The 56,524-nt window shown below is 63.8% G+C and carries 56 protein-coding genes (1 of these 56 cut by a window edge); 19 read left to right on the top strand and 37 right to left on the bottom strand.

Going from position 1 to position 56,524, the window contains the following annotated elements:
* From PVW27_RS00280 to PVW27_RS00240, 9 genes are all read left to right on the top strand, one after another.
* On the top strand, positions 1-229 hold the 3' portion of the coding sequence (locus PVW27_RS00280) for a hypothetical protein (protein WP_274554489.1). 191 nt of this gene lie to the left of the window's left edge; only the last 229 of its 420 coding nucleotides appear in the window; its start codon lies beyond the left edge, outside the window; its stop codon occupies positions 227-229.
* Between the two features lie 4 nt (positions 230-233).
* A complete protein-coding gene (locus PVW27_RS00275) occupies positions 234-908 on the top strand; it encodes a MotA/TolQ/ExbB proton channel family protein (protein ID WP_274554488.1) in 675 nt (224 codons plus the stop codon).
* A 2-nt stretch (positions 909-910) separates the two neighbouring features.
* Positions 911-1,285: a biopolymer transporter ExbD gene (locus PVW27_RS00270; RefSeq protein ID WP_274554487.1), complete on the top strand. Its 375-nt coding sequence runs from the start codon at positions 911-913 to the stop codon at positions 1,283-1,285.
* Positions 1,285-1,674: an ExbD/TolR family protein gene (locus PVW27_RS00265; protein WP_274554486.1), complete on the top strand. Its 390-nt coding sequence runs from the start codon at positions 1,285-1,287 to the stop codon at positions 1,672-1,674. The genes PVW27_RS00270 and PVW27_RS00265 overlap by 1 nt, the downstream gene beginning before the upstream one ends.
* Positions 1,671-2,579, top strand: a complete 909-nt coding sequence (locus PVW27_RS00260; protein WP_274554485.1) for a TonB family protein — start codon at positions 1,671-1,673, stop codon at positions 2,577-2,579. The genes PVW27_RS00265 and PVW27_RS00260 overlap by 4 nt, the downstream gene beginning before the upstream one ends.
* A gap of 77 nt (positions 2,580-2,656) precedes the next feature.
* On the top strand, positions 2,657-3,352 hold the full coding sequence (locus tag PVW27_RS00255; RefSeq protein WP_274554484.1) for a GNAT family N-acetyltransferase: 696 nt from the start codon (positions 2,657-2,659) through the stop codon (positions 3,350-3,352).
* A 121-nt stretch (positions 3,353-3,473) separates the two neighbouring features.
* Complete coding sequence (locus PVW27_RS00250) at positions 3,474-6,833, top strand: transglutaminase family protein (protein ID WP_274554483.1); 3,360 nt, start codon at positions 3,474-3,476, stop codon at positions 6,831-6,833.
* Complete coding sequence (locus tag PVW27_RS00245; protein ID WP_274554482.1) at positions 6,833-9,226, top strand: circularly permuted type 2 ATP-grasp protein; 2,394 nt, start codon at positions 6,833-6,835, stop codon at positions 9,224-9,226. Before PVW27_RS00250 ends, PVW27_RS00245 begins: the two co-directional genes overlap by 1 nt.
* 15 nt (positions 9,227-9,241) lie before the next feature.
* The gene (locus PVW27_RS00240; protein WP_274554481.1) at positions 9,242-10,132 is read left to right on the top strand and encodes a transglutaminase family protein; all 891 of its coding nucleotides are present in this window, start codon (positions 9,242-9,244) and stop codon (positions 10,130-10,132) included.
* 7 nt (positions 10,133-10,139) lie between these two features.
* Here the strand turns inward: PVW27_RS00240 and PVW27_RS00235 are convergent, their stop codons facing one another.
* From PVW27_RS00235 to PVW27_RS00210, 6 genes are all read right to left on the bottom strand, one after another.
* The gene (locus PVW27_RS00235) at positions 10,140-10,751 is read right to left on the bottom strand and encodes a Crp/Fnr family transcriptional regulator (protein ID WP_274554480.1); all 612 of its coding nucleotides are present in this window, start codon (positions 10,749-10,751) and stop codon (positions 10,140-10,142) included.
* 147 nt (positions 10,752-10,898) lie between these two features.
* Positions 10,899-11,699 (bottom strand): creatininase family protein, encoded by an 801-nt coding sequence (locus PVW27_RS00230; RefSeq protein ID WP_274554479.1) that lies wholly within the window; start codon positions 11,697-11,699, stop codon positions 10,899-10,901.
* The gene (locus PVW27_RS00225) at positions 11,696-12,628 is read right to left on the bottom strand and encodes an isopenicillin N synthase family dioxygenase (RefSeq protein ID WP_274554478.1); all 933 of its coding nucleotides are present in this window, start codon (positions 12,626-12,628) and stop codon (positions 11,696-11,698) included. The genes PVW27_RS00230 and PVW27_RS00225 overlap by 4 nt, the downstream gene beginning before the upstream one ends.
* Complete coding sequence (locus PVW27_RS00220) at positions 12,625-13,254, bottom strand: NAD(P)H-dependent oxidoreductase (RefSeq protein WP_274554477.1); 630 nt, start codon at positions 13,252-13,254, stop codon at positions 12,625-12,627. The genes PVW27_RS00225 and PVW27_RS00220 overlap by 4 nt, the downstream gene beginning before the upstream one ends.
* A complete protein-coding gene (locus PVW27_RS00215; protein WP_274554476.1) occupies positions 13,255-13,836 on the bottom strand; it encodes an NAD(P)H-dependent oxidoreductase in 582 nt (193 codons plus the stop codon).
* Positions 13,833-15,239, bottom strand: a complete 1,407-nt coding sequence (locus PVW27_RS00210; RefSeq protein WP_274554475.1) for an FAD-binding oxidoreductase — start codon at positions 15,237-15,239, stop codon at positions 13,833-13,835. The genes PVW27_RS00215 and PVW27_RS00210 overlap by 4 nt, the downstream gene beginning before the upstream one ends.
* A 272-nt stretch (positions 15,240-15,511) precedes the next feature.
* Between PVW27_RS00210 and PVW27_RS00205 the strand changes: the two genes are divergently transcribed.
* Genes PVW27_RS00205 through PVW27_RS00190 form a run of 4 tightly spaced genes read left to right on the top strand, consistent with a single transcriptional unit; the run spans position 15,512 to position 19,511 of the window.
* Complete coding sequence (locus PVW27_RS00205; RefSeq protein WP_274554474.1) at positions 15,512-16,522, top strand: ABC transporter substrate-binding protein; 1,011 nt, start codon at positions 15,512-15,514, stop codon at positions 16,520-16,522.
* Between the two features lie 59 nt (positions 16,523-16,581).
* Positions 16,582-17,370: an ABC transporter ATP-binding protein gene (locus tag PVW27_RS00200; RefSeq protein ID WP_274554473.1), complete on the top strand. Its 789-nt coding sequence runs from the start codon at positions 16,582-16,584 to the stop codon at positions 17,368-17,370.
* Complete coding sequence (locus PVW27_RS00195) at positions 17,367-18,233, top strand: ABC transporter permease (protein ID WP_274554472.1); 867 nt, start codon at positions 17,367-17,369, stop codon at positions 18,231-18,233. Before PVW27_RS00200 ends, PVW27_RS00195 begins: the two co-directional genes overlap by 4 nt.
* Before the next feature lie 9 nt (positions 18,234-18,242).
* Positions 18,243-19,511, top strand: a complete 1,269-nt coding sequence (locus PVW27_RS00190) for a cytosine deaminase (RefSeq protein WP_338019916.1) — start codon at positions 18,243-18,245, stop codon at positions 19,509-19,511.
* Positions 19,512-19,571: 60 nt separating this feature from the next.
* Here PVW27_RS00190 and PVW27_RS00185 read toward each other — a convergent pair whose 3' ends face one another.
* From PVW27_RS00185 to PVW27_RS00135, 11 genes are all read right to left on the bottom strand, one after another.
* Positions 19,572-20,732, bottom strand: a complete 1,161-nt coding sequence (locus PVW27_RS00185; RefSeq protein WP_432762060.1) for an ABC transporter substrate-binding protein — start codon at positions 20,730-20,732, stop codon at positions 19,572-19,574.
* Between the two features lie 37 nt (positions 20,733-20,769).
* The gene (locus tag PVW27_RS00180; RefSeq protein WP_274554471.1) at positions 20,770-22,659 is read right to left on the bottom strand and encodes an AMP-dependent synthetase/ligase; all 1,890 of its coding nucleotides are present in this window, start codon (positions 22,657-22,659) and stop codon (positions 20,770-20,772) included.
* Between the two features lie 4 nt (positions 22,660-22,663).
* Positions 22,664-23,437, bottom strand: coding sequence for an ABC transporter ATP-binding protein (locus tag PVW27_RS00175; RefSeq protein ID WP_274554470.1), 774 nt, complete (start codon positions 23,435-23,437; stop codon positions 22,664-22,666).
* A complete protein-coding gene (locus PVW27_RS00170; protein WP_274554469.1) occupies positions 23,434-24,222 on the bottom strand; it encodes an ABC transporter ATP-binding protein in 789 nt (262 codons plus the stop codon). The genes PVW27_RS00175 and PVW27_RS00170 overlap by 4 nt, the downstream gene beginning before the upstream one ends.
* Positions 24,219-25,301, bottom strand: a complete 1,083-nt coding sequence (locus PVW27_RS00165; RefSeq protein WP_274554468.1) for a branched-chain amino acid ABC transporter permease — start codon at positions 25,299-25,301, stop codon at positions 24,219-24,221. The genes PVW27_RS00170 and PVW27_RS00165 overlap by 4 nt, the downstream gene beginning before the upstream one ends.
* Positions 25,302-25,305: 4 nt before the next feature.
* On the bottom strand, positions 25,306-26,181 hold the full coding sequence (locus PVW27_RS00160; protein WP_274554467.1) for a branched-chain amino acid ABC transporter permease: 876 nt from the start codon (positions 26,179-26,181) through the stop codon (positions 25,306-25,308).
* Between the two features lie 308 nt (positions 26,182-26,489).
* On the bottom strand, positions 26,490-27,296 hold the full coding sequence (gene hpaH / locus PVW27_RS00155; RefSeq protein ID WP_274554466.1) for a 2-oxo-hept-4-ene-1,7-dioate hydratase: 807 nt from the start codon (positions 27,294-27,296) through the stop codon (positions 26,490-26,492).
* Complete coding sequence (locus tag PVW27_RS00150) at positions 27,293-28,150, bottom strand: fumarylacetoacetate hydrolase family protein (RefSeq protein WP_274554465.1); 858 nt, start codon at positions 28,148-28,150, stop codon at positions 27,293-27,295. The genes hpaH and PVW27_RS00150 overlap by 4 nt, the downstream gene beginning before the upstream one ends.
* 57 nt (positions 28,151-28,207) lie before the next feature.
* Complete coding sequence (gene hpaD / locus PVW27_RS00145; RefSeq protein ID WP_274554464.1) at positions 28,208-29,188, bottom strand: 3,4-dihydroxyphenylacetate 2,3-dioxygenase; 981 nt, start codon at positions 29,186-29,188, stop codon at positions 28,208-28,210.
* Between the two features lie 15 nt (positions 29,189-29,203).
* Positions 29,204-30,724, bottom strand: a complete 1,521-nt coding sequence (gene hpaE / locus PVW27_RS00140) for a 5-carboxymethyl-2-hydroxymuconate semialdehyde dehydrogenase (RefSeq protein ID WP_432762059.1) — start codon at positions 30,722-30,724, stop codon at positions 29,204-29,206.
* A 4-nt stretch (positions 30,725-30,728) separates the two neighbouring features.
* A complete protein-coding gene (locus PVW27_RS00135) occupies positions 30,729-31,112 on the bottom strand; it encodes a 5-carboxymethyl-2-hydroxymuconate isomerase (RefSeq protein WP_274554463.1) in 384 nt (127 codons plus the stop codon).
* Positions 31,113-31,211: 99 nt separating this feature from the next.
* Between PVW27_RS00135 and hpaR the strand changes: the two genes are divergently transcribed.
* Complete coding sequence (hpaR, locus tag PVW27_RS00130; protein ID WP_274554462.1) at positions 31,212-31,667, top strand: homoprotocatechuate degradation operon regulator HpaR; 456 nt, start codon at positions 31,212-31,214, stop codon at positions 31,665-31,667.
* An 86-nt stretch (positions 31,668-31,753) separates the two neighbouring features.
* Here hpaR and PVW27_RS00125 read toward each other — a convergent pair whose 3' ends face one another.
* From PVW27_RS00125 to PVW27_RS00095, 7 genes are all read right to left on the bottom strand, one after another.
* Complete coding sequence (locus PVW27_RS00125; protein WP_274554461.1) at positions 31,754-32,992, bottom strand: Tm-1-like ATP-binding domain-containing protein; 1,239 nt, start codon at positions 32,990-32,992, stop codon at positions 31,754-31,756.
* 12 nt (positions 32,993-33,004) lie between these two features.
* Positions 33,005-33,940: a phosphotransferase enzyme family protein gene (locus tag PVW27_RS00120; RefSeq protein ID WP_274554460.1), complete on the bottom strand. Its 936-nt coding sequence runs from the start codon at positions 33,938-33,940 to the stop codon at positions 33,005-33,007.
* The gene (locus PVW27_RS00115; protein WP_274554459.1) at positions 33,940-35,229 is read right to left on the bottom strand and encodes an aspartate aminotransferase family protein; all 1,290 of its coding nucleotides are present in this window, start codon (positions 35,227-35,229) and stop codon (positions 33,940-33,942) included. Before PVW27_RS00115 ends, PVW27_RS00120 begins: the two co-directional genes overlap by 1 nt.
* Positions 35,226-36,593 (bottom strand): aldehyde dehydrogenase, encoded by a 1,368-nt coding sequence (locus PVW27_RS00110; protein ID WP_274554781.1) that lies wholly within the window; start codon positions 36,591-36,593, stop codon positions 35,226-35,228. The genes PVW27_RS00115 and PVW27_RS00110 overlap by 4 nt, the downstream gene beginning before the upstream one ends.
* Complete coding sequence (locus tag PVW27_RS00105) at positions 36,575-38,194, bottom strand: tripartite tricarboxylate transporter permease (RefSeq protein WP_274554458.1); 1,620 nt, start codon at positions 38,192-38,194, stop codon at positions 36,575-36,577. The genes PVW27_RS00110 and PVW27_RS00105 overlap by 19 nt, the downstream gene beginning before the upstream one ends.
* Positions 38,195-38,201: 7 nt before the next feature.
* Complete coding sequence (locus PVW27_RS00100; RefSeq protein WP_274554457.1) at positions 38,202-38,750, bottom strand: tripartite tricarboxylate transporter TctB family protein; 549 nt, start codon at positions 38,748-38,750, stop codon at positions 38,202-38,204.
* Positions 38,751-38,827: 77 nt separating this feature from the next.
* Complete coding sequence (locus tag PVW27_RS00095) at positions 38,828-39,769, bottom strand: tripartite tricarboxylate transporter substrate binding protein (protein ID WP_274554456.1); 942 nt, start codon at positions 39,767-39,769, stop codon at positions 38,828-38,830.
* A 161-nt stretch (positions 39,770-39,930) separates the two neighbouring features.
* Here PVW27_RS00095 and PVW27_RS00090 point away from each other — a divergent pair, with 161 nt between their 5' ends.
* Positions 39,931-40,713 carry an IclR family transcriptional regulator gene (locus tag PVW27_RS00090; protein ID WP_274554455.1) on the top strand — a complete coding sequence of 261 codons (783 nt, stop codon included), beginning with the start codon at positions 39,931-39,933 and terminating at the stop codon, positions 40,711-40,713.
* A gap of 57 nt (positions 40,714-40,770) precedes the next feature.
* Positions 40,771-42,123: an aspartate aminotransferase family protein gene (locus PVW27_RS00085; protein WP_274554454.1), complete on the top strand. Its 1,353-nt coding sequence runs from the start codon at positions 40,771-40,773 to the stop codon at positions 42,121-42,123.
* An 85-nt stretch (positions 42,124-42,208) separates the two neighbouring features.
* Here PVW27_RS00085 and PVW27_RS00080 read toward each other — a convergent pair whose 3' ends face one another.
* From PVW27_RS00080 to PVW27_RS00070, 3 genes are read right to left on the bottom strand one after another with little or no spacing between them, the layout of a single operon-like run.
* Positions 42,209-42,523: a 2Fe-2S iron-sulfur cluster-binding protein gene (locus PVW27_RS00080; protein WP_274554453.1), complete on the bottom strand. Its 315-nt coding sequence runs from the start codon at positions 42,521-42,523 to the stop codon at positions 42,209-42,211.
* An 11-nt stretch (positions 42,524-42,534) separates the two neighbouring features.
* Complete coding sequence (locus tag PVW27_RS00075) at positions 42,535-43,824, bottom strand: glutamine synthetase family protein (protein ID WP_274554452.1); 1,290 nt, start codon at positions 43,822-43,824, stop codon at positions 42,535-42,537.
* Between the two features lie 41 nt (positions 43,825-43,865).
* The gene (locus PVW27_RS00070) at positions 43,866-45,122 is read right to left on the bottom strand and encodes a cytochrome P450 (RefSeq protein ID WP_274554451.1); all 1,257 of its coding nucleotides are present in this window, start codon (positions 45,120-45,122) and stop codon (positions 43,866-43,868) included.
* Positions 45,123-45,229: 107 nt separating this feature from the next.
* On the opposite strand from PVW27_RS00070, the gene PVW27_RS00065 reads away from it, so the two are divergent.
* Complete coding sequence (locus tag PVW27_RS00065) at positions 45,230-45,946, top strand: type 1 glutamine amidotransferase (RefSeq protein ID WP_274554450.1); 717 nt, start codon at positions 45,230-45,232, stop codon at positions 45,944-45,946.
* Between the two features lie 65 nt (positions 45,947-46,011).
* On the opposite strand, the gene PVW27_RS00060 is transcribed toward PVW27_RS00065, so the two are convergent.
* From PVW27_RS00060 to hmgA, 9 genes are all read right to left on the bottom strand, one after another.
* Positions 46,012-46,662: a GntR family transcriptional regulator gene (locus PVW27_RS00060; protein WP_274554449.1), complete on the bottom strand. Its 651-nt coding sequence runs from the start codon at positions 46,660-46,662 to the stop codon at positions 46,012-46,014.
* 9 nt (positions 46,663-46,671) lie between these two features.
* Positions 46,672-47,445 (bottom strand): 4-hydroxy-2-oxoheptanedioate aldolase, encoded by a 774-nt coding sequence (hpaI, locus tag PVW27_RS00055; RefSeq protein ID WP_274554448.1) that lies wholly within the window; start codon positions 47,443-47,445, stop codon positions 46,672-46,674.
* 3 nt (positions 47,446-47,448) lie between these two features.
* Positions 47,449-48,864, bottom strand: coding sequence for a pyridoxal phosphate-dependent decarboxylase family protein (locus PVW27_RS00050; protein WP_274554780.1), 1,416 nt, complete (start codon positions 48,862-48,864; stop codon positions 47,449-47,451).
* A 131-nt stretch (positions 48,865-48,995) separates the two neighbouring features.
* Positions 48,996-49,199 carry a DUF2783 domain-containing protein gene (locus PVW27_RS00045; RefSeq protein WP_274554447.1) on the bottom strand — a complete coding sequence of 68 codons (204 nt, stop codon included), beginning with the start codon at positions 49,197-49,199 and terminating at the stop codon, positions 48,996-48,998.
* On the bottom strand, positions 49,199-50,818 hold the full coding sequence (locus tag PVW27_RS00040) for an FAD-dependent oxidoreductase (RefSeq protein ID WP_274554446.1): 1,620 nt from the start codon (positions 50,816-50,818) through the stop codon (positions 49,199-49,201). Before PVW27_RS00040 ends, PVW27_RS00045 begins: the two co-directional genes overlap by 1 nt.
* Positions 50,818-51,015, bottom strand: coding sequence for a hypothetical protein (locus PVW27_RS00035; protein ID WP_274554445.1), 198 nt, complete (start codon positions 51,013-51,015; stop codon positions 50,818-50,820). The genes PVW27_RS00040 and PVW27_RS00035 overlap by 1 nt, the downstream gene beginning before the upstream one ends.
* 16 nt (positions 51,016-51,031) lie before the next feature.
* The gene (locus PVW27_RS00030) at positions 51,032-51,982 is read right to left on the bottom strand and encodes an MBL fold metallo-hydrolase (RefSeq protein WP_274554444.1); all 951 of its coding nucleotides are present in this window, start codon (positions 51,980-51,982) and stop codon (positions 51,032-51,034) included.
* A gap of 83 nt (positions 51,983-52,065) precedes the next feature.
* A complete protein-coding gene (gene fahA, locus PVW27_RS00025; protein ID WP_274554443.1) occupies positions 52,066-53,322 on the bottom strand; it encodes a fumarylacetoacetase in 1,257 nt (418 codons plus the stop codon).
* 101 nt (positions 53,323-53,423) lie between these two features.
* Positions 53,424-54,785 carry a homogentisate 1,2-dioxygenase gene (gene hmgA, locus PVW27_RS00020; protein ID WP_274554442.1) on the bottom strand — a complete coding sequence of 454 codons (1,362 nt, stop codon included), beginning with the start codon at positions 54,783-54,785 and terminating at the stop codon, positions 53,424-53,426.
* A 71-nt stretch (positions 54,786-54,856) separates the two neighbouring features.
* Between hmgA and PVW27_RS00015 the strand changes: the two genes are divergently transcribed.
* Positions 54,857-55,294: a MarR family winged helix-turn-helix transcriptional regulator gene (locus PVW27_RS00015; RefSeq protein WP_274554441.1), complete on the top strand. Its 438-nt coding sequence runs from the start codon at positions 54,857-54,859 to the stop codon at positions 55,292-55,294.
* Between the two features lie 15 nt (positions 55,295-55,309).
* On the opposite strand, the gene PVW27_RS00010 is transcribed toward PVW27_RS00015, so the two are convergent.
* Positions 55,310-56,119, bottom strand: coding sequence for a division plane positioning ATPase MipZ (locus PVW27_RS00010; RefSeq protein WP_274554440.1), 810 nt, complete (start codon positions 56,117-56,119; stop codon positions 55,310-55,312).
* 218 nt (positions 56,120-56,337) lie between these two features.
* Between PVW27_RS00010 and PVW27_RS00005 the strand changes: the two genes are divergently transcribed.
* Positions 56,338-56,524: dTDP-4-dehydrorhamnose 3,5-epimerase family protein (locus tag PVW27_RS00005; RefSeq protein ID WP_274554439.1), on the top strand; the 187-nt coding region annotated here is incomplete at its 3' end.

The following is a 56,524-nucleotide window of genomic DNA, read 5'->3' as shown; positions in this document are numbered from 1 at the left end:
CACGCCCGAGGGGCTGGTGGATCGCCTCGCACTGCTGGATTTTCAGACCCTGCCGCAGACGCGCCCCCGGGTGCGGCAGTTCGATCTGCCCGGTCTGGCCTGTGACCGGATCGGGCAGGTCCTGATCAACGCGGTCGGCTCCTGCTCGGGCGCGGGGCTGGCGCCTGCGGCCTGCGCCGATGCCATGACGGTATCAAGCCGTATCGAAACCATCACAATCTCGGGGTGATCTGATGCATGATCTGGCCGTCAGGCTGAATGACTTCATCGAACTGGGCGGCTGGGTCGTGGCCGTGCTGCTGGGTCTGTCGGTTCTGGCCGGGGCCGTGATCCTGTGGAAAGTCGCGCATCTGCGGATGCTGGGCCTTGGCCGCGCATCGCGGCTTCAGGCGGCGCTTGTGCCACTGTCCCAAGGGCAGAGCGCTGCCGCCCGGGACGCATTGGCGCAAACGGATGATCCGCTGTCCCGTCTGGCGCTGCGGGCACTGGCGTCATCCGCCCCGCCCGCCACCCTGCGCGACCGCCTGCATGCCGAGGCCGAGGCCGAATTGGCCCGCGCCGAAAGCGGCCTGCGCTTTCTGGATGCGGTGGCCCAGGTCGCGCCGCTGCTGGGTCTGTTCGGCACGGTGCTGGGGATGATCGAGGCGTTTCAGGCGCTGCAAGGGGCAGGGGCCTCGGTCGATCCCTCGCTGCTGGCAGGCGGCATCTGGGTCGCGCTGATGACCACCGCTGTGGGACTGGCCATCGCCATGCCGGTGTCGCTGATCCTCACCGCCTTCGAGGCGCGGATTGCCGCTCACCGCCGTCTGGCCGACACCATGGTCGAAACCCTCTGTGGTCCCGCGCTGCCGCAACCCGCGCTGCCCGATCCGGTTGCGCGCGCGGACCGTCGCGCAGCGCCAGTCTGACCATGGCCGCGCGCGCCCCCTTCCGCCGCCGCACATTGTCGCTGACCTCGCTCATCGACGTGATCTTTCTGCTGCTGTTGTTCTTCATGCTGACCACAACCTTCACCCGCACCGCCGAACTGCCGCTCATGGCAGGCGGCGGCGGCACAGGCACGGCGCAAACCGCGCCCATCTTCCTGCGTCTCGCCCCGGAGGAGGTGACAGTGAACGGTCAAGGCGCACCGCTGGACAGAGTGACGGATCGCATCACCGGATTGGGACAAAAGGACCCGCAGGTCCTGATCAGCCTTGCTCCCGGCGTGACGGCACAGCGTCTGGCCGATCTTCTGGCCCATCTGCGCCGCCAACCGGGGCTGCGCGTGCAGGTGCTGGGCTGATGCCGCGCCGCCACCCATATCAGCGCCGCCGCGCCGATCCGACGATCACCTTGATCAACGTGGTCTTCCTGATGCTGATGTTCTTTCTGGTCGCAGGCACCATCGCCGCGCCCCCGCCCGCAGATCTGCGGCTGGTGCAACTGGCACAGGCCGACCCAGTGGTCCCGCCCGACGTCCTGACGATGACCGCCGCAGGCACCGTGATCTGGCAAGGCGCGCCCGCCGATCCCGCCGCCTATGTCGCGTCGCTGCCGCCCGAGACGCAGGGCGTCGCCCGCATCATGCCTGACCGTGATGCCCCCGCCGCCGCCCTGATCACGCTGGCCAGCACCCTGCGCGCCGCCGGCGCGACCGAGTTGCGCATCGTTGCAGAGAGGAGCATACCATGACCCGTTTGCGCCAGTTCACCGTTGCAACCCTTGCCCTGACCCTCTCCGGTGGGCTGCATGCCGCCGGTTTCATCGGATTGACCCCTCAGACCGATGTCGCCCTGCAAGGCGGCGCCGCAGACTCCCTGCCAACATTGGGCGACAGTTTCGCCGATATGGCGCAGGGTGCCGCCTTTGCCGCCCCGCCGCCCGACACGGCAAGGCCCGAACCCACGGCCAGAACGATCCCCGCAGTCAGGCAAACCGCGCCTGTCCCTCCGGTTCAGGCATCCCCCGTGCCAGTGGCCGAAACAATTCCTTCCGTGAAGGACCCGCAGATGGCGGCGCTAACGCCAGTTGCAACGCCCCACGCCGCAACGCCCGTCACCCCGAACGGGACCATAGCCCCCGCACCGGAAAGCGACACCGCCGCCCCCGATCAATCCCTGCGCCCGCAATCCCGCCCGGATCGGCCCGCAACGCAGGTGGCCGCGCACCGCGCCACAGCCGAACCGGCACCGCGCCGGCAAACCCGCGCCACGCCGCAGCCGCAGGGCAATGCCGACCGCAACGCCACCCGCGGCACTGCCACCGGACAGGAAACCGCCAAAGCCGCAACCGCCCCATCCCGCCAAGCGACCGCACAGGGCGATGGCGGGGCCGCTGCCAGCGCCAGCTACGGTCGCGCCGTGCTGACCCAGATCAGCCGCACCCGCAAGGCCCGCGCCCCGGCACGGGGACGCACCGTCGTGGCCTTCTCGATCTCGGACGCTGGCGCGCTGGCGTCCGTCAAGGTGCTGCAAAGCTCCGGCTCGACCGATCTGGATCAGGTGGCAGTGGACCATATCCGCCGCGCAGCACCCTTTCCCAAGCCACCGTCCGGCGCGCGCCGCCAATTCTCGTTCGAGTTTGTTGGACGTAGCTGACCGGGAAAACTGGCACTGTCCTTCCGGGGCGCGCAAAGGCTAGCCTGTTCCAAAGCATCAGCGCAAAGGGCCAAAGCATGACCGATCATTTGAACGCTCTGGGCCAGCCGATTGGCGCACCCCTGACGATCACCCTGCCACGCCCGCGCCCGCCACGCACCGCGATGCAGGGGCAATGGTGCGACGTGGTGCCACTCGATCCAGAGGCTCATGCCAGCGCCCTTTTCCACGCCTATTCCGCCGATTCCGAAGGCCGCATCTGGACCTATCTGCCCGCCGGCCCCTTTGCCGATCTGGCCGCTTACCGCGCATGGATGGACGCGACCTGCCTGACCGATGATCCGCTTTTCCACACGATCCTTGTGAACGGCACACCCTTGGGGGTCGCCAGCCTGATGCGGATCGACCCGGCCCATGGCGTGATCGAGGTGGGCAATATCAACTTCTCCCCCGCCCTGTCCCAGACCCGCGCCGCGACCGAAGCGATGTTTCTGCTCATGTCCCGCGCCTTCGACGAACTGGGCTATCGCCGCTATGAATGGAAATGTGACGCGCTGAACGAACCGTCGCGTCGCGCGGCGCTGCGGCTGGGTTTCACCTATGAAGGCACCTTCCGGCAAGCCATCACCTACAAGGGACGCAACCGGGACACGGCGTGGTTTTCCATCATCGACAGCGAATGGTCCCGCCTGCGCGCGGGATTCGCGGCTTGGCTCGATCCGGCAAACTTTGATGCGGACGGCCAACAGCGCCACAGGTTGCACCAGGGCTGACAGGCCGAATGCCGGAAATTCAGGCGGATAAGGGTTAATCCGGGCCTCCGCGCAGTTTGTGATGGTATGACAGGGGGGGCTGTGAAAAAACGAGGGGGCAGCCCTGACCCCAAAGGTGCCCATGTCCATCCTTGCCAGCATTCATCACCTGACCCATTACCAATATGACCGCCCGGTCAGCCTTGGACCGCAGATCATCCGCCTGCGCCCGGCGCCGCATAGTCGGACAAGGGTCGTGTCGCACGCGCTGAAGGTCAGCCCGGCCAATCACTTCGTGAACTACCAGCAGGACCCCTATGGCAACTGGCTGGCCCGCTATGTCTTTCCCGAGCCCGTGCGCGAGCTGAAGATCGAGGTCGATCTGACCGCTGACATGACCGTCTACAACCCGTTCGATTTCTTTGTCGAGGAATCGGCCGATACCTGGCCCTTCACCTACCCCGAGGATGTGGCCGAGGATCTGGTGATCTACCGCACCACCGAACCCGCCGGGCCGCTGTTGCAGGCATGGCTGGCCACTGTCCCGCGCGATCCCATGCGCACCGTCGATATGATCGTCGGCCTGAACGCCCGGCTTGCGCAGGAGATCGGCTATGTCATCCGGCTGGAACCGGGCGTGCAGACCCCGGAACAGACACTGGAACTGGCCAAGGGCTCCTGCCGCGACACAAGCTGGCTTCTGGTGCAGGCGCTGCGCCATCTGGGCTTTGCCGCGCGCTTCGTCTCGGGCTACCTCATCCAGTTGAAGCCCGATCTGATCGCCGTCGATGGTCCCGTGGGGGCCACCCATGACTTCACCGATCTGCACGCCTGGGCCGAGGTCTATCTGCCTGGCGCCGGCTGGATCGGGCTTGACCCCACATCGGGCCTTCTGGCGGGGGAATCCCATGTGCCGCTGGCCGCCACGCCGCATTACCGCAACGCAGCCCCCATCTCTGGCCTCGCCAGCGCGGCCAATGTGACCTTCGATTTCGACATGACCGTGACCCGCGTGGCCGAACATCCGCGCATCACCAAACCCTTCTCGGATGCGGCATGGTCTGAACTGAATAGCTTGGGCGAAAAAGTGGACGCAGCCCTGCGCCAAGGCGACGTGCGCCTGACCATGGGCGGCGAGCCGACCTTCGTCTCGACCCTCGATTTCGAAGCGCCTGAATGGAACACCGAAGCCGTCGGCCCCACCAAACGCATCTTTGCGGATGCCCTCATCCGCCGCCTGCGCGACCGTTTCGCGCCGGGTGGATTCCTGCATTACGGACAGGGCAAATGGTATCCCGGTGAAAGCCTGCCGCGCTGGACCTTCTCGCTCTACTGGCGCACCGATGGCGCACCGATCTGGTCCGACCCCGCCCTGATCGCCCCGGAAAAGACCGACGCGACCGTGACCCCGGATCAGGCGTCGGCGCTGCTGTCAACCATGGCCGAGGCATTGGGCGTGCCGCCCGAAAACGTCACGCCCGCTTTCGAAGACCCCGCCGAATGGATCATCAAGGAAGGCAATCTGCCCGAAAACGTGACACCGCAGAATTCCGAACTCAAAGACCCCGAAGAACGCAGCCGCATCGCCCGCGTCTTTGCACGCGGCCTGACAGAACCATCCGGTTTCGTGCTGCCGGTGCAACGCTGGCAGGCCCGCGCCACAGGCCGTGTCTGGCGGTCCGAGAAATGGACCCTGCGCCGCGGCCATCTCTTCCTTGTCCCCGGCGACAGCCCGGTCGGCTATCGCCTGCCGCTCTCGGCCCTGCCGCATATCCCCGAGGCCCAGTATCCCCATGTGATCCCCGCCGATCCTTTTGACAATCGCGGCCCGCTGCCGGACGACGCACGATCAGCCACATCACATACGCCTGCGGATGGTCCTGCCTCGGAACCGGCGCAGCATCCCGCGCAAGCGACACGCTTCACCGCCACCGAACCCGGCCAGACCCGGAACGAGCAGGTCATCGGCGAACTGGGCGGCGCGGTCCGCACCGCAGTATCGGTTGAACCCCGCGACGGGCGGCTCTGCGTCTTCATGCCCCCCGTCGAACAGGTCGAGGACTATCTTGATCTGGTTGCCGCCGCTGAAGCTGCCGCCAAGAAACTGGGCCTGCCCGTCCATATCGAAGGCTATGGCCCGCCGCATGACCCGCGCCTGAACGTGATCCGCGTCGCCCCCGATCCCGGCGTGATCGAGGTGAACATCCACCCCGCCCACACATGGCAGGACTGCGTCGCCACGACCGAGGCGGTCTATGAAGAAGCCCGCCAACTCAAACTCGGCGCCGACAAGTTCATGATCGACGGTCGCCACACCGGCACCGGCGGTGGCAACCACGTTGTGGTCGGCGGGTCCACCCCCGGCGACAGCCCCTTCCTGCGCCGCCCCGATCTGCTGGCCAGCCTCATCCTGCATTGGCAGCGGCACCCCTCACTGTCCTACCTCTTCTCTGGCCTCTTCATCGGCCCCACAAGCCAAGCCCCCCGGATTGACGAGGCGCGGATGGACGCGCTTTACGAACTGGAAATCGCGCTGGCCCAAGTGCCGTTGCCGGGGCAGGGCACCCCACCCGCGCCTTGGCTGGTGGACCGCCTTTTCCGCAACCTGTTGGTGGACGTCACCGGCAACACCCACCGGGCCGAGATCTGCATTGACAAGCTCTACTCCCCCGATGGCCCCACCGGTCGGCTGGGTCTGGTCGAATTCCGCGGCTTCGAGATGCCGCCCAACCCGCGCATGAGCCTCGCCCAACAACTCCTGATCCGCGCCCTGATCGCGCGGATGTGGGCCAGCCCCATCAAAGGCAACCTTACCCGCTGGGGCACCACCCTGTCGGATCGCTTCATGCTGCCGCATTTCGTCTGGGCCGATTTCCTCGAAGTGCTGTCCGACCTGCGCCAGCATGGCTTCGACCTGAACCCCGACTGGTTCAAGGCGCAGGCCGAATTCCGCTTCCCCTTCTGCGGCGAACTGGCGGTCGAGGGCGTGACCCTGGAACTGCGCCAAGCGCTGGAGCCGTGGCATGTCATGGGCGAAACCGGGGCCATCGGCGGCACCGTGCGCTACACCGACAGCTCGGTCGAGCGTCTGCAAGCCAAACTGACCACATCCGATCCTGATCGCTACACCGTCACCTGCAACCGCCGCCGCCTGCCGCTGCAAAAGACGGGCACGAATGGCGTCAGCGTCGCGGGCGTCCGCTTCAAGGCATGGCAGCCACCTTTGGCGCTGCATCCCGCCCTGCCGGTCAATGCACCGCTGACCTTCGACATCTACGACAATTGGACAGGCCGCGCGCTCGGTGGCTGCACCTATCACGTAGCCCACCCCGGCGGGCGCAACTACGACACCTTCCCCGTGAACGGCAACGAGGCCGAGGCGCGGCGGCTGGCCCGGTTCGAGCCGCATGGCCATACGGGGGGCTTTTATGAGCCGGTGCCGGAAACACCGCATTCCGAGGCACCGATGACCCTCGACCTGCGGCGGGCGGCGGGGATCTGATGGCCTCTCTGGCGCATCCAACGGACGGAGGCGTTCCCCTGTTCCAGCGATATCGCCCCCTGCCGGGCGTGCCGGACGAGCTTTGCGACGAAAACGGACGCATGCGGCCCGGCTGGGCCGGTCTGCTGGCCCATCTATCGCGCCTGAAACCGGACGAGATCGCCCATGATTTCGCGCGCGGCGATCAGTATCTGGCCGATGCAGGCGTCTTTTTCCGCAGCTACGGCGACACCACCCTCTCAGGGCGCGACTGGCCCTTCAGCCCCGTGCCGATCATCCTGCCCGAGGCGGAATGGACCAAGATCAGCGCGGGCCTCATCCAGCGCGCTGATCTGCTGGAGCAGGTGGTCGCCGATCTCTATGGTGACAACCATCTGGTGGCCAAGGGGCATCTTCCCGCCAGCCTGATCGCGCAAAGCCCTGAATGGCTGCGCCCGATGGTGGGGGTCAAACCCCGCTCCGGCCACTTCCTGCATTTCGTGGGGTTCGAGATCGGACGCGGTCCCGACGGGCGCTGGTGGGTGCTGTCGGACCGCACCGACGCCCCCTCTGGTGCCGGCTTTGCGCTGGAGAACCGTGTCGCTACCTCCCGCGTCTTTCCGGATCTGTTCCGCCAGACCAATGTGCACCGCCTTGCCGGGTTCTTCCGCGCCTTCCGCGAAGGTCTGGATCACCTGTGCAGCGATCCCGCCGCACGCATCGGCATCCTTACACCGGGTCCGCTGACCGACACCTATTACGAACAGGCCTATATCGCGCGCTACCTCGGCCTCAGCCTCCTTGCGGGCGAGGATCTGACGGTAGATCAAGGCCGCCTTCAGGTCCGTACCGTGCAAGGGCTTGTCCCGGTCGAGGTGCTGTGGCGGCGGATGGACTCGATCTGGACCGATCCGCTGGAACTGGCCGCGCAGTCACAGATCGGCACCCCCGGTCTTGTCTCGGCGATCCGTCAGGGGCAGGTGACGATGGTCAACGCGCTGGGCGCAGGTGTGCTGGAAACTCAGGCGCTGATGGCCTTCCTGCCCCGCATCAGCCGCCATCTGACCGGGCAGCCGCTGGCCCTGCCCAACGTGGCCACCTGGTGGTGCGGTCAGCCTGCGGAACTGGCCCATGTCCGCGCCAATGCCGCGCGGATGATGATCGGACCGGCCCTGTCCACCCGGATGCCGTTCGAAACCAAAGCCATCCATGCCATCGGCGGGCAATTGCGCGGGGGCGAGGGGGGCGATCTGGACGCATGGCTGACGGCCCACGCAGCGCAGCTTGTCGGGCAGGAGATGGTGACCCTGTCCACCACCCCCGTATTCGAAAATGGCACCCTTGTGCCCCGTCCGATGACGATCCGTGTCTTTCTCGCCCGCACACCGCAGGGCTGGCAGGTCATGCCCGGCGGCTTTGGCCGCATCGGGACCGGTTCGGACGCGACCGCCATCGCCATGGGGCAGGGCGGGGCCGTGGCCGATGTCTGGGTCGTCAGCGATACAGCGGTCGAACCCGTTTCGATGCTGACCCCGCCCGACACGCCCTTTCAACGCGCACAGCTTGGTCCGCTTCCGTCACGCGCGGCAGACAACCTGTTCTGGCTTGGCCGCTATGTGGAACGCACAGAGGGTATCCTGCGCCTGACCCGCGCCTATCACAGCCGACTGGACGAGGCCGCGACCGAACCGCTGCTGGCGCTGATCCGCGACCGTCTGCGCGCCTTGGGGATCGACCCGGGGCAACCACTTCCCGACGGGCTGCGCGGAACGCTGGCCTCTGCCGTCAACAGCGCCAGCCAGATCCGCGACCGTTTCTCGGTCGATGGCTGGGCCGCGCTCAAGGATCTTGAAAAATCCATGGGCCGCATCGCCCAGACCGCCGAGCTGGGGACGGACGCCGCGCTTGTGATGAGCGTGCTTCTGCGCAAGATCGCAGGCTTCTCGGGCTTGGTGCACGAGAACATGTATCGCGCGGCGGGCTGGCAATTCCTGACCATCGGGCGTTCGCTGGAACGCGCAGCGATGATGGCGGACCTTCTGGCCGTGACCACCGCGCCCAAGGCCCCGGATGGCGCGCTGGATCTGGCCATCGAATTCGGCGACAGCATCATGATCCACCGCCAGCGCTATGCCGTCACGACCACCCGCAGCAGCGTCATCGACATGCTCGCCCTTGACCCGCAGAACCCGCGCTCGATCCGGTTTCACCTGATGGCCATACGCAACCGTGTCGACGATCTCGCCGCCCACCGCCCCGAAGCGCAGATCACCGAATTCGAACGTCGCGTTCTGGAACTGGACACGCGGGTGGCGCTCCACACCGTCGAGACACTCGACAGCGAAGCCTTGAAGACGCTGCATGGCGACATTCTGGCGTTGTCCACGGCGCTGCATGACGCCTTTCTGCTATAGTCTGGGGGATGATCCGTGATCTATGACATCACCCTGAACATTCACTACGACTATACCGGTGCCGCAGCAGGCGGGCGGCAATTGCTGCGGATCATGCCGCTGGAAGTGCCGGGCCGTCAGCGCGTGATCGCGTCCCTTGTGGACATCGCGCCCCGCCCGGCAGAGCGGCGAACATGGACGGACTTCTTCGGCAACCCTACCGTCGAATTCGCCCTGCGCGGCGCCCATGACCATGTCGATCTGACACTCAAGGCCCGGATCGAACGGTTTGACCCTGCGCCGCAGACCGGCGCCTCCGCCGATTTGGCCGACATGCCAACGCTGCTGGCCCAATGCCGCGATCTTGGCGCGGACTCGCCACTGCACTTCATCGCGCCCTCAGCGCGGGTGCCGCATCTGCCGCAGATCGCCAGCTTTGCACGTGACATCGTCGCAAGCCTGCCCCCATCCCCCGACACATGCGACGCGATTACGGCGATAGGCTCTGCCCTTCACGGTCATATCCGATTTGATTCCAAGGCCACCACGGTGGACACGCCCATGGCCGAAGCTTTTGAAAAGCGCCGCGGTGTCTGTCAGGACATGTCCCATATCATGATCGGCGCGCTGCGCAGTCTGGGAATTCCCGCAGGCTATGTCAGCGGTTTCCTCAGAACCCGACCGCCACCCGGTCGTCCCCGTCTGGAAGGGGCCGACGCGATGCATGCCTGGGTCAGGGCCTGGTGCGGCCCGCAAGCCGGCTGGATCGAGTTCGATCCGACCAATGATTGCCGCGCCGGCGCTGATCATATCGAGGTGGCCCATGGTCGCGACTATGCCGATGTCTCTCCGGTCAAGGGGATGCTGCGCGTGGCCGGTGGGCAAAGCAGCCGCCAGGCCGTGGATGTGATCCCGCTGCTGAACTGACGCCGCTCTACTGACCGGCCAGCCGGCGCTCCAGCCCGTCCCGATCCTGCAACCGGATCTTCCCCTTCTCGACCGAGATCAGCCCATCTTCGCGCAGAACGGCAAGCGCGCGATTGATCGACTGCCGCGAGCAATTCGCCAGATTGGCAATATAGCCCTGACTTTGCGGCACGCGATTGTTCCGATCCGCAAGCCGCAGCAGATAAGCACAGACCCGCCGGTCAAGCGGGTAATTCTGATCCATGTATTTCCGATGATTATCCCGCAGCAGTCGGCTTTGCGTGATTCGCATCACATTCCGCCGCACCAGAGGATTGGTCAGAGACTCTGCCAGCAGTGACACCGGACAATGCAGCACCGTGGCCGGACCCACGGATGTGCAGCTGGCCAGACACGGTTCGCAGGAGATGGCTTCGATCTCACCCAGGGTTTCGCCCTCGCGGGCATGATGGATGATCGCGACATGACCCTCGCAATTCATCAGCGAAACCTCGATACAACCATGGGCAATCAGGATCATGCCCGTGACAAGCTTTCCCTGTTCCAGCACAACCGTACCGCTGGGTACGGTGCGCAACTCACAGGCGTCAATAAACTGCGAAATATCTGCTGAGGACATGTCCTCGAAGAAATCTGCTTTCGCAAGTTGCGGAAATTGCCGACTTAAATTCATCGTCCCCTCCGGGCACCACAATTTTGACATAGTGGCTGACCGTGAGGGGGACTACAAGAGAGCAGCGCAAAAGCAATACACTCATGAGGCGAATTAGGGAAACTGTCCCGATTCCGGTACGGGAGCGTAGCCTTCCAGCGGCAGCGATTTCAGCGACCGCAGCAACCCGATCAGACCCGTGACCTGATGCTGGATCGTTGCCTGTCCTTTCGCGGCGGTGGCGATTGCGGCATTGCCTACAGTGCCCGCCAGGTTCAGATCGGCGGAAATCCAGGCCAGCGAGATTGGCCCGACCGGCGGAATGTCGGCCCCCTCTGCTGTCGAGGTGAAATCCCGCGCCGCACCCATGTCCACCAGTTCGGGATGGAGCGCCAGCATGATCGACGTTTCAACATCGCCGCCATGGATGCCAAAGCTCAATTCACGCGGTGGATACATCCCCTCCGGTTGTCCAAAGGAACTCCACTGGCATTTGACCGCCATCATCCCGGCGCGCACCCGCAATTCGCGCGACAGGATCGACACCAGATCCAGATTGCCGCCATGGCTGTTGACGATCACGATCTTGCGCACTCCGGCGCGGGCGACCGACAGGCCGACCTCGACCCATGCCGCCAGCGCCGTCTGTGCCGACAAGGTCAGGGTGCCCGCCGCGTGCAGATGCTCGTTCGACTTGCCCACCGCCTGCACAGGCAGGATCCGGATATCCAGATCATCCGGGCATTGCCGCCGTAATTCGGCCAGCATCCCCTCGGCGATCATCATGTCCACACCCACGGGCAGATGCGGCCCATGCTGTTCCACGGCGGCCGTGGGCAGAATGGCGATCGTCTCCATCGGATCGATCAAAGCGAATTCGGGGGCGCGGTATTGCGCCCAGTCCAGTCGTCTCATGTTTGGCCTTCGGGTTTGTGGGTGGCATCCAACCGCGCGCGCAGATAGTCGGCGGCAAGGATCGGGGCATGGCGCGGGATGCCGGTTCCGGGCAGGGCGGCGATCATGCTGTCGGGGTTCGGGTCCAGAAAGAAGGCAACCGACCGCCGCGCACGTGGCGGTGGCAACACCCGATGCGGGGTCGAGGCATAAAGGTCATTGCTCCAGCGCATCAGGCAGTCGCCGATATTCACGATCAAGGCCCCGGGCACATGCGGCACGTCCCGCCAGCCGCCATCCTTGCCCTGCACCTGCAACCCGGCTGTGCCATCCGTGGCCAGCAATGTCAGCGCGCCGTAATCCGTATGCGCGCCCGCGCCGATCTCGGCACTGTCTCCACGCGCAGCGGGGTAGTGCAGCAAACGCAGCGTCGCCATCGGCGAGTCGAAATCCAGATCGAAGAACTGCGGATGCAGTTTCAGATCACTGGCGACAGCCCGCATCAACCCGACCCCCAGCGACCAGACCGCGTCGAAATAGGTCAGCATCGTGCCGCGGAACCCCGGCAGATCAGGCCAGAGGTTCACGCCGCGAAACGCCTCGCCGCGCAACAGGCGGGGATCGTCCGCCGTCATCTCGAGTCCGATATTGAACGCCTCTTTCCGGTCGATCTGGCCCGAATCCTCGTCCAGCCGCTCCGCACCCATCATCACCCAACCCCGGTTGTGCGGATTGGTCCGGATGGACAAAGCCGCCTTCTCGCCATCGGGCAGCGCGAAGAAGGCCGCCGACAGGCGGAACACCTCCTCCAACAATGATTCCGCCAATCCATGCCCGATCAACAGGAAGAATCCCGTCTCGCGGCAGGCCAGCCCAAGCTCTGCGACAAAGCCCGGCCGCGTGCTGTCCTGCCGGTACTGCCGCCAATCAAGGATGGGAATCCCGCTCATGCCCGGCTTTCCTGTCTCTGGCTGGATCTGTTGCCGACCAGCCGATCAATCGCGCGCCCGACGCGTGCCAGATGCGCCGTCCGGCTTTCAGGCGTCGAACTGTCCATCAGGTAATGCGCCGCAAAGGCCGTGCGGCATCCCCGCGCGCAAAGAAGACGGACCCCGCGCAGCAACGTCCGCTTGCCGGGTGCCCCCACCAGAAAGGTCAGCCAACGGCTGGCCCCGCAGGTGGTGAACACGCCCAACCGCGTGACATGGGTCAGACCGGGGCGGATCGTCTTGTTCACACCGTCGGGCATCAGAAACGCCACATCCGGCAGCATCACCCGGTCAAGCCACCCTTTGAGGACAGCCGGCAGGCCATACCACCATGTGGGATAGACAAAGATCAGCGTATCGCACCATTCCAGCGCAGCGACATCCTCGGCCACTGGCAAGCGGTTGGCGGGGCTGTCCAGATAGCCGCGCCATTCATCCCGGCTCAGCGCGCCGTCAAACCCGCGCGCATAAAGGTCCAGCACCCGCAGATCCGCCCCGGCCTCCGTCAGCCGCGCGCAGATCAGATCGCGGACGGCGGCGGTAAAACTACCGGGATCAGGATGGCAATAGACAACCAGCGCACGCATTCAGAACACCTTCATTTCCTGTTCTACCCGGCCCTGAAACGCGCGGCGCTGCGCGTCCGTGGCCCGGTTCATGTCGTATAGCGCCAGATATCGCAGGGTATCGGGCCGCGTCACATGCCAGACCGCCCGCTTGACCACATGGCGCGGCGGATCACCCGCCAGCAGCGCCCGCATCCGCGTCCCGCCATAGGTGGTCACCGCTGCCAGTTTGCGGATATGCGTCAGGTTCGGACGCACCTTGCCATCCTCCAGCCGAAAGGACACGCCGGGCAGGAACACCCGGTCAAAGAACCCCTTCAGGATCGCCGGATATCCGAAATTCCAGACCGGAAAGACCAGCACCAAAGCCTCAGCCGCCCGCACGCGTTGAACATAATCCGCCACCGGCGCGATATTGGGTCCCACCTCGTGATAGCCGCGCCGTTCCTCCTCTGACAGAACCGGGTTGAACCCCTCGGCGTAAAGGTCGCAATCATCGACCTCCCACCCCCGCGCGGTCAGGGTTTGCACGACCGTGCCATGCAGACTGGCCGAAAAACTTTCAGCGCAGGGATGGGCAAAGACGACCAGCGCGCGGGTCATTCCGCCGCCCGCATCCGGGGATAGTGATAGACGCCCTCGAATTTCCAGTCAGGATCATCCCAGGCGATCATCTTGCCAGGATTGAGCAGCCCCTTGGGATCGGCCTCGCGCTTGAAGGTCAGTTGCCGGTCATCCACGGTCTGCCGCCCACCTTCCTCCAGCGTATAGCGATGCGGGTTAAAGATCATGCAGCCCAGATCCTCGTGAATCTTCACGATCTCGTCCAGCCGTGCCTCTGTGGTGAACTTCACCAGACTCAGCCCCGCGAACATCACCTTGCCATTCTCGCGCAGCACTTCCAGATGCTGCATCACCTCGCCATCCTTGCCCAAGGCCTTGCGGATCGCCGCCACCTTGGCCTGATGGTCCGGGTATCCATAGCGCACCTGCAAGTAAGTAATCGACGGGTCCACCTTCAGCGCGCGCAGCGTGGTATGGTTCCAGCCATATTCGAACACAGCGCCTGGCCCGCGCTCCCATGTGTCAGCGTCCGACCGGTAGATCACCTGCGCCTTGGGCCGCCGCGCGGTGAAGGTGTTGAACCCGTCCATCGCATGCGGCGCCACCATCAGCCCCACCATATGCTGCCCTTCGCCGATATGGGGCTTCACCCGCTGGAAATACGCTTGCGGGATCGGGGCCTCGAACACCGTCACCAGCTTCAGCAGAATCCCGTCCTGATTGGCGATCTCCTCGGCATAGACCGCCGCATCCTCGAACGTATCAAAGGCCACGAACAGCCCGGTCCAGTCATAGGCGGGGGCAAGCGGCATCTCCAACTCGGTGATGATCCCGTTGGTGCCGTAAGCATGGCTGACGCGCGCCAATTCCTCGCCCCGGAACTCCAGCACGCGGGGCTCTGCCTCCATCGTCACCACACGCAGGCGGATGATATTGCCCAGATCACGCAAACTGCCCCATGTCACAGACCCAACGCCACCCGATCCGCCCGCAACAAACCCGCCGATCGTCGCCGTCGCCCATGTGCTTGAGAACATCCGCAACTCCTGCCCGGAATGGGCCTGAGTCGCCGCATCCACATCCTTCAACAGGCAACCCGGCTCCACGATGACGCGGCCGGGATGCACCTCTTTCACGGCGGTCATGTTCTTCATATGCAGGATACACCCCCCCGCCAGCGGCATCGCCTGCCCGTAATTGCCCGTCCCCGCCCCTCGCGTCGTTACCGGCACGTCATGGGCGTAGCATGTCTTGAGAACCTCGATCACCTCGGCCTCGTTCCGGGGGGCCACGACAAAATCACCCACCAGATGATCCAGCCGGGTCTTGAGAACCGGCGAATACCAAAAGAAATCCCGGCTTTTGGATTTCAACGCTGCGGGATTCTCGTCGATTTCAAGATGGGCCAGCGCATCGCGCGCGGCTTGCACATTGGGTGTCATGGGATGGCCTTTCAAAGGGCTGGGTCTGCATGTCGGTCCCACAGGTTCTGCCACCCTGCCTGCGGACGTGGCATATGGCAGGGACATGCAGCCGCGTGATTTCCGCGGTTGTCCTGCCGCTTCGCTCAATTTAGCGGCAGGGAATGCTGCGTCTGCACAATAATTCCCCATGTGCGCGCGGGCCGAAGCGATTCCCGCCGGTGTTGCTTCCTGCCTTGCAAAGCGCAGCCCTAGGAATGGGGCAGAAACCAGACCCAACGGGGAGTCGCTCAATGAAACTGACAGGGAATCGAATTGCTGCAACCGTCACTGCGGTGGCGCTGACCGCCGTCGCCATGCCCGCCGCCGCGCAGCAGAAGGTGGTGTTCGGCACCAACTGGCTGGCCCAGGCGGAACATGGCGGCTTCTACCAATCCGTGGCCGATGGCACCTATGCCGCCTGTGGTCTGGAGGTCGAGATCGTGCCCGGTGGCCCGCAGGTGAACAACCGCGCCCTGCTGATGGCCGACCGGATGCAGTTCCACATGGGCGGCGACATGCTGCAAGCCTTCACCGCCGTGGCCGAGAACATTCCCATCGTTTCCGTCATGGCGACCTTCCAGAAACACCCGCAGGTCATCATCGCCCATCCCGGCGAGGCCGACACATGGGAAGAGCTGAAAGACCTGACCCTGCTGATCGGCGATCAGGGCTATGCCTCCTATTACCAGTGGATGATCGCGGAATACGGCTTCACCGCCGAACAGCGGCAGCCCTATACGTTCAACCCGGCACCTTTCCTGGCGGACAAGCGGATGGGCATGCAGGGCTTTTTGTCCTCTGAACCCTATGCCATCGAAAAGCAGGCCGGTTTCGTCCCCAATGTCTTTCTCATCGCGGATGCGGGCTATTCCACCTATGCCACCACGGTCGAGGTGATGAAGCCCTTCCTCGAATCCAACCCCGAAGCCGTCAAATGCTTCGTCGAAGGCTCGATTCTGGGCTGGTATAATTACCTCTACGGCGACAACGCCGCGGCCAACGAACTCATCAAGCAGGCCAACCCTGAAATGACGCAGGACAAGATCGACTTCGCCATCGCCAAGATGATCGAGCAGGGCATCGTCGACTCGGGCGACTCGCTGGAAAAAGGCATCGGCGTGATGACCGAAGAAAAGGTCGAGGACTTCTTCACCAAGATGGTCACCGCCGGGGTCGTGCCGGATACGATCGACTGGAAAGCCAGCTTCACGACCGAATTCGTGGGGCAGGGCTTGGGCATGGACCTGCGCCCCAAGAACTGAGGCAGGGCAGGGGCCGGGCGACCCTCGGCCCCATTCCACTCCAGCAAGGACCCCAAGACATGAGCAGACCTGAACGCCCCCCCTTGGGCCAACGCCCTCCCGTGCTCGAGATGATCGGCATCGACAAGACCTTCAACGGCGATGTCGTGGCGCTGAACGCGATGAGCCTGACGGTGAACCAAGGCGATTTCATCTCGCTTCTGGGGCCGTCAGGCTGCGGGAAATCCACGGCGCTGCGCCTGATCGCGGGCCTCTCGCTGCCCAGCCGGGGCAAGATCGCATGGGCGGGCGGGCAGGGCGAGAATGACCTTGGCGTGGTCTTTCAGGAACCCACCCTGATGCCTTGGGCCACGGTGTCGGAAAACGTCTGGCTCCCCTTCCGCCTGCGCGGCCAACCCTATGCCGCCGTCAAGGATGACGTGCTCGAGGCCCTCAAGCTCGTGGGGCTCGAGAAATTCCAGAACGCCTATCCCCGCGAATTGTCGGGCGGCATGAAGATGCGCGTCTCCATCGCCCGCGCCATGGTGACCAAGCCGCGCCTGATCCTGATGGATGAACCCTTCGCCGCGCTGGACGAGATCACGCGCTTCCGCCTGAACAACGACCTTCTGAAATTGAAAGAAGCGATCGGCTGCACAGTGATCTTCGTCACCCATTCCGTCTTTGAATCCGTCTTCCTCTCCGACCGCATCGTGGTGATGGCCGCACGCCCCGGTCGCGTCATCCGCGAAGTCATCGTCCCCGCCCCCTATCCGCGGGACGAGGAGTTCCGCACCTCCGCCGACTATGCCGCCCTCTGCCGCGAAGCATCCGCCGCGCTGCACGAAGCCATGGGAGAGCACGCATGAGCCTGACCGATACCCGCGCCACGGCCGCTGAACCCGTCGCCCTCGACGCCGAGGATCTGCGCCGCCTGCGCCTGCAACGCTTCGACAAGATCGGTAAGTGGCTTTTGCCGCTGGCCGTGCTGATCCTGACCATCATCGGCTGGGATCGTCTGGTCGTCTGGAACGACATCCCCCATTACATCCTGCCCGGTCCCGGCCTTGTCTGGACCACGCTCGTCACCGACTGGGCCATGCTGTTCGAGGCGCTTCTGGTCACGCTCCAGATCACCATGATGGCGCTGGCCGTGGCGGTGATCGGCGGGGTGGGGCTGGCGGTGCTCTTCACCCAGTCGCGGCTGGTCGAGATGTCCTTCTATCCCTATGCCGTGATCCTGCAAGTCACACCCATCGTGGCCATCGCGCCGCTGATCTTCATCTATGTGGACAGCCGCACGGCGGGCCTTCTGATGTGTGCATGGCTGGTGGCGTTCTTTCCGGTCCTGTCCAACACCACGCTGGGCCTGAACTCGGCCGACCACAACCTGCGCGACCTCTTCCGCATCTATGGCGCAACCCGCTGGCAAACCCTGCGCTACCTGCGCTTGCCCTCGGCGCTGCCCTATTTTCTGGGCGGCCTGCGTATCGCGGGTGGCCTTGCCCTGATCGGGGCGGTGGTCGCAGAATATGTGGCCGGCACCGGCGGGATCGGATCGGGCCTTGCCTTCCGCATCCTCGAAGCAGGCTACCGGCTGAACATCCCGCGCATGTTCGCGGCCCTGCTGCTGATCGCGGTGACAGGGGTTGTTATCTTTGCCGGCCTGTCGTTTCTCAGCCATATGCTCCTGCGCAAATGGCACGAAAGCGCCATCAAGCGCGAAACCTGAACGGGGAAGATGATGGATTTCAAAACCCTGCCGCAGGCCCCCCGCCTGCGCCTCGACAACCTGACCGTGCCTGCCTGCCTGATCGGGCAGGGCGCGGGCCTCACCCGGATCGGCCTGACCATCGCGGATGGCCGGATCGTCGACGGTCCCGGCGACGTGACCGTGGACATGCGCGGGGCCATGGTCTTTCCCGGCTTCACCGACATGCACACCCATCTGGACAAGGGCCATATCTGGCCCCGCGCCGCCAACCCCGATGGCAGCTTCATGGGCGCGCTCACCACCGTCAGCGCGGATCGCGAGGCGCACTGGACCGCCGAAGATGTCCGCCGCCGCATGGATTTCGCCCTGCGCTGCGCCTATGGCCATGGCACCACCGCGATCCGCACCCATCTGGACAGCATCGCACCGCAGGACAGCATCAGCTGGCCCATCTTCCGCGAGATGCGCGCCGAATGGGCCGGGCGCATTGCGTTGCAAGCCTCCTGCCTCGTAGGGGTGGACCGCGCGGACATGGACGGCGATTTCGTCAAGACCGCCGATATCGTGGCCGCCAGCGGCGGTGTGCTGGGCATGGTCACCTATCCCGTGCCGGATATCCGCGAACGCCTGCGCGGCTTCTTCCGTCTGGCGTCCGAGCGCGGGCTGGAGGTCGATTTTCACGCTGATGAAACCGGTGACCCCGATGTGGCCACCCTGCGCCTGATTGCCGAAACCGTGCTCGAAACCGGCTTTGACGCGCCTGTGACTGTGGGCCATTGCTGCTCGCTGGCGGTGCAGGACGCCGCCGAGTGCGAACGCACCCTTGATCTGGTTGCCAAGGCCGGGCTGAACATCGTCTCCCTGCCCATGTGCAACCTTTACCTGCAAGCGCGGCAAACAGGCCGCACCCCCCGCTGGCGTGGCCTCACCGTGGTGCACGAGATGAAGGCCCGCGGCATCAATGTCAGTTTCGCCTCGGACAACACCCGCGATCCCTTCTATGCTTACGGCGATCTCGACATGCTGGAAGTGATGCGCGAGGCAACGCGGATCGGCCATCTGGATCACGCGGACCCTGACTGGGTGAACGCCTTCCTTGCCAACCCCGCCCGCGCCTGCGGCTTTGCCGCGCCCTCGCTGACCCCCGGTGCCCCCGCCGATCTGGTCATCACCCGCGCCCGCGACTGGTCGGAACTGTTCTCGCGCCCGCAATCCGACCGCATCGTGCTGCGCGCGGGCCGCGTCATCGACCGGACACTGCCCGATTACGCGGAACTGGACGATCTGTTCACCTGACCGCACATAAAAGAAAGGGGCGCCGAAGCGCCCCTTTCCCGATATCGCAGCGAAATCAGATCACTCGCGGCCAACCAGCTTCCAGAGGCCATTCTCCACCACCGAGATGGTGATGTCATTGGCACCCTGATGGTTGTCGGGGCTGTATTTGATCTGGGTATCCAGCAGGTCGCTGTAATATTCCAGCCCTTCCATCGCCGCCTTGAAGCTTTCCTGCGTCAGGTCGGGACCTGCCGCTTCCAGCGCACGCACCACGGTTTCGGCGGCGTTATAACCCAACATGGCAAAGCCGGTGGCAGGCTGGCCAAAGGCCGCCTCATATTCGGCAATGAACTTGGCCGGTGCAGGATCTTCGCGGCGGGCCTGAAGGTCCACCCAGCCCGACGCCGCATAAAGACCATCGGTCACGCCACCCGGCACAGCGGCCACGGCTTCAAGAAAACCGGCCGAGGTGGCCAGAAACTTGACGTCGGTCCAACCCAGCTGCTTGGCAGTGCCCACGACGGTGATGCCGGCGCGCACACCCAGCGCCATCGTCACGACTTCGCAGCCATCGGCACGCAGCTTCTGCACCGCACCCACGAATTCCTGCTCATCCGGCTTGTGCGTGGTTTCAGACACAAAGGTCATGCCCACGGCTTCGGCCTGCTCCTTGGTCGCTTCCGAGATCTCAAGACCGAAATCGGTCGGCAGATACATGGTGCAGACCTTGGTCAGCCCGTATTCATTCGCCAGATAGCGCATCCCCGCCGTGGTCTGGTCATAATAGCTGGAAAAGCCGGTGAACTTGTTGTCCACGGGCTCCTGCAACATCTCGCGCGCGGCGGTCAGCGGGTTGATGTTGAAGATCCCCTTGGGGTCCATCAACTGGAATCCGGCAAGGTTATGCGGCGTGCCAAGGCTCAACAGGTTGGCAAAGACCTGATCGCGGTTGATCAGCTTGTTATAGGCCTGCGTCGATTTCGGCAGCTGATAAGCGTGATCCTCGACCACGAAACGGATCTGACGGCCATGCACGCCGCCGGCTGCATTTACCTGATCGAACTTCAGGTTCGCGCCGTTGATCGCGGGCACACCGACAGCGGCAAAGATACCGGACAGGTCGTTGACCGATCCGATCACCACCTCGGTGTCGCTCACGCCCTGCGTCTGCGCCACGGCGGCCTGGGCCATGCCCAGCGCGACCGCACCGGCAAACAGCGATGTCATCATTTTCTTCATGTTTGGTCTCCTCCCAGAAACACCCCGATTGCGGGATTCATTTGTACATATCATCAATCAACGCCTTGTGGCGCTTTTCCACAAAGCTGCGGCGCAGTTTCATCGTCGCCGTCAGCTCCTCGTCCTCCGCCGTCAGCAGAACGTCGATCAGGCGGAAATCCTTGATCTGTTCGACTCGGGCGAATTCCCTGTTCACCTGATCCACCTCGGCGCGGATCAGATCCACCACCGGTTCCGCCCGGCAAAGCGAGGCGAAATCCGAAAACGGCACCTTGTTGTCCTGCGCGTATTTCTCGACATTCTCCTGATCGATCATGATCAGACAGGTCAGGAACTTGCGCTTGTCCCCGATCACCACCGCATCCGAGATATAGTGGCTGAATTTCAACCGGCTTTCGATCTCGGCCGGGGTGATGTTCTTGCCTCCCGCCGTGATGATGATGTCCTTCAGACGCCCCGTGATGGTCAGGAACCCATCCGCGTCGATCCGGCCAATATCGCCCGTGCGCAGCCACCCGTCATCGGTATAGGTCTCGGCGGTTTTTTCGTTATTGCGCCAATAGCCCATGAAGTTGTTCAGACCCAGCGTCTGGATCTCGCCATCCTCGGCGATCCGCAGCTTGACCCCCGGCACGGCACGCCCCACAGAGCCGGGACGGTTGGCCGCCTCGGAATTCACAGTGGCAAGGCCCGCATTCTCGGTCATGCCATACCCCTCCAGAAGCGGCACGCCTATGGCACGATACCACATCAGAAGGGCAGGGCTGATCGGTGCCGCCCCGGATGTGCCCTGACGCAGACGGTCCAGCCCCAGCATCTGCCGCAGATTGCGGAACACCAGAACATCCGCCAGCCAATAGCCCATGGCGGTGGTGGCGGGCACCGGCTTGCCCTCCTGCATCAGCGTGGCCCGCTTCATCCCCACAGACAGCGCCGCCTTGAAGGCGAACTTGCCCAGTGTCGTCGCCTCCATCGCCAGCACGGTCACGCGGGAATAGACCTTTTCCCAGACGCGCGGCACGGCGGTAAAGACATGCGGGCTGACCTCTCGCAGGTTGTCGAACACTGTCTCGGGGCTTTCGGCAAAATTCACCGTCGAACGCACGGCCAGCGGGAAATAGATCGAACTGTCCCGCTCAAGGATATGGCACAGCGGCAGGAAACACAGCTGTTCAGCCGTGCCATCCGTGGGCAGGGCGCGGATGCCGCCCTCGATCGCGGCCATGATATTCTCGTGACTCAGCATCGCACCCTTGGGGGCGCCCGTCGTGCCCGATGTATAGATCAGCAAAGCAATGTCGCCGGCTTGCGCCTTCTCGATCTCGGCCTCGAACATCTTGGGGTTCTCGGCCAGATGCTGCCGGCCCAGATCGTAAAGCTCCTCCAGAAACAGAAAGCGGTCGCCTTCCAGATCGTGCAGCCCTTCATCCTCAAGGATGATGACCTTTTCCACGCCGGGCGCGCCGTCGGGGATTTCCAGAAACTTGTCCAGTTGCTCCTCGTTCTCGACGATCAGGAACTGGGTGTCGCTGTCTTTCAGGATATAGGCCAGCTGGCTGGAACTGTCGGTAGTATAGACGCCGGACGAAATGCCGCCGACGCATTGGATGCCCATATCGGCATACAGCCATTCCTTGCGATCCTCCGACAGGATCGACACGACGCGACCCCGCTCCAGCCCCAGCCGCCGCAGGCCCAGACCGATCAGCCGCGCGCGTTCCCAATAGTCGGACCAAGTATAGGCTTTCCAGATGCCAAGGTCTTTCTCGCGATGCGCCGTGCGACTGCCCAAAGTAGTGCAGCGCGCCTGAAACAGGGCGGGCATGGTGGTACAGCCGTCGATCACCAGCGGACGCTGCCCCGGTGTCGCATTCAGCGATACGCCATTGACCACTTCCTGCGGCTGGATGGTTTCGTGCTTTGTCATGCCCTTACCTCCATGTCTTCTTGCGCTTCCAGCGGCGCTCACCGCGCGCCCCTTCGGTGTCATGGCCCAGATAGAAGCTCTGGATATCCTCGGACGCGGCCAGACGATCAGCCGTGCCCGACATCACGATCCGTCCCAACTCCATGACATAGCCATCATCCGCCAGATCCAGCGCGACGGCGGCGTTCTGTTCCACCAGCATCATCGTCACGCCCTCGTCCTTGTTCAGCCGCTTGAGGATGGCGAAAATCTCCTGCGTCAGCAGGGGCGACAGGCCAAGGCTGGGTTCATCCAGCAGCATGATCTTGGGCCGCAGCATCAACCCGCGCCCGATGGCCAGCATCTGCTGCTGCCCGCCCGACAGGGTGCCCGCCTCCTGCTTGCGCCGTTCGGCCAATATCGGGAAATAGTTGAACACCAGATCCCGGTCCCGCGCGATTTCGGCCTTGTCGCTGCGGGTATAGGCCCCCAGCGCCAGATTTTCCTCGACCGTCAGCAGGGGAAACACCTCGCGCCCCTCGGGCACATGCACGATCCCGGCGCGCACCACCCGGTGCGGCTCCCAGCCCTGAATCTCCTGCCCCTCGAAGATGATCTTGCCCTTTTCCGGGTCCATGATCCCGGAAATCGTTTTGAGCAGCGTCGTCTTGCCCGCACCATTGGCCCCCAGCACGGTCACCACGCGGCCCTTGTGCACCTCAAGACTGACGCCCCGGATCGCCATGATCGGGCCATAGAAAGTCTCAAGGTTGCGCACTTCCAGCAGCAGGTCACTCATGCCACCTTACCTCCCTTGCTGACGGCATTCGTGCCTAGATAGGCTTCGATCACCTTCGGATGCGACTGCACCTCGGCGGGCGTGCCTTCCGCCAGTTTCGCGCCATCGGCCAGCGCCAGCACCCGATCACAGACCTTGCTGACCAGCCCCATATCATGTTCGACCATCAGCACGGTGATCCCCATCTGGCGACGGATATCGTCGATCCACCAGCGCATGTTCTGCGTCTCCTCGACCGACAGGCCCGAGGCGGGCTCATCCAGCAACAGAAGCCGCGGCTTTGACGCCAGCGCCCGCCCCAGTTCCACCACCTTGCGCACGCCGTAAGGCAGGCCCGCGATGCGGCTGTTGCGATAGGGTTGCAGGTCCAGAAAGTCGATCACCTCCTCGACCGCATGGCGATGCGCCCGCTCCTCGGCCCGCACCGACGGCAGATGCAGCATCTGCGCGATCATGTTCGTCTGCCGATGCCTGTGCCGCCCGACCAGCAGGTTCTGCAACACCGTCGCCTGATGAAAAAGCTCGATATTCTGGAAGGTCCGCGCGATGCCCAGATTGGGCACCTCATGCGGCGCCATCTTCAGCACGTCCTTGCCGTCAAAGGTGATGGACCCGTTCACCGGCGTATAGAACCGCGAGATCAGGTTGAACACGGTCGACTTGCCCGCCCCGTTCGGCCCGACCAGCGCGAAAACCTGCCCTTCCTCGACCCGCATCGACAGGTTGTTCACCGCCGTGACGCCGCCGAATTTCAGCGTGACGCTGTCAATCTCCAGCAAACTCATCTCAGCCGCTCCGTCTTGAGGTAGCTTTTCTGCCGCTTGAACATGTCCTTGCGCGCAAAGGGGAACAGCTCAAGAAACACCCTGATCTTCAGCCAGCGCCCATAAAGCCCCATGGGTTCGAACAGGATGAACAGGATCAGGATCACCCCGAACACACCCGACTCCAGCCCCGGAATGGCCACGCCACGCCCGAACAGATCGGTGGTCATCGACAACACCTGCGGCAGGAAGGCGATCACCACCGCGCCCAGAAATGCCCCGTGGATAAAGCCAAGCCCCCCCACCACGATCATCATCAGCAATTGGATCGACAGCAGGAAATTGAAGGTCTCGTTGTTGAACGCGCCTGCAAACAGCCCCATCAGCGCCCCGCCCAGACCCGTGATCGCGCAGGAAATGCCAAAAGCGATGGTCTTGGTCTGCGCCACGTTCACGCCCATGGCCTGCGCCGAAATCTCGCTGTCGCGCACGGCGGCAAAGGCCCGGCCCAGCGGCGCCCGCAGCAGGTTGCGATAAAACAGCGTGACCATCAGTACGACGACCAGCACCAGATAGTACCACTCGACCGGGTTGTTCCAGCGGTTGATCTCATAGCCGAACAGATCAATCGGCGGCGACATCTTGCCATTCACCCCGTCGGTCCATTCCTTCAACAGAACGATGATGTCATCGGCCAGAATCGCCAGCGCCAGCGTCGCAATCGCCAGATACACCCCATGCAGTTTCAGCGCCGGAATGGCGATCAGCGCACCCACGACGCCGGTAATGACCCCCGCCAGCAGGAAGGCCAGCACGAAGGGCACATTCGCTTCCATCATCAGCACGCAGGAATAACATCCCAAGGCCATAAAAGCCGAATGGCCAAGGCTCACCTGTCCGGTCTGCCCGGTCAGCAGCATCAGCCCCAACCCGGCAATCGCCCAGATCAGCACGTTCGTCGCCTCACCCAGAAAGAACGGATCAATCAGCAGCGGCAAGGCCAGCGCCAGCACCAGCAAAGCGGCATAAAGGGTGAAATTCCACCAGTCCGGAAACAGCCGGATGTCCTGATCGTAATCTGTCTTGAAATGAAACTTCATCGCATCACACCTTCTTCGCTCGGACCTGCGCGAACAGGCCGTGGGGGCGGAACAGCAGGACCGCGATCAGCAGCGCATAGGGCGCGATCTGGCTCCAGCCCGGCGGCAGGTAGCGCGCGGCGAAAGGCTCGATCACACCAACGATCAGCCCACCCAGCAACGCGCCCGGCAAACTCCCGAACCCGCCGATCACCGCCGCGGCAAAGGCCTTGATCCCGATGAAGCCCGCGGTCGGATCAAGCGCCCCCTTTGAGGCGTAGAGGATACCCGCAACCGCCGCCACGATCCCCGCCAAGGCCCAGACCATGCCCTGTATCCGCTTGACAGGAATCCCCATGTAATAGGCCGCCATCTGGTTCTGGCTGGCCGCCTGCATCGCAAGCCCCATCTTGGTATGCTGAAAGAACTGCCACAGCAGCAAGGTCATGATCAATGTGACGATGATCACGGCAATATCCGCCAGACCCAGCACCAGATCCCCGATCCGCACATCGCCCAAGGCCAGTGGCGAGCGTAGCGATTGCGGCTCATGCCCCCAGATCTCGCCCACCGCAAACCGGATCACGAAACCCAAGGCGATGGTCACGATGATCACCGCCACCTGGCTTTGGCCAAAGACCGCCCGCAGCACCACGATATCCAGCAGATAGCCCAGCAGACCCATGATGATGAACACCAAAGGCAGCGCCAGCCAGAACGGAATGCCCGCATATTCGGGATTGACCAGCCCAAGGGTCACGAAAGCCCCCAGCATCATGAAATCGCCTTGCGCGAAATTCACGGCCTCCGTGGCCTTGTAGATCAGCACAAAGCCCAGCGCGATGAGGCCGTAGACACAGCCATTCGCAAGCCCGCTGATCAGAAGTTGCAAAACCTCCACGCGATCCTCCCTGTTTTGCGGCCCCCGCTTGTGGTGCAGGGTGCCCCGGCTTTGCGCCGTTATTCTTTTGCCCTGCGAACGGCCCTCCTCCAAAAGGTCCGGTGCGGGGTCCGAGGTGATGTGATCCTGCATCCAATGGTGGAACAGGCAGCGACCTCAAACTGGCCCTACCTCTCCATGTTTACCCAAATCCGTCAACAGATTTGCCCCTGCCTGACGCAGCGGAATACGCATTTTCGGGATAAAATTCTGCATTGCGGACAAAGGCCGGTTGCGCGGGCCACGATTGCGCCCCGCGCACAGCCCCGTCAGGTCGCCGCAAACGCCACCGCGACCTGCCCGAAATCGCCGAAATCCGCCGCGATCCGGCAACCGGGCGGACATTCCACAGGCCGGATGAAGCTGCCCGACAGGATCACCTGTCCCGCCTCGATTCGCTGCCCATACAGTGCCATCCGCCGCGCCAGCCAGACCACCGCCTCGACCGGATCGTTCAGGACCCCGGCGCCCAGCCCCGTCTCTTCGACCTCTCCATCCCGCGTCAGGATCGCGCCCACCCAGCGCATATCGACCGCGTCCACCGCATGGCGCTGCGATCCCGTCACGATCCCCGCATTGGCGGCATTGTCGGCAATGGTATCAAAGATCCGCCGCGTCTGCCCCGTGGCAGGATCAGCCCGCAGGATGCGCGTGTCCAATATCTCCAGCGCAGGCGTCACATAATCCGTCGCCGCCACCACATCGGCGCGCGTCACCGATCCGCCCGCCAAAGGCGCTTTCATCACGAACGCAATTTCCGCCTCGACCCGCGGCTGGATGAACCGCCCGCGCGGGATCACGGCCCCGCTGTCGAAACCCATGTCATCCATCAACACCCCGCTGTCGGGGATATCGATGTTCAGCGCCGCCTGCATCGCGCGTGACGTGAGGCCAATCTTCCACCCGATCACCCGTCGCCCCGCCGCCAGCCGCCGCGCCACCAGCGCCTTCTGCACGCCATAGGCATCATCCATCGTCATGCCGGGATGGGCGATCGACAACAAACCGATCTGCCGCCCTGTCACTTCCGCCTGAAACAGCGCCTCACCCGCCGCCGCGATCTCTGCCTCAGTCATGCCTCATCCTCCACGGTATTGCGCAGCACTCCGATCCCCTCGGCCTCCACCTCGATCACATCGCCGGGCACCAGATAGCGCGGCGGATCAAACCGCGCCCCCGCCCCCGTGGGCGTCCCCGTCACGATGATGTCGCCGGGCACAAGTGTCGTGAAGGTCGAGATATAGGCGATCTGCCGCGCCACCGGGAACAGCATCCGCCCCGTGCGATCATCCTGCCGGACCTCGCCATTCACCCGCGTCTGCAAATGCACGTCCAGAATCTGCGCGGGGTCCGTAAATGGCACCAGCCAAGGCCCCATCGCGCCGGAGCGATCCCAATTCTTGCCCTGCGTCACGTTGAATTTCGCATGGCGCACCCAATCGCGCAACGTGCCCTCGTTGCACAGGCTCAGCGCCGCAACATGATCCAGCGCCTGAGCTTCCGCGATCCGCCGCCCGCCCTTGCCGATCACCACGGCAATCTCGCCCTCATAATCCAGCTGCGGCGTCTCGGGCGGCCTGATCAATGCCTGCCCATGCCCGGTAAAGGACCGCGCAAAGCGGATGAACAACGACATGTTGGGCGGCGCCTCTTGCCCGTCCTTATACTCGGCATTGCGGTCAGGAAAGTTCACTCCCACACAGATGATCTTCTCCGGCGCCGGGATCGGCAGGTCCCAATCGAACCGCCCCTCGGGATGCGTGACCCCGCGCCCCTCCGTCGCCGCCTCCAGCGCCCCCAAGCCATCTGCCGCGATCACCTCGCGCAAGCTGGGCCACTGCGGAAAATCACCCGACAGCGCCACGAATCCACCCTCAACCACAGCCCCGTAAAGCTGCCGCCCCTCGGCCCTCACCGTCGCAAACCGCATCGCGCTGCCCCCCGCTTCATCTTGCCAAAAATACTCAAACCCGCCGTCACCGCAGGCTCACGGCGCGATGATGGGCTGCGCCTTCAACGCGGATTCCGCTACCGCGACGCCGTCGAACTGGCTGCCCTCCTCGAACCAGCTGCGCGGCGCGGGTGCCCCCCACAAAGTCTGGCGCTGCGGGTCGGTCAGGCTCCAGCGGATCGGCTCCAGATCAGGATCAACCGTCTGATAGTCCGAGCAATAAATCTCGATGCGGTGCCCATCCGGGTCGCGGATATACAGGAAAAACGCATTCGAAATCCCATGCCGCCCCGGCCCGCGCTCGATACTGGCGACATATCCCGTGGTCGCCATCAGATCGAGCAGATCAATGATCGCCAGCGGATTGGGCACCCAGAACGCCGTATGATGCAAGCGTGGCCCGGTCCCGTTGGTGAACGCAACATCATGCACCCCGCCCTTGCGATGCATCCACGCCGCCCACAGCTTCCCGCTCGCGTCATCCTCGGTATACTCGGTCACGCGGAACCCGATCTCGTTATAGAACGCGACACTGGCATCCACATCGCTGGAAAACATGTTGAAATGGTCGATCCGTAGCGGCTTCACACCCTTATACAGCGCGTATTTCTGATGGATCGGCGGCAGGCGGTCCATCCGCACATAGAATTCCAGCGGAATGCCAAACGGATCGCAGGTCCGCAGCACGCGTCCGACAAAGGGCCGCTCGACCCACTCCACCGGCAAGCCCTTGCCCCGAAAGAACGCCTCGGCCTTGTCCAGATCGGGATGATCGAACAGCTTGAACCCCAGCACACCGACGCTCGCCGCATCCGCGCGGCGCAGCACGATGCAATGGTGCCCGCGCTCCTCCATCGCCCTTAAATAAATGGTCTCCGCATCCTCATGCGTGACCTGCAAACCCAGCGTGTCCACATAAAACGCGCGCGAGGCTGCCAGATCGGTCACGCGGTATTCCACATGGGACAGACGGACGATGTTGAAAGGCGGGTAAAGAACCGGGGCGGGGACGGGCATCTGTGATCCTCCTTCTCAGGCGCCAAGCCGGGGGATGGGGTGCTGGCCCAAGGCCAGACCGATATGTTTCTGCTCCATGTAGAAATCAAACGACCAATCGCCGCCATCGCGCCCGATGCCGCTCGCCTTGACCCCGCCGAAAGGCGTCGGCAGGTGACGCACATTCTCCGAATTCACCCAGATCATCCCGGCTTCCAGCGCATGTGTCACCCGCAGCGCGCGGGTCAGGTCATTGGTCCAGACATAGGCGGTCAGCCCATAAGCCACGCCATTGGCAATCTCCAACGCCTCTGCCTCCGTCTCAAACGGGATCGCGGTCAACACAGGCCCGAAAATCTCCTCCTGCGCGATCCGCATATCGGCCCGCGCGCCCGTGAACAGAGTCGGACGCACATAATGCCCCGGCTGATCCAGAGCCGCGCCCCCCGCGGCAATCATCGCCCCTTCGCTGCGCGCCACGTCGAAATAGCTGCATACCTTGTCGAAATGCACCTTGTGGATCAGCGGCCCCACTTCGGTCGCGGGGTCCAGCGGATGCCCGACCTTGATCTGGTTGACCCGCTCGATCAGCTTGGCGGTAAACGCTTCCGCGATCGAGGATTGCACCAGCAGCCGCGATGACGATGTGCACCGCTCCCCATTCAGCGAATAGATCATGAAAATCGCCGCATCCAGCGCGCGGTCCAGATCGGCATCGTCAAACACGATCACCGGGTTCTTCCCGCCCAACTCGAAATGCACCCGCTTGAGCGTATCCGCCCCCTGCTTCATGATCATCGAACCGGTCTTGGATTCTCCCACAAACGCAATCGCCTTGATATCGGGATGCTCGGTCAGGGCGCGCCCTGCCTCCTCTCCCAACCCGTTGACAAGGTTCCACACCCCCGGCGGAAGACCGGCCTCCTCGGCGATCTCCAGCAGGATACGCGCTGTCACCGGGCTGAACTCGGCGGGTTTGTGCACCACCGTGCAGCCAGCCGCCAGCGCAGGCGCGATCTTCCATGTGGACAGCATGAACGGCGTGTTCCACGGCGTGATCACCCCCACCGGCCCAATCGGCACGCGGGTGGTGATGTTCATGAGCGTGGGCGAGGGCAGGTGCTGCCCATCCCGCGCCGACAGAGCCTTGTCGGCGAAGAACCGGAAATTCTCGGCCCCGCGCAATGCCGCCTTCGACATGAAGCGCAACGCCTGGCCGGTATCCCAGCACTCGGCCAGCGCAATCTCCTCGGCCCGCGCCACAATCCCATCCGCGATCTTGTGCAGGATTTTCTTCCGCGCCGCCGCCTCCATATCCCGCCACGCCGGGAACGCCGCCTTGGCCGCTGCCGCCGCCGCATCAATATCCGCAACCGTCCCCCGCGCCACCTGACAGATCAGGCTTTCATCGACGGGTGAATGATTGGCAAAGGTCGCGCCATCTGATGCCGGACAATCCACCCCGCCGATCCGGTTCATCACACCTGTCGCGGCAATACGCGCCAATATGGGGCGCAGCTTGGCCATATTCGCATCCAGCGCAGAGGTCTCACTCATCAGATCAGTCCTTCAAATGGTCGCGGATCGAGCCAGTCTTGGGCGACAGCGCCGGATCAATATCCCGCATCTCCAGCGACAGCGCCAAAGACCGTCGCGCCATCACCGGGGCCAAAAACTCCTCAGCCGCAGCGAAAATATGCGCCGTCGCCCGCTCCCGCGTGGCCAAATCACGCCCGCCGCGCAGCCGCACGCCAATGTCGATATACCCATGATCCGGGTTGCCATCGGCGATGCTCACATGGCGGGCGGCAAAGGCGCGCACCCGCACACCCGCCACCGGAAACTCACCCGTCTCAATTGCGGCACGCCGCAACAGATCACAGAGGGCGGCGATATCCACCTCTGGCTCCAGATTGGCCGAATAGTCGATGGTGATATGCGGCATGACCCCTCCCCTGACCTTGCCATTAACATGTTAAGTAAAATGCAAACTGCGTCAAGCCCCCATATTGCCTGTGCCGCGAAACCGGGGCAGATAGGGGGCATGGACATCACCCGCGACACCGCCCCCGAAACGAACCGTTCCCTGCCCATCGCGCTGCTGCGCGCGCGGGAAAAGGTCATGGGGCCGATCCGCGCCATGCTGGCCGATGTGGGTGTCACTGAACAGCAATGGCGCGTCCTGCGCGTGCTGGCCGAACGCGGCACGCTTGATCCGACAGAAATCGCCGACCGCTCCTGCCTGCTGATGCCCAGCCTGACGCGGATCCTGCAAACCCTGACCGCCAAGGGCCTCATCACCCGCGAAGCCCATCCCACCGACAAACGCCGCCAACTGGTCAGCATCACCGCTGCGGGGCGGCAGCTGATCGCCGACAACCTCAAGGAAAGCCAGCGCCTGAACGCATGGCTGCGCGAAAGCTTCGGCGCGGACAAACTCGACGCGCTTTTGGACCTGCTGAACGAACTGGACGCGCTGGACCGCGACACGCGCGGCTGAAACAGGCGGGGCAGGGGGCGCTGCACCCGACGTTCAACCTTGTTGAACGCCTCCCCCGGGATATTTCAGGCAAGAAGAAACAGGGACTAGGCTTGGATGATCCCGCGCGCGACCCAGTCGTCGAAGATCTCCAGCACCTTTTCGGCAAAGCCGGCATCGTTGATATGGCAGTCCAGCGCATGCAGCGTGGTCGTGGCGGGCATCGCCCCCTCCATCGCCGCGCAAAACGCAGCCAACCCCTCTGCATCATGCAGCGGGCCTTCGGGCCGGTCCCATTCATTGCACCCGCCGCGCGGCAGGATGAAGGCAGATGGCCCTGTCGCCATGGCCAGTTTCTGCGCGTAAAGCCCCGCAATCTCGCGCCGCTCCTCAGCCGTGAGCACGGTCGAGGTCAGAAGCCGGTTGTGGTCATGCGTGGGCCGTCCCGCCAGACGCGGCGGGATCGGCTGCCAACCGATCAGGTCCACCAGATCATAGCAGGCCGGGGCCACAATCTGCGGGATACCGCGCAATCCTGCATTGGTCATGCGGTCAGCCCCCGCTGAAATGCCTGATCCCATGTGATGGTTCACGATCTCCTGCGTGGCGAAATCCATCACGCAGGCAAAGGCCCCCTCGGCGGCCAGCGATTCAAACGCCCGCCCGCCCATGCCGGTGGCGTGAAACACCGCAACCTCGAACCCCCGCGCCTCCAGCGCCGGTTTCAGATGCACCATGTAATGCAGGATCGTCTTGCCGAAACTGGTCATCCCGATCAGCGGCCGGTCACGGCGAGGCGGCTCCACCGCCCGCGCGGCCCCCAAAACCGCCCCCGCCGCCTGACTGAGCGAGGATTTGCACACCGAATTCAACCCATACAGCCCCCCCGCCCACAGGATCATCTGGATATCGGCAGCAATCCGTTCGGGCGGCAGCATGGCCGAGAAACTGACGGTCGAGACGACATATTTCGGCACCCCCAAGGGCAGTGCGGCGCACAGGTCCAGCGCCAGATCCGTGCCCATCGTGCCCCCCAGCACGATCACCCCGTCGATCCGGCCCGCCGCGTGCAACTGCCGCGCCAGCACCGCCGCCCCCTGCGCCAAGATCTGCATCGCGGTATTCTCATCCCCGCTGTCGATCGCGGTCTGAATGGAACTGCCGCCCGCCTCGGCCACCTCATGCTTGGAAAGATCGGTGCCCCGCTTCGGCTCCCCCAGAACCGACACATCCATGGACATCACCCCACCCCCCTGCGCGCGGATGCGCTCGGCCAGATAGGTCAACTCGTCATCCTTGGTGTCATAGGTGCCGACGACGAGGATGGTCTTGTCAGGCGTGGTCATGTGTGGCTCCGGTCAACGATTGGCAAGATAGGCCTCTGCCAGCGGCAGGGCGGTGCGGATGGCGCGGGCGGATCGCTCTTCGCCCCCCGGCTCGGACAGCCGCGGGATGATCCAGCCGGGATAGGTCAGGGCGCGCAGCAGGATGAACAGATCAAGCGTGGCCGGATCGACCGCGCGGCGGCGGGCGTAACCCTCCAGCAGGGCCGCGCGCATCTGGGGGTAGTCGGGTGCCGTCAGGAACCGCATCAGGAAGGTCGCAAGGTCGAAATCCCGAAACCCCCACCCGCCATCGTCGAAATCGATCAGCGACAGGGCGCCCTCGTGGATCAGGATATTCTCGGACAGCGCATCGGCATGGATCAGGCCGTAATCCAGCGCGCCCTCGATCCCCGCCAGATGCGCATCCGCCTTGACCCGCGCCGCCAGAAGCGTGGCGCGCTGCGCCGCCGTCAGGCCCGGATTGTCCCAGAACGGCCCCCAAAGCGGCGCATCCCCCAAAAGCCCCGCACGATCCCAGGCAGGCCGGGTGAAACCGGGCCGCGGTGCCCAATCATCGCTGATACCATGCAGCCGCGCCAGCAGCGCGCCCAGATCGCGGCACAGGCCCGTCCGATCCGCCACATCCAACTCACCCTGCCGCCCGATAGGCGTGCCCGGCAACCATGTCAGCAGATCGACCAGCGTGCCGCCTACCTCTTCCACCAAGCGACCTGAATGGGAGGGTAGGGGCCGCGGCACATTCAACCCGCCTTGCACAAGCGATTCCATCCACTGCAATTCCGATATCAGCTCGGTATCACTCCGATATCCAACACGGTGCAGACGCAGGGCAAAGGCCCCGCGCGCATCCTCGGCCCGCCAGACGACATTCTCGCGCCGCGCGGCCAAGGTGATCTGCCCCGGCGCAAAACCCCACAACCGCGCCGCCTGATGCGCCAGCGCCTCCATCACGGCTCCAGCGGCGTGTCGCGCAATACCGCGTCCAGCGCCTTCAGCATCCGGTCGGCATCCCCCTTCGAGAACACCATCGGCGGGCGCATCTTCAGCACGTTGTAATGGATGCCCAGGAAATTCAGCAGCACCCCGCGCTGCCGCATCCCATTGGCGACCCGCTTGGTAAAGGCAGTGGCGGGTGCCTTGGTCACCCGGTCCAGCACCATTTCCGCCCCGAAGAACAGCCCCGACCCGCGCACATCTCCGATGCAGTCATGCCGCCCCGCCAGATCGCGCAGGCCATCGCGGGCATAGTCTCCCACGACCCGCGCATTCTCCATCAACCCTTCCTCCTGCACGACCTTCAATGTCGCCATCGCCGCCGCGCAGGACACCGGATTGCCCGCGAAGGTGTTGAAATAGCGAAACGCGCTGCGGAACGCATACATCGTCTCATGCGGCGCAATCACCGCCGCCACCGGGTGTCCGTTCGCCATCGGCTTCCCGATGGTGATGATGTCGGGCGTGAAACCGATCTTCTGAAACCCCCAGAAATGCGTGCCCAACCGCCCGAAACCCGGCTGCACCTCATCCGCGATGATCACGCCGCCTGCACGCCGCACCACCTCGACCGTGGGATCAAGCCAGCCATGGGGCAGGTCGGGAAACCCCTCATTGGCGAAGAAGGGACAGAGGATCAGGGTGGAAAACCCATGCTCCGTCGCCTCCAAGGCGTCGATCTGCGCCTGCACGGCGGCGGCAAAGGCATGGGCATGCGCCATCCCCGCCACCCCGCCCAAGGGGCGATAGCTGTCTGGCGCAGGCACGAAACCCACATTCGTGGCATAGCCCCCCGGCGGCGGGTTCGTCCGGCTCAGCTGATGCACGGCGGTCGTATTGCCATGATAGGTGTGATCCGTGGCGATCACGCCTGTCTTGCCTGTCAAGGCCTGCGCCATCCGCAGCGCCACGTCATTCGCTTCCGACCCCGTGCAGGTCAGCAGCGCCGTGTCAAACGGCGCCCCCACCATCCCAGTCAGCGCCTCGACATAATCCAGAATCCCCTCGTGCAGATAGCGCGTATGGGTGTTGAGCATCCCCGCTTGCGCGCAGATCGCCTCCACCACCTTCGGGTGGCAATGGCCCACATGCGGCACATTGTTGTAGCAATCCAGGTATTCCCGCCCCTCCGCATCCCACAGCTTGGTGCCCAGACCACGCACCAGATGCACAGGCTCCTCATAAAAGGTGGACATGTTCGGCCCCAACAGGCGGGCACGGCGGTCGATGAGGCTCTCGGTCATAGCTGGATCCACGCAGTCTTGAGGTCGTGATACTTATCCAGAGCATGCAGCGATTTGTCATGCCCATTGCCGGATTGTTTCACGCCCCCCAGCGGCACCGTATTGTCGGCCCCGCCATAGGTGTTCACATGCACCACGCCCGCACGCAGCCCGGCCACCATCCGATGCGCGCGGCTCAGGTTCGATGTCCACACGGCCGAGGCCAGACCGTAATCGCTGTCATTGGCAATCCGCAGAGCATCCGCCTCACTGTCAAACGGGATCACGGCCAGAACCGGGCCGAACACCTCCTGCCGGGCCAATCGGTGATGGGGGTGCACACCCGTCACAATCGTCGGCTCCATATAGGTGCCGCCCGTCGCCTCCAGAATACGCCTGCCGCCCAGCACAACCTCGCCGCCCTCATCGACTGCATCCGCCACAAAGCCAAGGTTCCCTGCCAATTGCCGCTCGGAATTCACTGCCCCGATCTGGCTGGACAGGTTCAGCGGATCCCCCACCGTCAACGCCCCCGCATGCCGCGCCAGCATGCTGACAAAATCATCATGCACCGACCGTTCCACCAACAGGCGCGAGCCTGCGACGCAGACCTGCCCCGCATTGCGGAAAATCCCCATGGCCGACACTTTCGCCGCCTGTTCCAGATCCGGCGCATCGGCAAACACGATATTGGGCGATTTGCCCCCCAGCTCCAGATAACAGCGCTTCAGGTTCGACCGCGCGGAATATTCCAACAACCGCCGCCCCGTGGCCCCTGATCCGGTAAAGACCATCACATCCACATCCATAGACAGGGCCAGCGCCTCGCCCGTGACATGGCCATGCCCGGTGACGACGTTCAAAACGCCATCCGGCAACCCGCATTCCAGACAGATCTGCGCCAGCCGCAGCAGCGACAGTGACGCGGTCTCCGCAGGCTTCAACACAACCGAATTACCCGCCGCCAGCGCCGGGGCCAGCTTCCACGCCCCGATCATCAGCGGAAAGTTCCACGGCACAATCGCCGCCACCACACCCACCGGCACATGATGCACCAGCCCCAGCACATCCGGGGCCGTGGGCGCGATCTGCCCGTAAACCTTGTCAATCGCCTCGGCGTAATACCGAAACGTCCCCGCCGCCGATCCGGCCTCGGCCTTCAGCGCCATGCCGATCTCGGTCCCGTTGTCGCGCACACCCAGCACGGTCAACGCCAAGGCCTCTGCCTCGATCCTGTCCGCGATCCGGTGCAGCACCGCCTTGCGCGCCGCGGGCGACAGCCGCGACCAGCGCCCATCCTCGAACGCGCGCCGCGCCGCCGCCACCGCGCGCCCCACATCAGCGGCATTGGCCGCCCCGATGGTGGTCAGTCGCGATCCGTCGATGGGCGAGGTAACGTCGAGCGTGCCTCCCTCAGCCTCTTGCCACGTTCCGTCAATACAAAGTCCCTGCGGCGGGACAGGAACGTGCCGAAGCGCGTCGATGCGGGTCTGGTCGACCATTGGGCCTCCTTAAGACGTCTGGATTGGATCACCGCGCCCCGGATCTGGAAGGCGATGATCAGGATGATGAATACGAACAGCGCCATCGCGATGGGCCGGTCGATGAAATCGTAAGGCGTTTTCACCCGCGCCATGGCAATGCGCAGCTTGGCCTCCATGATGCCGCCCAGCACGATCCCCATGATGATCGGCACAATCGGCAGGCTCAGCCGCTTGAGGATGAACCCGAACAGCCCGAACGCCGCCGCCATCAGGCAATCGGTGGCCGAGTTGCGCAGCGAATAGATGCCCACGAAAGACAGAGTCAGGATGCCAACCCCCAGAAACCGGTTCGGCAACCGCGCCACCATCATCAGCGCATTGGTGGAAAACAGCAAAAACACCATCACAAGGATATTCAGGAACAGCAACGCCAGATAGATCGCCATGACGAAATCCATCTGGTTCTGGAACAGCCCCGGACCGGGGACCACGTTATGCACATAGAACACCGCCAGCATCATCGCCGTCAGCTCCTCGCCGGGAATCCCCAGCGCCAGCAGCGGCACCATCGCGGCGGCAGGCACCGAGTTGTTGGCGCTCTCCGAGGCAATCAGCCCCTCAACCGATCCCTGTCCGAAATCCTCGGGCCGTTTCGAGGTTTTCTGCGCATAGGTATAAGCCAGAAATTGCGAGGTGAATTCCCCCACCCCCGGAATGATCCCCATCAGCACGCCGAAACCTGACGACACCCCCGCCACACGCGGATGCCGCGCCACCTCGCGCAGACCTTGGAACATGCCCCCACCCAAGGGCACGCGGCGCGTTTTCACATCATCCCCCTGCATCAGCATGAAGGCCTGGCTAATCGCGTAAAGCCCCAGCACCACCACGATCAGATCAACGCCTGACGCGAGCCAGCTTTGATCGAAGGTATAGCGCTTGGTGTATTTCACAGGCTCCAGCCCGATGGTGCCGATGAAAATCCCCAAACAAGCCAGCGCCGCCGCAATCGCCGCCTGCCCACGATGCGACACGACGACCAACACCAGTCCCAGCAAGGCCGCCAGGAAAATCTCGCGCGCGCCAAACATCGGCGCGACCTTTGCCAGCACCGGGGCCAGACTGATCAGACATATGATCGAGATGATGGCCCCCACGAAACTCGCCGTATAAGCAATGGAAATCGCCTTGCGCCCCTCACCCCGCAGGGTCATGGGATAGCCGTCATAGGTGGTCAGCGCATTCACAGCCGTGCCCGGCGTATTGATCAGGATCGCGGGGATCGCGCCGCCATACATCGAACTGCCGTAAATCCCCAGCAGAAGGGTCAGCCCCACGATCGGGTCCATCGAGAATGTCGCGGGCAACAGGATCGCAATGGCGACCGCAGGCCCGACACCGGGCACCGCCCCGATCATCACCCCGCCGACGGACCCCACCAGCAGCGCCAGCATCACGTCCCAGCGGTAAAGAACCTCAAGCCCTGCAAAAATCAGATCCATGCCCGCCTCACAGGTAACGCAGCGCAAAGGCGCGGATGCTGTCGGGCAGGTATTCGTAGACGGCACCGCCTGGAATTTTCACGCCCAGAACGCCCTTGAAGATCAGCACGACGGCAACGCCAAAGGCCAGTGACGCCCACAACAGACGCGGGCTGCGATAGCCCAGCCGCCATGTCAGCGCGGGCGCAAAGATCATCGTCGCCGGCAGATGTCCGATCCGCGGCACGGCAAAGACATAGACCATGAACCACGCGGTATATTCCAAGGGCTGCACCCAGACGCGGGCCTCGGCCCGGTCCTCGCGGCTGATCCACGGACGACGCAACCCCATGCCCCGCCGCACCCCACGCAGATGCAACAACCCGAACAGAACCATCCCCGCACCCGCGACCCCCGGCCAGAAGCCGGGCTGCGCGAACAGCTTGGTGCGCGGCGCCCATGTGGTCTGGTTGCCCAGATTGGACAGGATGAAGATGGCAAAACCCGCAAAGGCCAGCGCGAACAGGATCTGCCCGCGCCGTGGCCCCTTGCTGGCAAGGAAGGGATCGTCAGACATCAATCACCCGTTCTGGCCGAGGGAGACAGGAAACGGGGGACGGGCGGCATCCATGTTCCGCACCGCCCCCGACCGGATCACTCCAGCATCGCCCCGATGGCTGCGACCTTCTCGATATCGGCCTTGATCCGCGCAGCGCTCTCCTCGGCATTCTGCCAATAGACCAGCCCGCCGGTATCCTTGGCCACCTGCTGCGCTCGCTCGCCCATCACGGTCTTTTCCGCCACGGCGATGATCTTGTCGCGCACATCCTGCGGCGTGTCCTTATGCACGAACAACCCGTTCCACAGCGCGATATCCAATGACGGCTCGATCTCTCCCACCGTGGGCGCATCGGGCACAAGCGGAATGCGCTCGTCGGTGATCGCGGCCAGAACCTTCACACTGTCCAGACAGGGCAGGATCAGTTGCAAGGTGGTGTTGATCACATCCGCATCGCCACTGGCCAGCGTATTGCAATCCAGCGCGTCAAAGGCCGCGTCCGATCCCCATTCGAAATCCATCGTCTTGGCTAGCGCCATGGTCACCTGCGTGGGTGTCAGCACATTGCCGAAATGTCCCAGCGCCAACGCGTTGGACTTGGCGTATTCCGCCAGCCCCGCCATGTCGTCATAGGGCGCATCCCCGGCGACCGCGATCACGAAAGGATAGGTCAGGAAAATCCCCAGCGGGTCGAACTTCTCGGGCGTCAGTTCGGGAATACCGATCTGGTGGCCCACCACGGGCACCCCGATCACGAATGACCCGATCGTATAGCCATCGGCCGGGGCCGTCGCCACATCAATGGCACCGGGGAAGGGGCCACCGCCGCCGCCAGGCTTGTTCACGACGGCCGCCGCCACGCCATATTCGGCCTGAAAGTCATCCGCGATCATCCGCGTCAGCACATCTTCAAGGTCACCGGGCGGGAAAGGCACGATGAAGGTGACGGGCTTCTCGGGATAGTCGGCCAGTGCGGCGCCGCCCACGGCAGCCATGCACAGGGTCAACGCCCCGCCCAGAATGGATGTGGTCTTCATGTCTGTCTCCCTGTTTCGTTTTGTCGGTTCATTATTTGAACCATTGGTTCTAAAATAGATTGACAGACGGTCCGCGTTTCTGTCAACGATTTTAAGCACCCCAAGGCATCCGCATGCGCCGATGCCTGCAGAACAGGACGCAGACTGGAGAAGACCCCCGGATGGGAACCGTCGCCAAGGCTTTGTCATTGCTGGATCATTTCAGCCGCGCCCGGTCCGAGATCGGGCTCAGCGATCTCGCGCGCCTGTCCGGTCTGAACAAGGCCACGACCTATCGCCTGCTGTCCGAATTGCAGCAAGGGGGATTCGTCGAACAGACAGGATCGGGCCGCGAATACCGCCTCGGCCCCGCCGTCCTGCGCCTTGCCGCCCTGCGCGAAGCTTCTGTGCCCCTACGCGACATGGCGGCGCAATCGCTGCAATCCCTGTCCGATGCCACGCAGGAAACCGCGCATCTGTCGCTGTTGCAGGGCGACCGGCTCAGCATGCTGACCTATGCCTACAGCCCTCGCCACGGCACCCGCGTCACGATGGAGGATGCGCAGGTCCTGACCTTCCACGCCACCAGTTCCGGCCTCGCCGTTCTGGCCTTCTGCCCGCCCGACATGATCGACCGCGTCCTGCAAGGCCCGCTCGAAAAACGCACCGAAGACACGCTGACCGACCCCGCCGCCATCCGCGCCGCACTGGACGAGGTGCGCCGCACCGGCATCGCGGAATCCGTGGGTGGCTTCGAAAAGGATGTCCATTCCCACGCCATGCCGCTCTTCGACGCGCAAACCCGCGTGATCGGCGCAATGGCCGTGGCCGCCCCCGTGGCGCGCATGACCCCCGACCTCAAGTCCCTGATCCGCCGCGAACTCCGCCACCACGCCACCGGCCTGACCCGCGCGCTGGGCGGCTTCCTGCCCGATGGCTTCGCCGTCCCGACCGCCGCTGATTGACCCCTCTGCCACACGCCCGCGCCCCGGAAAGCCCGGGCCGTCAGAAAGGATACCCCGATGAAAGACAGCAACTTCCTGAAAGAGCATAACGCCCGCTCCATGTGGCACCCGATGGCCCATCCTGCCGACAGCCTCGCCAATCCGCCCACCATCGTGACCGGCGCCCAAGGCGTGCGGATCACCGATATCGACGGGCATGAGGTGGTGGATGCCGTGGGGGGCCTGTGGAACGTGAACCTCGGCTTCTCCTGCGCGCCGATCAAGGCCGCCATCGCCGCTCAACTCGACCGTCTGCCCTACTACTCGACCTTCCGGGGCACCTCGAACGATGCGGTCATTGAGCTGTCCGAAGAACTGCGCCGCTTCTTCGCCCCCGACGGCCTGACCCGTGCCTTCTATACCTCGGGTGGCTCGGACTCGGTTGAAACCGCCCTGCGGCTGGCGCGGCAATATCACAAGATCAAGGGACAGGGGCAGCGGACCAAATTCCTCAGCCTCAAGAAAGGCTATCATGGCACCCATTTCGGCGGGGCCTCCGTCAACGGCAACGCCAATTTCCGCACCGCCTATGAGCCGCTTCTGGCCGGATGCCACCACATCCCCGCCCCCTATACCTATCGCAACCCCTTCAACGAAAGCGATCCCGCGAAACTCGCGCAACTCTGCCTCGCGGCCCTGGAAGACGAGATCGCCTTTCAGGGCGCAAACACCATCGCCGCCTTCATCATGGAGCCGGTTCTGGGTGCCGGCGGTGTCATCCCCCCGCACGAGACTTTCATGCCCGGCGTGCGCGAGATCTGCACCCGCCACGGCATCCTTCTGATCGCGGATGAGGTGATTACCGCCTTCGGCCGCACCGGAAGCTGGTCCGGCAGCCGCCATTGGGGCGTGCAACCCGATTTCATGTGCACCGCCAAGGCCATCACCAACGGCTATTTCCCCTTTGGCGCCGTCATGATCGCCGAAGAGGTGGCGCAGGCGTTCGAATCCGACAAGACAGGCGCCGCCGCCATCGGCCATGGCTACACCTATTCCGGCCACCCGGTCGGCGCTGCCGCCGCGCTGGCCTGCCTTGCCGAAACCGAACGTCTGAACGTCCCCGAAAACGCCGCCGCCCGCGGCACACAGCTTTTCCAGGGCTTGCAGGCACTGGCCGAAAAATATGACATCATCGGCGATGTGCGCGGCGGCCACGGCCTCATGTGCGCGCTGGAACTGGTCAGCGACCGCGCGAAGAAAACCCCCATCGACAAGAAAACCATCGGCACCGTGCAAGAGGTCGCCTATCGCGCCGGAGCCATGGTCCGCGTCTCCGGCCCCAACGTCATCATGTCCCCGCCCCTGATCCTGACAGCGGAAGACGTGCAGATCATCCTCTCCGCGCTGGATCAGGGCTTCGCCGCGCTATAACGCAAAAAGCCGGGGGCCATTCACAGCCCCCGGCTTCATCTTGCCTCAAATACTCATATCGCGACCCTGCCGCAGTCCAAACGGCTCAGGCACCCGGCACGATCAGCACCAGCCCATCCAGCTCCTCCCGCGCCGTGATCTGGCAGGACAGCCGGGATGTCGGCCCCCGCGCCGCGTCGACCGTGTCCAGCATCGCATCCTCGAACTCCTCCGGCCCGCCCACACGGGCAGCCCAATCGTCGGTCACCTGCACATGGCAGGTCGCGCAACTCAGGTTGCCGCCGCATTCGCCCACGACACCCGGCACGTTCTGCGCCACCGCCGCCTCCATCAGCGACAGCCCCTCGGCCACCTCCGCCGTGACCCGCGCGCCATCCGGCAAGATCCATGTCACCTGCATGGGCAGCCTCCTCAGACGAACCAGATATAGAAGTCGCGCAACGCATCGCCTTCCAGATCGCGGGTCTTCTTCACCTCCTGCTCCTTCATGAAGATGTGGTTCTCGACCAGCAGATCACCCACCGCCGCAGACAGCGCAGTGTCCGCCTTCAGATCGGCCACAGCCCCTTTCAGGTTCAGCGCCGTCGTCTCCTTGGCATCCCACCTCTCGAACCCGTCGCCGGTCTCCATCGCGGGCAGGTCATAGCCGCCCTCGAACCCCAGCCGCGCGGCCTGCAACACGGCCGCCACCGCCACGTAAGGATTGGATGACGCATCCGCCATCCGATGCTCCAACCGCGCCTTCGCCCCGCCCTCGCTTGAAATCCGCGTCGTCACGTTGCGATGATCCCCGCCCCAGTTGCCCAGGTGCCCCGACAGGCTGCCGGGTTGCAGCCGCTGATAGGAATTGGCCGTGGGCGCGATCAGCCCCGCCAGCCCCTTGTGATGCCGCATCAGCCCCGCCACGCAACCGCGTGCCAAAGCGTTCATATGCTCCGGTCCGCCCTTGGGGCCGTCCGACAACGCATTGCCTCCGGCCTCGTCCAGAAATGAAAAGTTGATATGCATCCCCGACCCGCCCGCCGTGGCAATGGGCTTGGGCATGAAGGTCAGCACCACGCCATGCTCCAGCGCAATCTCGCGCGCCATCAGGCGGAACAGCACGATATCATCCACCGCCTTGACCGCATCGTCAAAGGTCAGCGTATATTCGAACTGCGGGCTGTCATATTCGGATGTGATCAGGTCCAGCCGGAAGCCCAGCTCATCCGCCTTCTCCCAGATCGCATCGTTGAAGCGCAGCGGATCGGTGAACGGCCCGGTGCCATAGACATGCGCGCCGGGCGTATCATAGGGGCGCAAGCGGCCCTGATCATCGGCGACCATCGCAAAGGCCTCCAGCTCAATCCCCACCTTGGGTGTCAGCCTCAGCTTGCCCCAATCCGCCACCGCCCGTTTCAGCGCCCCGCGCCCGCACATCGGCAGCGGCACGCCGTCGGTGTCATAGAGGTCCCCCACCACGATCTTGGTCGCCCGGTCCCAGCTGTCGCGGATCTCGTCCCCGCGCCAATGCAACTCCATGTCGGGCAGGCCCTCCATCATCATCGAACCGGGGGAATTCAACAGATCCTTGTCGTAATGCACGCCAAAGTTCGACCGACAAAACCGGGTATAGCCATCCCCGATCTTCGATCCGGGCAGGTATTTGCCCCGCATGATCGACAGATGGTCACAAAAAAGCGCGCGCAGGCGGGTGTTCATTCCATATCTCTCCCTGAAGCGCGGTTGCCCCGCGCATATGTTTAAGCCGGCACGACCCGCACCGGCAATGCCTTGATCCCGCCTACGAAATTCGAGCGCAGAAATTGATGCGGCCCCGCCGCCTCGATCGACCGCAGCCGCTTGGACAGTTCCTCGAACAGCACCCGCACCTCCAACCGCGCCAGCCACATGCCAAGGCAGATATGCGGCCCGCCCTGACCGAAACTCAGATGCTTGTTCGGCGTCCGCGCCAGATCGACCCGGAACGGATCATCAAACGCCGCCTCATCCCGATTGGCCGAGGCGAACCAGTAGAGCACCTTGTCGCCTTCGCGGATCATCTTGCCATGCACCTCGACATCGCGCGTGGCGGTGCGGCGGAAATAGATGGCAGGCGTCGCCCAACGGATGATCTCATCCGCCGCCGTCTCCCAGACAGCACCACTCTGCATCTGGCCCAGCAATTCGGGTTGATGGCACATCGCCTGAATACCGGCAGCGATGGAATAGCGCGTGGTGTCATTCCCCGCCGCCACCAGCAGACAAAAGAAATTGCGAAACTCCGTCTCGCTGATCACCCCGCCATCGCGCCCGGGGTTGAGGATCATGTTCAAAATCCCGTTCGTATCCCCAGAACGCGCCTTATGCGCCATCAACTCCTTGGCGTATTGATACAACTCCGCCCCGGCGGGCGAGTTGAAGGGCATCATCCGGAATTCATCCGTATCCATCTTGTCCAGCACATGGTCGGTGAAATCCGGGTCGGTATTGGCAATCAGCGCATCGCCCTTTTCCACCAGCCAGGGCAGATCAGCCTCCGGCGTGCCCAGAATCCGCCCCAGCATCCGCATCGGCAATTGCCGTGCAATCGCCTTGGTGGCATCGAATTCCCGCGCCTCCAGCGCCTGATCCAGTATCTCGTCGCACAGATCGCGGATATCCTGCTCATAGTCCGCGATCACGGGTTTGGAAAACGCCCGCGCCACCTTGACCCGCGTCTGCATATGCTCGGGCGGGTCCGTCTCCTGAAAGGTGCGCCGCGCCAGATATTCCTCATAGGTCTGATCCTCCATCCGGATCCCCCGCGCCGAGGAAAAGATCTCATGCTGCCGGTTCATTTCGGTGATGTCCGCATGCCGCGTGATCGACCAGAACCCCAGCCCCTGATCCCACTCAGTCCAATGCACCGGATCATCCCGCCGCAAACGGGCAAAGGTGTTATGCGGCGCGCCACGGGCAAAGGTGTCATGGCTGGTCAGATCGGCGAAACCGTCATCCTCAGGGGTCCAGACCGTCATCGCGCCACCTTTCCATCAGCCGCCCCGATTGGGACTTGTCGTTAACCTGTTATGTATATTAAAAGCGCTCTAAAATATGTAAAGCAAAATCGGAAAGGGCGGCGCAGATGCATCTGGCAATCCTCATGGCCAATACGGACACGTCCGCTTTCGCCGACGCCCACCCCAGGGACGGTGCGAAATTCACGGCCCTGATCCAATCCGTCCGCCCCGATTGGACAACACAGGTTTTCGCGGTCAAGGACGGGGAATTTCCCACTGACCTTACCGCCTTCGACGGGGTCATGATCACCGGCAGCCCCGCCTCGGTCCATGACCCCGATCCCTGGATCGCCGACCTTCTGGCGCTCATCCGCCAAGTGACCGCCGCGCGCCTGCCGCTTTTCGGGGCCTGCTTCGGCCATCAGGCCATTGCCCTCGCACTGGGCGGGCAGGTCGGCCCCAATCCGGGCGGCTGGGTGTTTGGGCGCACCGAGACGCACCTCGCCACCCCCGCCCCGTGGATGAACCCTTTGCCGGACACAACCGCGCTCTACGCTGCCCATGTCGAACAGGTCACCGCCGTGCCGCCGCAGGCGCGCACCCTCACGGCCTCGCGCGAATGCCCCATCGGCGGCTTCGCGATTGGCAGCCATGTCTACACAACCCAATACCACCCCGAGATGTCGCCCGGCTTCATCGCCGCCTTGATCGATCACCTGAAAGACGACAAACCCGCCGAGGTGATTACCCGCGCCCGCGCCTCACTGGCCAAACCCGCCGATACCCAGCCCTTCGCGGAATCCATCGCCCGCTTCTTCGAACAGGCCAAAGCCAAAGCCTGAACCCAGCTTCATCTTGCCAAAAATACTCAAACGCCCACGCCCACCACAGGCACCGCGCTCAAAGATCACCCCAACACCGCCAGCAGGTCCATCGCCGTCACCTGATCGAACTGCACATGCCGCGCCATCGCCGCCTCGGCCTCCTCGGACCGCCGCGCCACGATCAGCGCCGCAATCGCCCGGTGATCCCGCGCCGACGCCCCGATCGCGCCCGCATAGTGATAGCGCGCCCGGTAATAGGCCATCAGCTTGCGCGCATTGGTCTTGATCATCTCCAGCAGGAAAGGATTGCCCGCCGCTTCCGCCACGACGCGGTGAAAATCCATGTTCAACTGGTAATAGCGGTCAGGTTCCCCATCCCCCAGCCGCGCCGCATGTTCCTCGCAAGCCGCCACCGCCGCCTCCAGTGCCGCCGCATGGGCGGCCGACAGCCGCCGCGCGGCCAGCCCGGCGGCCTGACCTTCCAGCTTGGCATGCACTTCAAGGATCGCCAGAAACTCGGCCAATGTGGGTTTGAACACCACCGCGCCCTTGCGGGGCAGGCGACGGATCAGCCCCGCCGTCTCAAGCTGGATCATCGCCTCGCGCACCGGCGTGCGCGACACGCCATGCGCCTCGATCAACTCCTGCTCGTCGATCAACCCGCCGGGGCGCAAGCTGCCCCCCTCGATCGCGGTCAGGATCGCGGCGACGATGGTTTCGGTCTGCCCCGCCACCGCGCGGCCTCAGCCCTTGGTCCAGCGCGCCGCCAGATCGCGCGCGGCCCGGGCCAGCAGGACAACATCGATCCCCACCGCCAGAAACTGCGCACCCCAGTCGCGGTAATCGCGGGCCGTGTCATGATCCAGCGCCAGAATTCCCGCCGCCTTGTCCGACGCCTTGATGCGCCCCAGCGCGTCCTTGATCGCGGCACGCACCTCCGGATGCGTGCTGTCGCCCCGGTGCCCCATATCGGCGGCCAGATCGGACGGCCCGATGAACACCCCGTCCACACCCTCGACCGCCAGAATGGCGTCCAGCGCCTCCATCCCCCTGACAGTTTCCACCTGCACCAGCAGGCACATCTGATCATTGGCCGTGCGGATGTAATCGGGGATCGCCGCAAAGCGCGACGCCCGCGCCAGCGCCGCCCCCGACCCCCGGATGCCTTCGGGCGGATAGCGCATCGCCCGCACCAGATCACGCGCCTGCTCCGCAGTCTCCACCATCGGGATCAGCAAGGTCTGCGCCCCGATATCCAGCGCCTGCTTGATCAGCCACGCCTCACCCATCGGCAGTCGCACCACCGGATGACTGTCAGGCTTCCCCTCCAGCACCTGCAACTGCGCCATGATCGAGCGAATGTCATTGGGCGCATGTTCCCCGTCGATCACCAGCCAGTCGAAACCGGCGGTCGACATCACCTCGGTCGCGTAAGGATCGCCGAACCCGGCCCAGCAGCCATATTGCATCTGACCAGCGGCCAGTGCCGCCTTGAAACGGTTGACGGGTGCGGGCATCGGTTATCCTTTCTGAAGTCCAGCGGCCATTTCGACGATCACGTCATAGGCCATGTCGATATCCGCCTTTGTGGCATCGAATTGCCCGGCCTGAAAGCGGATCACGTAATCGCCCTGCACCCGCGTCTGCGTCAGGTAGATGCGCCCGTCATCATTGATCGCGGACAACAGGGCCTGCGTCAGCGCCTCCGCATCGCCGCCCTGCGGCGCATAGCGAAAGGTGAACAGCGACAGCACAGGTTCCGTCACGATCTCGAACCCCGGCGTGGCGCGCAACCGCTCGGCCAGATCCTGCGACCACGCCACATGATTGCGGATCATCCCCCGCAACCCCTCCAACCCGTAAGCCCGGATCAGGAACCACAGCTTGAGCGCCCGGAACCGCCGCCCCAGCGGGATCGACCATTCCGAATAGTTGATGATCCCATCCGCCCCTTGCGTCTTGAGGTATTCCGGCTGGATCGCCAGCGTGCGCGTCAGGTCGGCGGGAGAGCGGATGAAATGCGCCGACAGATCAAACTGCGTGCCCAGCCATTTATGCGGGTTGAACACCACCGAATCCGCCATCTCGACACCCGCCCACAGGGCACGGAATTCGGGGCAGATCATCGCCGCCCCCGCCCATGCCGCATCCACATGGCTGTAAAGCCCGTGGCGCTGCGCCACGGCACAGACCCCGGCAATGTCGTCGCAAGCCCCCGTGCCCGTGCCACCCGTGCAGGCAATGACGCCTGCCGGCAGGTAACCCGCCGCCTGATCCGCAACAATCGCCGCCTCAAGGGCGGCCACATCCATCCCGCGCAACGGCCCTTGCGTCGGGATTCGCACCAGATTGGCCTGTCCGATCCCCGCAATCCAGATCGCACGGTCGACCGAGGAATGCACCTCCGCCGAACAATAGACCCGCAGGGTTTTCTGCCCTGGCAATCCGCTGGCATTCCCGTCCCAGCCCAGGGCCCGTTCCCGCATCACCAGCACGGCGGCCAGCGTGGCGGAGCTGGCGCTGTCCTGAATGACCCCTGCGAACCCGTCGGGCAGACCAATGGACTGGCGCAGCCAGTCCATCATCCGCGTCTCCATCTCGGTCGCGGCGGGCGATGTCTGCCACAGCATGCATTGCGGCGCCATCACCGTCACCAGATGATCCGCCAGCACGGCGGCGGGTGAGGCGTTGGACGGGAAATAGGCAAAGAAACGCGGATGCTGCCAATGGGTGATCCCCGGCATCACGATGGATTCGAAATCCGCGATGATCTGGTCCATCGGCTGCGCCGTTTCCGGCGGATGCGCGGGCAGGGCGGCCAGAACCTCACCGGGCTTGGTCCGGGCGCGCACGGGCCGGTCCCGCAGCCCCGCATGGTAGCGCCCCGCCCAATCAGCGGCCCAGCGGCCCCATTTCGGAAACTCGTCCCAGCGCATCATGCCCCTCCCTATATAGTTAACATGATAAGTATATCGGGCTGCTGCCGCTGGCAAGGAAAATCCCCCGCTCGGCCCTTGATGGCAAGCGGGGGATTTCGAGTATTTTTGGCAAGATGAATAGAGGGGCGTCAGCTTCCCTCGGGCACGCGGGCGGCGGCCAAGGCCTGCGCCAGAACGCGGCGCTCTCCGATTTGGTTCATCAGGATCAGGATCAGCCGCGCGTTCAGCGCATCGCTCTCGGCCTTGCTCAGCCCCTCATGGGCGGCCAGCAGATCGGCATAGATGTCGTCGGGCCGGTCCATGTTGGGTGTCAGGATCAGATCGGTGGGCATCACTGCATCTCCTGTCCGGTGGCGCGGCGGAGTGCTGCGCGGATGTCGGCGGCGTCATAGGCGGGCCAGCGGGCCGCCACATGCTGATCCGGGCGGATCAGGTAAACAGCGGCAGGGGCATCGCCCAGATAGCGCGCCGCCAGCGCGCCGGTGGCATCGTCCTTGTCCGTCAGGGACAGCCGCGTCACGGCGATCCCGTCCTCGGACAGGCCGTCCGGGGCATCGGCGTTGATCGCCAAAAGCGTGAACCGATCACCAAGGCTGTCCAGCAGGAACCCGTCGTCCAAGGCCACATCGGGGCAGGGCGATCCTGGCCGCGTGCGCGCGGGGCCACCGGGCAGGGCGTCGGGCGTGTTCAATGGCGAGCCGTCATAGGTGCAGGGCATCGACAACCGCCCCGAATTCACCAAAGGCCGCGCAAAGGCGTGATGCTCGCTCAGGTCCAGCACGGCATTGCGGAAGATGCGGCTGATCTCGGACTTGGGCGTGATGAAATCGGTCGAGCGCGAGGAGTTCAGGATATTCTCATCCGCGCCGAAGATCCGCTCCGCGTCATAGCTGTCCAGAAGCGCCTCGGGCGCGCGGCCCTCCAGCACCAGTTTCAGCTTCCACGCCAGATTGTCGGTATCCTGCAACCCCGAATTCGCCCCGCGCGCCCCGAAGGGGCTGACCTGATGCGCGCTGTCGCCTGCAAAGATCACGCGGTTATGGCGGAACTTCTCCATCCGGCGGCACTGGAAGGTGTAGATCGACACCCATTCCAGACTGAATTCCACATCATCGCCCAGCATCGCTTTCAGACGGGGGATCACCTTTTCCGGCTTCTTCTCCTGCTCCTTGTCGATATCCCAGCCCAGTTGCAGGTCGATCCGCCAGACACCATCTGGCTGCTTGTGCAGCAGCGCCGACTGGCCCCGGTTGAAGGGGGGATCGAACCAGAACCAGCGTTCGGTCGGGAAATCCGCCTCCATGATCACATCGGCGATCAGGAAATTGTCCTCGAACACCCGGCCCACGAAGTCCAGCCCCATCATCGACCGGATCGGACTGGCCGCGCCATCGCAGGCGATGACGTAATCGGCGGTGATGCTATAGGGACCATCCACCGTGTCGATCGTCAGCGCCACATGATCACCGTGATCGGCGACGCGCGCCACCTTGTTGCCGCCGCGCAGGTCCAGCGGCGCGCCCTCGGCTTGGATCGCGCGCGCGCGCTGCACCAGATAGTCCTCGAAATAATACTGTTGCAGATTGATGAAGGCCGGACGCTTGTGCCCCTCCTCGGGCAGCAGGTTGAAGTCATAGACCTTGCGCTCGTCGAAAAAGACCTTGCCGATGTTCCACTGCACGCCCTTGTCCACCAGCGGCGTGCCCAGCCCCAGACGATCCGCAATCTCCAGCGTGCGCTTGGCAAAGCAGATCGCGCGGCTGCCGAAACTGACCTTGTCATTCTCGTCCAGCACCACGACCTCGACCCCCTGACGAGCCAGATCAATGGCGGCAGCCAGACCCACGGGACCGGCCCCCACCACCACGACCCGGTGATGGGCGGGCGTGGCCGCGTCCTGATCCGCGTGGCGGGTATAGGGATAGAGCGGAACCTCGAAGATCTTGTTCATCAATCGTCCTTTCGCAACAGCGCCCATGCGGACCAGACCGCCGTGCCGCCAAAGAATGTGCCTGCGATCAGCACCACCTCAAGGGCGGCGATGCCACCCACACCACGGATCGCAAGGGCCGCGATCATCAACCCCAGCCCTATGACCGAGACGGCCAACCGCAGCTTCAACTCGCCCCGCGTGGGTCCGTATTTCATCGCCGCACCCGTCCTGTCAGCCCTGAAGGGCCTCCCACATCTCGATGTCGCGCTGCGCGGTCCAGATGCGGGGCGTGTCGATCCCGCGCGCCTCGTCATAGGCGCGGGCCACGTTGAAGGGCAGGCAATGCTCGTAAATCGCGTAATCCTTGAACTTGGGATCACAGGCGGCGCGCACCGCATCCCAGGCTTCCTTGAGGCTGCCGCCACGCGCGGCCACACGGGCGGCGGCATTATAGGTGCTGTCCACGAAATCACGCGTATTCTCGATGGCCGCCGTCACCATGTCCTGCCCCATCAGCGCATCGCCGCGCCCCGGTGCAATCGCATCCACCTGGAACGAGGCGATGGCGTCCAACGTATCGCCCCAATCGCTGAAATGCCCGTCGCCGCAATAGCAGGCCGAGTGGTATTCCACGATATCACCCGTGAACATCACGTTCTGATCCGGCACATGGATCACGATATCGCCCGCCGTGTGCGCGCGGCCCAGATGCATCAGGTCGATCCGGCGGTTGCCCAGATAGACGGTCATGTCATCGCTGAAGGTCGTGGTGGGCCAAGTCAGGCCGGGGATGCTCTCATGCCCCTCGAACAGGCGCGGGAAACGCTGGAACTCGCTGTCCCAATCCTCCTGACCACGCTCCACCACCATGGCGCGGGCCTTGTCGCCCATGATGACCTGACTGGCCCCAAAGGCGGATGCGCCCAGCACGCGCACGGCGTGGTAATGGGTCAGCACCACATGGCTGATCGGCTTGTCGGTGACCGAGCGCACGCAGTCGATCACCTTGTTCGCCAGACGCGGGGTTGCCTGCGCCTCGACGATCATCACGGACTCGTCGCCGATGATGACGCCGGAATTGGGGTCCCCCTCGGCGGTGAAGGCATATACACCCTCGCCCACTTCGGTGAAGGTGATCTTCTTTTCGGTCATGTCGCCTTGCGATGCAAAAGCCTTGGCCATGGGTCGTCCTTTCTGAGGTCGGTGCCGGGGCAGGGGTGGGACGCCTCCGGCGGGGATATTTTCGGCAAAAAGAAGCGGAAAGCCTATCTTGCGTAGGGGTCTTCGAGGGCGGGCAGCAGCGTGCCGGAGCAGTCGCCGAACCCGATCGTATAACCATCGCCACGCGCCGCACCATGCAGCGTCAGCGTATCGCCATCGGCCAGAAAGCTGCGCGTCTCGCCTGTCTCCAGCGTCAGCGGTTCCTTCCCGCCCCAGCTGAGTTCCAAAAGGCTGCCGCGCTGATGCTTATCCGGGCCGGATATGGTGCCAGAGCCGAGCAGATCACCGGGCGTCATCGGGCAACCGCTGGTCGTGTGATGTGCCAGTTGCTGGGCGGCGGAATAATACATCTCGCGGTAATTGGTGCGCGCGATTTCGGTGGCAGCCTTGCCTTCGGGCGCCAGCGTCACGGTCAGGTCGATGTCATAGAGCATCGGGCCGGTATCCTTCAGGTGATCGAGCAGCGGCACCTCCCGCGCGGGCGTCGGCACACGGAACGGCTCCAAGGCCGCTTTCGTCACGATCCAGGGGCTGATCGTGGTGGCGGTCGCCTTGGCCTGAAACGGCCCGAGCGGTTGGTATTCCCACGCCTGAATGTCGCGCGCCGACCAGTCGTTCAAAAGGACATAGCCGAAGATCATCGCATCGGCCTCATCCACCGTGACCGGGCCTTCGCTGGCCATGCCCACGACCGCGCCCATCTCCAGTTCCAGATCAAACCGGGCCGAGGGCGCGAAACGCGGGGCCGCGTCATCCGGGCCCTTCAACTGCCCCCAGGGGCGGCGCACCGGCGTGCCCGACACCACCACGGAGGAGGCGCGGCCATTATACCCGATGGGGATATGCAGCCAGTTCGGTGGCAGGGCATTTTCGGCCCCCCGGAACATCGTGCCCACATTGGTGGCATGATGCTTGCCCGCATAGAAATCGGTGTATTCGGCGACCAGAAAAGGCAGGTGCATCTCGGCCTGATCCATCGGCACCAGCAGCGGCGCAACAGCCGCCTCGTCCGGCGCGCCTGTCGCCAGCAACTGGATCAGCCGGGCGCGCAGCGCGGCCCAAGCCTCGGGACCAAGCTCCATCACCTCGTTCCAGAAAGGCACGTCAAAGACGGGCGCGTCATCAAGGTTCAACAGCCCCTCATCCTCGGCCGCGCGACAATCAAGGATCATGTCGCCGATCGCCACGCCGCAGCGCGGATCGTCATCACCGACCGAGAAAACGCCGCAAGGCAGGTTGTTCAGCGGAAACGGGTGGCCGGGCGCATTGGCCGAAGCCACCCAGCTTGTCATAAGGGGCATGTCTTGGTCCTTCCGGGGGTCAGCCCCGCTGCCTCAGCGGGGCCGGAATGTCAGGGAAGGGCAGGGATGCAGACCCCTGCCCAGGGCGGGACATATCCCGCTTACTTCTTGCCGGGCGTGCCGTCGAACTTCTTCTCAAGGCTTTCCCAGCAGTCGATATAATCGTCCTGCAAGGGCGCCTCCTCGGCGGCGAAGCGCGTCAGATGCTGCGGGAACCGCGTCTCAAACATGAAGGACATGGTATTGTCCAGCTTTTCTGCCTTCAGCTCGGCATTGGACGCGCCCTCGAAGGCGTTCTTGTCCGGCCCATGCGGCAGCATCATGTTATGCAGGCTCATCCCGCCGGGCACGAAACCCTTGGGCTTGGCATCATACTGGCCATAGATGTTGCCCATCAGCTCGGACATGATGTTCTTGTGATACCACGGCGGGCGGAAGGTGTTCTCGGCCACCATCCAGCGCTCGCGGAACAGCACAAAGTCGATATTCGCGGTTCCCTCCACGCCCGAAGGGGCGGTCAGCACGGTGAAGATCGACGGGTCGGGGTGATCGAACAGGATCGCGCCGACCGGGCAATAGGTCCGCAGGTCATATTTGACCGGCGCGTAATTGCCATGCCACGCCACCACGTCCAAGGGCGAATGGCCGATCTCGGTCCGGTGGAACTGGCCGCACCATTTGATGACCACGGATGAAGGCACCTCGCGATCCTCGAAGGCCGCCACGGGCGTCTTGAAATCCCGGCGGTTCGCCATGCAATTGGCCCCGATGGGACCGCGCCCCGGCAGGTCGAATTTCTGGCCATAGTTTTCGCAGACGAAACCTCGGCAGGGGCCTTCCAGAACCTCGACCCGATACAGCAGCCCGCGCGGGATGATCGCAATCTCCTTGGGCTCCAGATCGATGATCCCCAACTCGGTGCAGAACCGCAGCCGCCCTTCCTGCGGCACGATCAGCAATTCGCTGTCAGCCGAGAAGAAGTATTCGTCCTGCATCGACGCCGTGACCAGATAGATATGGCTGGCCATGCCCACCTGCGTGTTCACATCGCCCGCCGTGGTCATGGTCCGCATGCCGGTGATCCATGTCAGGGCGGCGTCCGTATGCGCCACCGGGTCCCAGCGATACTGGCCAAGGCTGATCACATCCGGGTCGATATGCGGCGCCGATTTCCAATAGGGCACGTCGATCTTCACATAGCGCTTGGAATGTTTGACCGAGGGCCGGATGCGATAGCACCAGGTCCGCTCGTTCTGATGGCTGGGCGCGGTAAAGGCCGTGCCCGACAACTGCTCGCCATAAAGGCCATAATTGCACTTCTGCGGGCTGTTCATGCCCTGCGGCAGCGCACCGGGCAGCGCCTCGGTCTCGAAATCATTGCCGAAGCCGGGCATATATCCGGGGGTCGTGCCCTGCGGCGTGGCCGCCTGCACGAAGGCATGGGGAAGCGTGGGGCGATTCATGGTGGCGTCCTCCTTTATGGTTGCGTTGTTAACGGTTGATTTTGTAACTAACAACAACAGGAGTCTCCATCATGCCACAAAAAGACGATTTCGATTTGCAGAATTTCCTGCCCTACCTGCTCAATCAGGCGGCCGAGGAAAGCAGTCTCGCCTTTCAGCAGGTCTACAAGGATCGCTACGGGATGTTGCGCACGGAATGGCGTGTGCTGTTCCATCTGGGCCTTTATGGCCGGCTGACCGCGAAAGAGATCGGGGCGCGGTCCAAGATGCACAAGACCAAGATCAGCCGCGCCGTCCAACGGTTGGAGGAGCGGCGTTTCCTGACCCGCGCCCCCGATGATGCCGACCGGCGGCAGGAATATCTTGACCTGACAGTGCAGGGCCGCGCGGCCTACCGCGATCTGCACGGCGTGGCGCAGGGCTATGACGCGGCACTGGCCGATACACTGACCGCCGAAGAAGAGCGCATCCTGCGCGCCGCCCTGCGCAAACTGGCGCGGATGGGCTAGGCCCGCCCGCCCTGATCAGAACTTCGCCTCGACCCCCGGCAGGTTCAGCGCCTTGATCAGGTCGCGCAACTCCTGCCGCGCGGCCACATTGGAAATGTTCATCTGCTTGACGCCAATATCCTTGAGGTCCAGCAGCGTCAGCCCGCGCGGGAACAATTCGCGGAAGATCACGCGCTCGTTGAACCCCGGTGCCACGCGGAACCCGATCCGCTTGGCCAGATTGTCCAGCGCACGGCCCATCTTCTCCTTGTTGACCATCTGCTGCGCCCCCAGACGGTTGCGCACCACGACCCAGTCGATCGGCTTCAGCCCCGCCTGTGCCCGCAATTGCCGCGCGCTCCAGACCATCTCGGAATAGACCGAGGGTCCAAGGATCTTCTTGCCGTCGCCATCCACATGGGCCAGCAGATCGAAATCAATGAAACTGTCGTTCAGCGGCGTGATCAGCGTATCGGCAAGGCTATGGGCGACCTGTGAAAGCCGCGTATGTGAACCGGGACAGTCGATCACGATGAAATCGCTGACCGGATCCAGCCGCGCAATCGCCGCCGACAGCCGTTGGTCATAGGGGTTTTCCCCCTCCTTCAGCGTGGCGGGATCGGCCTCCGGCAATTCGATATAGACCGGCCCCGGCAGGTCCAGACCGGATTTCGCGATGAAGGCTGCACGATTCTCGGCATAGCGGCCAAAGGTCTTTTGCCGCAGGTCCAGATCCAGCGCGCCGACCCTGTGCCCCAGCCGTGCAAGGGCGGTCGCCACATGCATCGAGACGGTGGATTTCCCAGCGCCGCCTTTTTCATTTCCCACAACGATGATATACGCCAAACCGTTTCCCCGCCTTCCCTGCGACAAACGCGACCTTCCCCGGTCAATCCCCCCGGACAAGGCCACTATATGTTGTATGCTCTCATATGGGAAGCGCAGCCGAGGTCAAGCGCTCTGCCTGCGTCACCCGGCAGACCGTGGCAATGGGATTGACGTGACATCAGGCGATGCGCTTGCTAGGGACGCGTCCGGGTGGTGATGAATCAAAAGGGGTCAATGTGAAGATCGAAAAGACAAGACTGCCGGGTGTTCTGATCCTGACGCCGGCCCGCTTCGGCGATACGCGCGGCTTCTTTTCGGAAAGCTGGAATCGCAAGACTCTGGCCGCGCATGACATCACCTTTGATTTCGTGCAGGACAATCATTCCCTCTCCGCCCGCGTCGGCACCGTGCGCGGTCTGCATT

Origin of the sequence: Seohaeicola sp. 4SK31 (assembly GCF_028802875.1) — a bacterium.
Taxonomy (GTDB): Bacteria; Pseudomonadota; Alphaproteobacteria; order Rhodobacterales; family Rhodobacteraceae; genus Seohaeicola.
The sequence above is the reverse complement of the archived record's forward strand: the minus strand, read 5'-3'. Positions and strand labels throughout refer to the sequence as shown.

What these genes read in the sequence shown, in the direction of transcription:
- PVW27_RS00275 (WP_274554488.1), top strand. Translation starts at nt 234, where the DNA reads ATGCATGATCTGGCCGTCAGGCTGAATGACTTCATCGAACTGGGCGGC.
- PVW27_RS00270 (WP_274554487.1), top strand. Translation starts at nt 911, where the DNA reads ATGGCCGCGCGCGCCCCCTTCCGCCGCCGCACATTGTCGCTGACCTCG.
- PVW27_RS00265 (WP_274554486.1), top strand. Translation starts at nt 1,285, where the DNA reads ATGCCGCGCCGCCACCCATATCAGCGCCGCCGCGCCGATCCGACGATC.
- PVW27_RS00260 (WP_274554485.1), top strand. Translation starts at nt 1,671, where the DNA reads ATGACCCGTTTGCGCCAGTTCACCGTTGCAACCCTTGCCCTGACCCTC.
- PVW27_RS00255 (WP_274554484.1), top strand. Translation starts at nt 2,657, where the DNA reads ATGACCGATCATTTGAACGCTCTGGGCCAGCCGATTGGCGCACCCCTG.
- PVW27_RS00250 (WP_274554483.1), top strand. Translation starts at nt 3,474, where the DNA reads ATGTCCATCCTTGCCAGCATTCATCACCTGACCCATTACCAATATGAC.
- PVW27_RS00245 (WP_274554482.1), top strand. Translation starts at nt 6,833, where the DNA reads ATGGCCTCTCTGGCGCATCCAACGGACGGAGGCGTTCCCCTGTTCCAG.
- PVW27_RS00235 (WP_274554480.1), bottom strand. Translation starts at nt 10,751, where the DNA reads ATGTCCTCAGCAGATATTTCGCAGTTTATTGACGCCTGTGAGTTGCGC.
- PVW27_RS00230 (WP_274554479.1), bottom strand. Translation starts at nt 11,699, where the DNA reads ATGAGACGACTGGACTGGGCGCAATACCGCGCCCCCGAATTCGCTTTG.
- PVW27_RS00225 (WP_274554478.1), bottom strand. Translation starts at nt 12,628, where the DNA reads ATGAGCGGGATTCCCATCCTTGATTGGCGGCAGTACCGGCAGGACAGC.
- PVW27_RS00220 (WP_274554477.1), bottom strand. Translation starts at nt 13,254, where the DNA reads ATGCGTGCGCTGGTTGTCTATTGCCATCCTGATCCCGGTAGTTTTACC.
- PVW27_RS00215 (WP_274554476.1), bottom strand. Translation starts at nt 13,836, where the DNA reads ATGACCCGCGCGCTGGTCGTCTTTGCCCATCCCTGCGCTGAAAGTTTT.
- PVW27_RS00210 (WP_274554475.1), bottom strand. Translation starts at nt 15,239, where the DNA reads ATGACACCCAATGTGCAAGCCGCGCGCGATGCGCTGGCCCATCTTGAA.
- PVW27_RS00205 (WP_274554474.1), top strand. Translation starts at nt 15,512, where the DNA reads ATGAAACTGACAGGGAATCGAATTGCTGCAACCGTCACTGCGGTGGCG.
- PVW27_RS00200 (WP_274554473.1), top strand. Translation starts at nt 16,582, where the DNA reads ATGAGCAGACCTGAACGCCCCCCCTTGGGCCAACGCCCTCCCGTGCTC.
- PVW27_RS00195 (WP_274554472.1), top strand. Translation starts at nt 17,367, where the DNA reads ATGAGCCTGACCGATACCCGCGCCACGGCCGCTGAACCCGTCGCCCTC.
- PVW27_RS00190 (WP_338019916.1), top strand. Translation starts at nt 18,243, where the DNA reads ATGATGGATTTCAAAACCCTGCCGCAGGCCCCCCGCCTGCGCCTCGAC.
- PVW27_RS00185 (WP_432762060.1), bottom strand. Translation starts at nt 20,732, where the DNA reads ATGAAGAAAATGATGACATCGCTGTTTGCCGGTGCGGTCGCGCTGGGC.
- PVW27_RS00180 (WP_274554471.1), bottom strand. Translation starts at nt 22,659, where the DNA reads ATGACAAAGCACGAAACCATCCAGCCGCAGGAAGTGGTCAATGGCGTA.
- PVW27_RS00175 (WP_274554470.1), bottom strand. Translation starts at nt 23,437, where the DNA reads ATGAGTGACCTGCTGCTGGAAGTGCGCAACCTTGAGACTTTCTATGGC.
- PVW27_RS00170 (WP_274554469.1), bottom strand. Translation starts at nt 24,222, where the DNA reads ATGAGTTTGCTGGAGATTGACAGCGTCACGCTGAAATTCGGCGGCGTC.
- PVW27_RS00165 (WP_274554468.1), bottom strand. Translation starts at nt 25,301, where the DNA reads ATGAAGTTTCATTTCAAGACAGATTACGATCAGGACATCCGGCTGTTT.
- hpaH (WP_274554466.1), bottom strand. Translation starts at nt 27,296, where the DNA reads ATGACTGAGGCAGAGATCGCGGCGGCGGGTGAGGCGCTGTTTCAGGCG.
- PVW27_RS00150 (WP_274554465.1), bottom strand. Translation starts at nt 28,150, where the DNA reads ATGCGGTTTGCGACGGTGAGGGCCGAGGGGCGGCAGCTTTACGGGGCT.
- hpaD (WP_274554464.1), bottom strand. Translation starts at nt 29,188, where the DNA reads ATGCCCGTCCCCGCCCCGGTTCTTTACCCGCCTTTCAACATCGTCCGT.
- hpaE (WP_432762059.1), bottom strand. Translation starts at nt 30,724, where the DNA reads ATGAGTGAGACCTCTGCGCTGGATGCGAATATGGCCAAGCTGCGCCCC.
- PVW27_RS00135 (WP_274554463.1), bottom strand. Translation starts at nt 31,112, where the DNA reads ATGCCGCATATCACCATCGACTATTCGGCCAATCTGGAGCCAGAGGTG.
- hpaR (WP_274554462.1), top strand. Translation starts at nt 31,212, where the DNA reads ATGGACATCACCCGCGACACCGCCCCCGAAACGAACCGTTCCCTGCCC.
- PVW27_RS00125 (WP_274554461.1), bottom strand. Translation starts at nt 32,992, where the DNA reads ATGACCACGCCTGACAAGACCATCCTCGTCGTCGGCACCTATGACACC.
- PVW27_RS00120 (WP_274554460.1), bottom strand. Translation starts at nt 33,940, where the DNA reads ATGGAGGCGCTGGCGCATCAGGCGGCGCGGTTGTGGGGTTTTGCGCCG.
- PVW27_RS00115 (WP_274554459.1), bottom strand. Translation starts at nt 35,229, where the DNA reads ATGACCGAGAGCCTCATCGACCGCCGTGCCCGCCTGTTGGGGCCGAAC.
- PVW27_RS00105 (WP_274554458.1), bottom strand. Translation starts at nt 38,194, where the DNA reads ATGGATCTGATTTTTGCAGGGCTTGAGGTTCTTTACCGCTGGGACGTG.
- PVW27_RS00100 (WP_274554457.1), bottom strand. Translation starts at nt 38,750, where the DNA reads ATGTCTGACGATCCCTTCCTTGCCAGCAAGGGGCCACGGCGCGGGCAG.
- PVW27_RS00095 (WP_274554456.1), bottom strand. Translation starts at nt 39,769, where the DNA reads ATGAAGACCACATCCATTCTGGGCGGGGCGTTGACCCTGTGCATGGCT.
- PVW27_RS00090 (WP_274554455.1), top strand. Translation starts at nt 39,931, where the DNA reads ATGGGAACCGTCGCCAAGGCTTTGTCATTGCTGGATCATTTCAGCCGC.
- PVW27_RS00085 (WP_274554454.1), top strand. Translation starts at nt 40,771, where the DNA reads ATGAAAGACAGCAACTTCCTGAAAGAGCATAACGCCCGCTCCATGTGG.
- PVW27_RS00080 (WP_274554453.1), bottom strand. Translation starts at nt 42,523, where the DNA reads ATGCAGGTGACATGGATCTTGCCGGATGGCGCGCGGGTCACGGCGGAG.
- PVW27_RS00075 (WP_274554452.1), bottom strand. Translation starts at nt 43,824, where the DNA reads ATGAACACCCGCCTGCGCGCGCTTTTTTGTGACCATCTGTCGATCATG.
- PVW27_RS00070 (WP_274554451.1), bottom strand. Translation starts at nt 45,122, where the DNA reads ATGACGGTCTGGACCCCTGAGGATGACGGTTTCGCCGATCTGACCAGC.
- PVW27_RS00065 (WP_274554450.1), top strand. Translation starts at nt 45,230, where the DNA reads ATGCATCTGGCAATCCTCATGGCCAATACGGACACGTCCGCTTTCGCC.
- hpaI (WP_274554448.1), bottom strand. Translation starts at nt 47,445, where the DNA reads ATGCCCGCACCCGTCAACCGTTTCAAGGCGGCACTGGCCGCTGGTCAG.
- PVW27_RS00050 (WP_274554780.1), bottom strand. Translation starts at nt 48,864, where the DNA reads ATGCGCTGGGACGAGTTTCCGAAATGGGGCCGCTGGGCCGCTGATTGG.
- PVW27_RS00045 (WP_274554447.1), bottom strand. Translation starts at nt 49,199, where the DNA reads ATGCCCACCGATCTGATCCTGACACCCAACATGGACCGGCCCGACGAC.
- PVW27_RS00040 (WP_274554446.1), bottom strand. Translation starts at nt 50,818, where the DNA reads ATGAACAAGATCTTCGAGGTTCCGCTCTATCCCTATACCCGCCACGCG.
- PVW27_RS00035 (WP_274554445.1), bottom strand. Translation starts at nt 51,015, where the DNA reads ATGAAATACGGACCCACGCGGGGCGAGTTGAAGCTGCGGTTGGCCGTC.
- PVW27_RS00030 (WP_274554444.1), bottom strand. Translation starts at nt 51,982, where the DNA reads ATGGCCAAGGCTTTTGCATCGCAAGGCGACATGACCGAAAAGAAGATC.
- fahA (WP_274554443.1), bottom strand. Translation starts at nt 53,322, where the DNA reads ATGCCCCTTATGACAAGCTGGGTGGCTTCGGCCAATGCGCCCGGCCAC.
- hmgA (WP_274554442.1), bottom strand. Translation starts at nt 54,785, where the DNA reads ATGAATCGCCCCACGCTTCCCCATGCCTTCGTGCAGGCGGCCACGCCG.
- PVW27_RS00015 (WP_274554441.1), top strand. Translation starts at nt 54,857, where the DNA reads ATGCCACAAAAAGACGATTTCGATTTGCAGAATTTCCTGCCCTACCTG.